The organism is Lysinibacillus sp. NPDC056232, assembly GCF_042267565.1.
Taxonomy (GTDB): Bacteria; Bacillota; Bacilli; order Bacillales_A; family Planococcaceae; genus Lysinibacillus.
Genome location: NZ_JBHJTF010000006.1, coordinates 1 through 56,490, shown reverse-complemented (window position 1 = coordinate 56,490; position 56,490 = coordinate 1). Strand labels below are relative to the sequence as shown.

The following is a 56,490-nucleotide window of genomic DNA, read 5'->3' as shown; positions in this document are numbered from 1 at the left end:
TCGCCTTTTTCGTTTTAACAATTGGCATAGGACAAGAAAGCCCCTTGGCATCCAGCTGAAAATCTGCCTTAATACTCATAACATCCTCCCTCATACCTACATAGGTATTATTTTTATTAAAAAAATATAGCAAGCGCTATAGGTTCACTGCATCTGCTACTTTACTTCACCATTCCAAGCAAGCATGCCACCAACCATATTGGATACATCGAAGCCTTGGCTTTCTAAAAACTGAGTAGCACTACCACTACGACCACCTGATCGACAGACCATAACATATGGTTCATTTTTATTTAGCTCATGCATACGAAATTCAAGTAAGCCAAGTGGGATATGAATAATGCCTGGAATGTGTCCTGACTCCACTTCATCTACTTCACGTACGTCGATTAAATTTATTGCCTGACCTTGCTCTAAAGCCTGTTGTACTTCCATTGTTGAAATTTCCTTCACGCTATTCTCCTCCTAATACGCGCTCATGCCTCCACGGACATTTGTCACACGCTCAAATCCTTGTTTCTTCAGTTGTTTACATGCCTGACTACTGCGCATGCCACTTTGGCAAATGACAACGATTTCTTTGTCCTTCGGTATTTTGTCAAAGCTAGAACCGAGCGGAATATTTTTGAACTGCGGGATATTTCGCCCCTTATATTCAGCTGGTGTTCGCACATCGATAAAAACTTTATCCTTATCATGTAAAATATTTTTCAATTGTACCGCAGAAATTGACTGTACCCCTTTCGTTGGCTTCATTCGCCAAACGAAAAATGCTATAACAACAGCAAGTATAATCCATGTTCCCATGTAACATTCGCCTCCTCACACATACTATTTAGGGTATATAAAATTTATCTACTTTTCACGACTAAATCCATTGCTTCTTGAATCGCAGTATTCACTTTTTCCGCATCCCCTTCAGCAGTCGTTACACATTCCAATAAATTTTCACTAACGATTACTCCAATAGTTCGATCAACCGCAGAACGCACGGCAGATAGCTGTGTAATCACATCTTTACAGTTCTTTTCTTCTTCCATCATGCGTAAAACACCACGCAATTGACCTTCTATTCGCTTCACTCGATTAGCTGTTTTTGTACCGTAAGCCATACTATCATGCCTCCTTTCAAAACGATCGATTGAACTTGCTTACGTGATTCATAATATACCCCATTAGGTATAATGTCAACATGAAAGCTCGAATTTTTCTTACTCATCGTTACAATGTCATTTCCCGCTTGTATCAACGTTTTATCCGTCCCTTTCAGGTTGTTACCCTTATTTTCTTATCTTTCAGTTACAAAAAAAGCGGGAAATCCGACGATTCTATCATCGAATTTCCCGCTTAAATAGCCATGAAGGCTTATTTCTTTTTAATAGTTATTGTCCAGGCAGCTTCGCCAACTTGTTCATACTCTGTTACCTCGTGCCCTTCTTCAGCAGCCCAACGAGGAATAGATTCTGTACCTTGTGTACAATCAAATTGCACTTCTAATTCATCGCCTGAGTTTAAGTCTTTTATAGCTTCTTTTGCTTCCACTAATGGAAATGGACAAACCATTCCCATGACTTCTAATGTTCTTTTCATATGAAAACACTCCTTTTTACGCTGTTATTACGTGCGCAGCTTGCTTAGCTTTTTTACTTGGTCGAACGAATACAAAGTAAGATGCTGTCCATGTACCTAAAATCATAAACCCTAATGAAATCCAACCTTGCCAAGTCATCATCGCTGTCATCACCAATCCATTACCAATTGAGCAACCCCCTGCTAAACCTGCGCCGAACCCCATCATAAGTCCACCACATAAGCTGTTAATCGCTGTTTTTGTATCTGGAATACGGAATCTAAATTCACCACTCATTTTTGCCGCGAATAATGATCCTAAGAAAATTCCCAATACTAGAAAAACACCCCAGTTGATGAAGCTAATTTCTCCTGTCACCAAAAATTGCAAAATATTAGCAGAAGGTGTTGTAACGCCTAATCCGCCTATGCGACCAGTAGCTACACTTAACGGCCATGCTAAAGTTGCAATCACACCAATAATTGTTGCAGTTATAAATGGATGCCAACGTTTTTCAAACAAAATATGTGCTAATCCCGTTTTTTTCGGCTTTAACCCTGGGATTTTTAATCGTGGCTTCTTTAGCTCACGGTAAACAATCAATGCAACAACCACTACAAAAATCGTTATAATCAACCAGTTGTTTACGCCAATTGTCTCGGCAATAGAATTACTTTTAATGCTCGTTTCTTTAATAGCCGTATCCAACGGCAACAATACGCCTGATTTCATCATTGCTGCTACAAGCATATAACCAGCTAATGCAATCCAACTGCCAATTAGACCTTCTCCCGCCCGATACCAAGTACCTGTTGCACAACCACCAGCGAAAATAATGCCAATCCCAAAAATAAATGAACCAACAATAACAGCTACGATTGGTAAAGAACCAGCACTGAATTCAAATACCTTTAAACTAATCAAGGTATATACACCAACACTTTGGATTGCTATTGCAATAAGTAATGCATAAAACATACGGTTATCTTTTGTTAAATACATATCGCGAAATCCGCCAGTTAAGCAAAAACGACCACGTTGCATAACAAATCCAAGTAAAGCTCCGCAAATTAGTCCTGTAATAACCATTTGACCCATCCATCATTCCCCTTCCAATACCTTAGTATTCTTATAGGGTATATTACCACTTGTTTTACTATGAATTCAATTACTTTTTTAACTATTTTAAATCTAATGACTTTTTTTCATATCTACGCACACAAAAACCCCTTGCTACAAGTGCAGAAAACTGCTTTTTTATAACAAGGGGTCAGATAGTTATTTATTTTGCTAACTGCATTGCTGGACCAAAGAATTCATAATGAATTTTTTCGTCTTTCACGCCAATCTCATGTAAATTTTTAATGACCGCTTCCATAAAGCCAACTGGTCCACATACGTAAACATCTGCATTGTTGGCTACTTTTTCAGCTAAAAATTCTTTTGTGATTTTCTTATCTTCATCTGAATATAACGCTGTGTATGTTGCATTTGGAAGCACATTTACTTTCTCTTTAATATCATCGCTAAATGCTACAACTTTTTCATTGCGTGCACATTGGATAAAGCTCACTTCATTTGTCGCATCATCTTTTAGTGATTGTAGCATACTGTTTAATGGCGTTACACCGATACCACCACTTATAAATGTAATTGGAGCAGCAGTTTCTTCTAAGACAAATAGTCCTGCTGGAACACTTACATCTACTAAATCTCCTACTTCTAATACGTCGTGAATAAAGTTAGATACTTTACCATTTGGCGTATGATCGCTTTCACGTTTTACAGAAATACGATAGCCATCTTCTGTACTTGCTTGCGAAAGTGTATATTGACGGTTCATTAAATATTCTTCGCCTGGTACTTTCACACGGATACTGATATATTGACCTGGCTCATAAGCTGGTAGAGGGGAACCATCTTCATTTTCAAAGTAGATAGATGTAACAAGTTCACTTTCTACTACTTTTTTCGCCACTTTCAATGGTTTAAATAAGCGCCATCCGCCATTACCTTCTGCTTTTTGATATAGCTCTTCTTCTACTTGAATGAAAATATCTGCAATTAGGCCATATGCTTCAGCCCAAGCATTAATAATATCATCTGTTGCTGCATCACCAAGCACTTCTTTAATCGCTTTTAATAAGTATTCTCCTACTATTGGATAGTGCTCAGGTAAAATACCTAGACTACGGTGTTTATGGGCAATTAACATCACCGCTGGTAAAATAGCTTCTAAATTTTCTATATGAACCGCAGCAGCATAAACTGTGTTTGCTAATGCCGTTTGCTGACGACCTTTTTCTTGATTTGTATGGTTAAAAATATTTAATAATTCTGGATGAGCTTGAAACATATTTTTATAAAACGTTTTAGTAATTTCCACTCCATGAACTTCTAATACAGGAACTGTTGCTTTAATAATTTGTACTGTTTCTTGTTTTAACATATCGCTTACCACCCTTTCGTGATTACAATATAACGCTATCAATCCCTTAAAGCAATATACAAAATACATCTTTAACAAAATGGACATAATTAATGTATTTTAAATACATCTTTAAAAAAGTATTGAATTTATTATACTTCAATGTAAAAATGCTATAATTATTTTGAACTATAGAAAGTAGGGTGTTCTTATGCGCTTAACTTTATACACAGATTATTCTCTTCGAACACTCATATATTTGGGTGCAAAGGAAGAAGGCCAATTATCAACTATCCAAGAAATTTCTGATGCTTATAATATATCGAAAAACCATTTAATGAAGGTGACACACCAACTTGGATTATTGGGCTATATTGAAACGATTCGAGGACGAGGTGGAGGAATTCGCCTAGCGATTGATCCAAAGACCCTTACAATTGGTGAAATCGTGCGTCATACAGAAGAGGATTTTCATCTTGTCGAATGCTTTGACAAAGAAAATAATCTATGCAAAATCGCACCAGAGTGTCAGCTAAAAGGCGTATTATACGAAGCACTACAAGCCTATTTGGCCGTCCTAGATCGCTATACTCTAGATGACTTTTTACATTCGAAAGAAAAGTTGTTGGCACTGTTGTTTGGCGAATAAAAATACCCGCACAACTCAAGTTGGACGGGTATTTTTTATGTTTATATTATTTTACAATGCCTTTGAAAAGAAAATCATATCGAGTGCACGAATACCATTTTCATAGATCGGCTCTGGGTAATTACTGAAAAAGTCTTTCTCAATTGCTTCCATACGAAAACCTGCTTTTTGATAGAATGCAATATTATCAATACTAGAATTTGCAGTTCCAACTATTATCGTTTTATATCCCTGAGATTGGCAAACTGTTGTTATTTGTCGCAGCGCTTCCTTCCCAAGTCCTTTTCCTTGATACTTCGGTACGATCGCAATATTTTTTAACTCTACTGTTGCATCAGACTGTGCAAGAAGTAAAGCAACACCCGCTAACTGCTCGCCACATTTAATCTCATATAATTCACCATCATTTAAATATTCTCGAACAGCGACTTCACTTTCATCAGCTAATAATAATTGTGGTAAATAGTCTTCCCGCACACCTTCCACTTTCTTTAAGGCTGTACGATATCGAACAAAATCTTCGCGCTCAAAAACATTTAAAACACATGGCTGCTTTTCTTTGACCTCTAGCCATGAATGCTCCTGCGGAAAATCCTTCTCAACTCCTAGTCGAATAAAAGACAACTTTTCCTGTGCCTTTTGTGAGCGAATATTGACCATTCTAGCTCCTGCAAAAACACGCTCTAGCCCTAACTCAAAGAATGCAATATCCAAAATTGCAACCTTCGATTGAAGATTATAGCCTTTTCCCCAAAATTCATAGCCAAGCCATGAACCAATATGACAGCTCTTTTTATTGTGATCAATAAACATTAACGCCGTCACACCAATTAGTTGTCCTTCCTCATCCAAGACAACACGAGGAACTGTTTTTCCAGCTTCTTCATCCACACATTCACGTTTAATAAAGTTTATCGTATCTTCCACTTTGCCAGCAGGTAACCCTAGTGCATCTCGAACCTGTGGCATGGAAGACAGCGCATGCATTGCTTCAGCATATTTTATAGCGTGTCTTACTAAAGTTACTGCCATATGCTATTCTCCTTTTAACATGATTAAGCCTTATTGCATCGGATTTTTATCGTCCTCTAGTTGCATAAGAGCTTATTCTGTCTATTTTTCATGTCTATGGCTCATCATCATAACGTGAGGTTGATTTCCGTTCCGACTTATACACATTGTATACGTTTTTTTAAAATCATCCCTAACTTTTGGCGATTAGGCATATTCATTTATTCCTAAATTTAATTATATGTTAGTTGCCAGGATACACCGAAGCGATCCTGAATCCAGGCAAATTTCTTTGAGAACCCATAATTATCAAGTGGCATTAACGCCTGTCCACCCTCTAAAATTTGAGCAACTAGACTGTCGATTCCTTCTATAGACTCACATTCCACAAAAATAGAAGTTGACGGTGTAAATGTAAAGTTATGCTGTATAACACTATCATTCACCATCATTTTCAGACCCTTTAAATGAAGAACAGCCATCGCAACTTGTTGTGAGTTTTCCATATACGTTAAGCTTTCTACCTGCAACTCTGAAAACCACTGTTGATATTGCTGAATAGCTTCATTGGCTTGTCCCTGAAACATTAAAAACGTAGTGGCACTTTTCATTTATTTAACTCCCCTTCATATTTTGTAATCCATTGTGTTGGTGTCATTTTCGAAACAAGCTCTCCAATTAGTTCATATGGAATATTTTTAGTGTTTGTAAAACGAATACAGCTTTTCCCCATATTAAGCTTTGTCGGTACTCGTTTCGCATATTCCTCCTGGAACCACGAGAGTAACGCTTGATCTGCATAAATGCCCATATGATAAACCGCAATATGACGTTTTTGTGCAGCAAGGCTTATAAAGGGTAAAGGAGTATTCGGTGTAACATGGTAGCCCTTCGGATAAGTAGATAACGGGACAACATAGCTTATCATGTCATAATACATACTTTCTTCAAAACCCTCTGGTAAATTGCTTTCTACCACATCTACAAGTTTGGCAAAACCCTCCTGCCATTTTTCATCTACTTGCTCAATATAAGTGTTTTTCATACTCTCTCCCCTTTTCAACATAGTATTATTGCTAGGTGTATATCTTTATAGAAGACTCATTCCATAACGTAGAATTGATTTCCGTTTTTAATCGCTCTGCTGCGTAATGAATGCTAGGCTAATCATAGGATTGCCAATTACCATGAATATTGCATCACTAAAAGGAATCAATAAAGTCCCTTTGTTATTTATGCTTTACCTTCCGCCATTGCTTTTCGGTATAATTCCTTTGTTTTGTAGCCCAGTCTGATAATTTCACGCATTTCCTCTAAACGCGCCACCTGCGTCTCATCCTTTTTCGCACTATAGATATAACGGGCCCAGTCCTTTTGATAACCCGGTGTTAATCCATCATAAAATGTTAAATCATCCGTATTTTCTGCAAGTGCATCACGCAATTGAGGAATCATACCCTCATAGTCACCTACGCACTGACTACTCGCCGTCTTCTTCTTGCCACGGCCCTTGCCATCTCTTTTTATGCTTACTATTGAAAATGTCTCATCTAACGACATAAGACTCGCAAATTTATAATCACTGCCAACAATGTATTTTTCCTCGTCTACTTGAATAGCTGGGAAGATTTCATCGCGATGGATAAACTGTTCATACTTCTTATTCCCCTTTTTCGGATAAACAAAAAATAAATAGCCCTGTTCCACGAGAGTGTTTAACTTTAATGCATCTTGTAATAATTTGACCATTTCATCAATCGTAAACACAAAAGCAATGATTCGATCATGAGGTGCACTCCCTGATTGGGATATTCCCTCCAGTATCATATCCTGTGGTTGATTATGAATGGCAATGGACAGTCCATCCTTCAGTTTAAACTTCTTTTGCATAGCTTTGGCACCTCTTCTAATTATCAATACAATTTTCTCTTAGTTTTGATAGTATAGCTGATTTAAAGAAAAATTCGTACAAAAAAACGCTCGAATTTTCTCGAGCGTTTAGTTTTATATTGAAATAAGCTACTTTATTTTGGTAGTCGCTACTATTCCTTTAATAATCGGAATGGCTGTTCCAATTAGCACTATCGGTAGGAACCACCAGCCAATATTCTCTACCTCACCAATTGCAATACGGACCATTTGGAATGATATAGCTGCAAATAAAATGAGACAAAGGTTTTTTATTTCATTTAATATTTTTCGGCTATTTAAATAAAATGCCTCTACATTACTTTCATTTAAGCGTGCTGGGTAATTATGCGTATGCGGAACCCTTTCAAGGAACCCTAGAAAAATCCATAGAAATATTCCGATTAACGGAAGGATGAATAATTCTATTTTGGAACCCCAGCGATTAACTTCTCCTGCACCATTAAAGTGAGCCGGAATCTCCTCGGGCAATTTGCCCCACATGACAAAAATATAAAAGATGGACAGTACAAATAATCCACCACCGATATAGTCCCAAATCTTTTCATATGTTGTTTTTGACAATTTCAAAACAGGTCTATACATCTTCCCACATCCTTGCTTACTCCTTTACTATTTCTACGTAACTACAGTTCATTTAGTTTCAAATTTATGCAAATTGTCTTAATTGTTTGTGATATACACATAACTATCCGCTTTCACTGATAGTAAAACAGCACTTTATTCTACCTTTTTTATCATTTTATCTACAACTTACGTCCATATTATTCCTATTCAATATAGTAAAAATTCTCATAATACTTTGTAAAATTCATATAATCTGATATAAATGGTATATACATATTTCATTTTTTTGTAACATTTCTACTAAATTACTGAGAAAGGAAACAACAACTATGCGATTTACTATCTATAAGAAGTTAACACTCGGTTTTTTTATTGTTATTTTAGTATTAGTTGGCACCATCGGATTAAATATTAAACAGCTTAATTCAGTAAACATGACATATCGCGTGTTGCTTGAAGAACAAACAACAAAATCTATTAGTATACAAGAGCTCCGCGCAATTGCTAAACAAGAAATTGTAAGTATGAGAGGCTATCTATTACTTGGGGATAAACAAAATTCTCAAAGTAATACAGCATCCCGTGAAGAATTTAAAAAGAAATATGATGAATTAATGGCATCGTTCGATTCTCAAAAATCGATTGAATTATTAGAGGCAATCAATAAAAGCGAGCAAGATGCCCAACAGTTCGCAGATCGAATGTTTTCATTAAAGGCAGCTGGAGAAACAGAACAATATGAAAAGCTTGATAGCACACAAGGCCGCCTAATTATTAAACAGTTCGATGAACGTGTGGCTAACCTTGCTAACTATCAAGATGAATATATAAAAGGGCAAATCGCTGCTACATCAAAAGAAATACAATCCATTAAATTCCAAATGATTATTCTTGGCGTTTTTGCCGTCGTCATTAGTCTGATAATTGCTATGGTCATGGGAAGCCTTATTTCCCGCCCTATCAAAGGTATGGCAAAGACTGCGAAAAAGATTGCTGGGGGCGATTTAACAGCTGAGCAAATTCATATTAAGAATCGTGATGAAGTTGGTGATTTAGCACTTGCCTTTAATCAAATGGCGGTAAATTTAAAGGATCTTATTACAAATGTACGTCATAACACCGTGCAAGTAAGTGGTTCTGCTGCTGAATTAACCGCAAGCGCTGAACAAACTATTCAAGCGACAGAACAAATTACTTCTTCTATACAAGAAGTAGCAAGTGGCTCCGAAGCTCAAGGTAAAAATGCTACTGAAAGCTCGGTAGCTATGAAAACTATGACAAAAGGTATCCAACAATTGGCTGTAACTACAGCTGCCGTTTCAGAGCTTGCTATAGAGACAAATACGGAAGCGAATAAAGGAAATGAATCCCTTCACCGTGTTATTACGCAGATGAACACAATTAATTCAGCAGTCTTAGAATCTGCTAGTGTTGTAAAAAATTTAGAAAACCATTCTGTTGAAATTGGAAATATTATTAGTCTTATTACAGATATTGCAGAGCAAACAAATTTACTAGCATTGAATGCTGCAATTGAGGCAGCACGCGCAGGAGATCATGGTCGTGGCTTTGCAGTAGTTGCGGATGAAGTAAAAAAATTAGCGGAGCAATCCAAGCGATCTGCTGAACAAATCGCTACTTTGATTTCAGAAATCCAACAGAATACAAATCGTGCCGTAACTGTCATGGATACTGGTACACAAGAGGTTCAAGTGGGTATGCAAGTTGTAAAAGTAGCGGAGGAAGGCTTCTCAAAAATCGTTGAACTGATCGAACAAGTATCCAAACAAATTCAAGAGGCAACAACAGTTTCTGAAGAAATGTCATCGAGTGCTGAGCAAATTTACGCATCCTTCGATGAAATTGCAACAATCGCACAGATGTCTTCTTCAAATCTACAAAATGTAGCTTCTGCTTCTGAGGAACAACTAGCGACTATTGAAGAAGTGGCCGCTTCTGCTGCCGCACTATCAAACATGGCCGAGGAATTACAAACACAGGTTTCACGTTTTAAAGTGGATTAAGGAATTTGGTAAAGTTTCTATAATAGCTAATTATCATAACGTAGGGTTGATTTCCGTTCCGACTAGGCGCTTTGTTGTTGCTGTCGCTTCGCTTTCGCACAGAGCAAAGCTTCTTGGGGGCGTCCGATGAGCCGCTTCGCTTCGCTGCAGGGTCTCGGGCCAACACGATGTTGGTCACGAAGGCGTTATCACAGGATGTGATGGTTTTAGCCTTCGTTCCTCTATCGCTGATCCCCAAGGAGTCGCCTAGCCTTCACTCCAATCAACTTGAATACATTGCATGCATTTTAACAATATTATGCCTCGAAGCACCACGACTATAGTTAAACGTATGAGCTGTTTTCAAAGTATCTACCTGGTAAAATACAGAAAACCATTGATTCTACGAGTGCAAAGTCAGCTCATAAAACAAATATATTTATCCTTTTCTTTTTAAAAACCAAAATAATAAAGTTAAAATGAAAAGAACAAATGGGGTTAGTCCAATATATTTAAAAGCATTTACTGCTCCTAAAAAATATAATGCTATAGGCAAAAATGAAATTGTACTAATCAGCATAAAAACCCAAGACTTTTTAAAAATACCTACTATTAATGTGACACAAGAAATGAAAAACGAGAGCTGCCAAAGGAACAAAATTGTGTTAGGATCTACCATATTACCTTCTCCTTTTTAACATCTTCCTATATGAGAACGGACTCTGATTATCCCTAGATGGTATCTATCGATGACATTCATTGTATGTGTACTGGAGTCTTCGATCTATGAAGGATTCTCAATACAAGTAGCACAGGAATCTAATCAGTTAAAGCCTCTTCTTTGTACTTTTCATTTAGCACACTTAACATCTTAATTATTGCCGTCTCCTCACTTGATACTTGTAAAGACGCAATCTCACGTACTTTATGTTCACCTACACAAACGCTTTCTTTCGCCTTTGCAAACATGGACGCATCATTCGCATCATTACCAAACACGACAAATTCACCTTCAGCGATACCTAGCTTCGTCAGGCCACTCCATTTATCTATGCCGTTCGGGCTCATATCTACAATATTTTCGGATGTATGTTCATATAACAAGATTGGTAGTTTTTTTAGCTCACCTACTATTTCTTTGCGTTGCTCTCCAGGAAATAATACAACTTTCACTATAGCTTTCAAATCCTGCAATGACACGTTTTTCGCAAGCTTTAGCGGATCTAAATTTTGATAAATTGGATGTGCCTCACTTCCTGTATATGCATAATCCCAATCACCGTCTATTAAATACGGCAATCGAAATGCTGTAATAATATTTTGAATCTCTTCTACAATTATTGCTTCAAATGCTGTTACTTCAATAATTTCTCCGTTCCGTGCAACAAATGCACCATTTCCCCCAACCATTGAAAACTCTCGCATTGTTTCAGGTAATACTGGTAGTAAATCACGAATCGGACGAGCTGATGCAAAAATGATTTCATGCCCGTTTTCGATGCAAGCTTCTAGAGCATTAGTAATTCCCTCACTTAATGGTTGACCCTTAAAGCAAATTGTACCGTCCAAATCAAATACAAATTTCATTGTCACGCCCTCTTTCTAAACTGTTAATTACCCCTTTATTATTACATAAATACTTACATTTATTGCGAAAAATAATGATTATCGCCAACACGTGGTTGATTTCCGTTCCGACTGGGCGCTTTCCCAGGGGCATCCGACGAGCCCCAAGGAGTCGCCCAACCTCCACTCCAATCAGCCTATATACATGGCATACATTTTAACAAATGCCATCACAAAATTTCGGAGATGACCCAAAAAAGAGAGTTTTTTATTGTTATCAAATGTTTGCTTTCATAATAAATCGCCCCCTGATAAGACTGAAAAGAAATAATTTTTAGAATATTGTTGACATACGGACGATATCCAAGTATGATTGCTTTCAACAACACATTGTAGGCCAAGATTGGAAATAGTAGAAATGCAAGTGTACTTGTAGAGAGTCGGTGGTTGGTGCAAACCGATAGGCACACATTTTGAACTCGTCCATGAGCCACTCCCTGAACTTTAAGTAAGGGACGTCGGTTTCCTCCGTTAACGGGATAGACAGTGATGGCTGTCGATAAGGGGACTTTTTCTGTCATGAGAAAGTCAATTAGAGTGGTACCGCGAGCATAAACTCGTCTCTATATTTTTATATAGAGGCGGGTTTTTTTGTTTTTATTTTATTGGCCTAGGTGTGGATTTCGTCTCTATTGTGCAAGGCTGAGACATTATCAATATAATGACAACTACTACAAAAGGAGTGTTTGAAAATGGGAAGAAAAATTTGGGTGTTTGATACAACTTTACGTGATGGCGAGCAAGTGCCAGGTGCAAAACTGAATTTATACGAAAAAGTAGAGATTGCTCAGCAACTCAAAAAATTAGGCGTCGATATTATCGAAGCTGGTTTCCCTGCTTCATCACAAGGAGATTTTGATGCAGTTAAAGCTGTCGCACAAAAAGTTGGTCATACAAGTGACATTATGATTACTGCTTTAGCACGGGCTGTACAGGCAGATATTGATGCTGTTTATAACGCTGTAAAATACGCTGAAAATCCTATGATTCATATGGTGCTTGGTACTTCTGATATTCATGTTGAAAAAAAATTCAGTAAATCCAAGGATCAAATTCTACAGATTGGCGTAGATGCAGTAAAATATGCGAAAACTCTTCTACCACAAGTCCAATATTCAACAGAAGACGCATCTCGTTCTGATTTTGAGTATCTTTGGAAAACCATTGAGGCTGTGATGAAGGCTGGCGCAACAATGATTAATGTACCTGACACAGTCGGCTTTGCAGAGCCAGAAGAGTTTGGAGCGATGATTTACAAACTAAATGAGCGTATGAAAAACTTAGACGATAGCGTTCTGTTAAGTGTTCATTGCCATAACGATCTTGGTATGGCAACTGCTAACACGCTTGCTGCGATTAAAAACGGCGCAGATAAAGTAGAATGTACAATTAACGGCATTGGCGAACGCGCAGGAAATGCGGCATTAGAAGAGGTCGTCATGGCGTTAAAAACACGTAGCTCTGTATACAATGCTGAGACACGTATCAACACAAGAGAAATTATGAATACGTCTCGTCTTGTTTCAAGCTTTATGGGCTTAGACGTACAAGTAAACAAAGCCATTACTGGGGATAATGCTTTTGCCCATTCATCTGGTATTCATCAAGACGGTCTTCTTAAATCTCGTGATGCCTATGAAATTGTCCATCCAGAAGATGTAGGTCTAGACGATATGGAGTTAGTCCTAACAGCTCGCTCTGGGCGTCACGCGGTGAAAAATGCCCTTGAAAAACTGGGCTTTTCAAATCTTTCAGCGGAGGAATTCGAAGGAATATTCGAAGGTTTCTTGAAGTTAGCAGATGCAAAGAAAGAAGTTTACGATCACGATTTATATGTTATTGTTGAAAGCTATTATGAAAAACATGACGCAAACAATGCCAATGCCACTCATTACAGTGATCAGTTCTTCGACTTCGATGATCTACAAGTCGTCAGCAACGCAAGCTTCCCTTCAGCAAGTGTCAAAGTACGTAAAGGTGGCGAGATATTTAAAGCAAGTGCGGTTGGCTCAGGTCCAATAGATGCCCTATATTCAGCCATCGCAGAAATTACAAACATTGATGTGAAACTTGTAGAATATAATATCAATAGTGTTTCTCGTGGAAAAGAAGCGCTTGGTAAAGTAAAAATAACAATCGAGCATGAGGGTGAAAAATATATCGCAAAAGCTGCGGATACAGATATTTTAAAAGCGAGTGCGCTAGCTTATATTAACGCGATCAATAGTATCGTTGTTGCTAAGTTAACGCCTGTTATGAATTAAATAGCTAAAAGCAGTATGACACTATTGAGTCATACTGCTTTATTTTTCCTATCGACTACCCTCTACTAACTTTCGATATTCCTCTTCAATCAATTCAATATCAAGACGTTCAAACAGTGGTGTCACTTCAATAATGCTTGCTGGTAATTCCACTTGCTCACGCCATATCACTTCATTGATTCCCAACATTCCCCTTACCTTCTCAGCTGAAAACGGTAAAAATGGATGTAACAGTTGTCCAAGATTAGCAATAATATACACACACGTTGCTAATGTACGATTACCAGCTTCTACATTCTCTTTCACCTGTAGCCACGGCTGCTGCTCATCAAAATAGCGATTCGCCGCACGAATGTATTCAAAAATAGCTTCTAAAGCTTGTTTAAAATGACCCGCTTCTATATGATTCCCAACATTATTAAACAGCTGAATTGTGTGTGTTCGAATGGTATTATCTACTTCGGCATGAGGCACTTTACTACTAAACGATTTCTCTAAAAACTTCAATGTACGATTAACAAAATTACCGTAAGCGCCAAGTAATTCGCCATTATGGCTATAAATAAATTCTCGCCAAGAGAAATCCGTATCACGATTTTCTGGCGCATTCATTGTTAAAAAATAACGAATGGAATCTGCATCGTATCGACTTAAAATATAAGGCACCCATACCGCCCAGTTTTGACTCGTCGATAATTTTCGTTTTTCTAATGTTAAATATTCGTTTGATACAATATGTGTAGGTAATGCCTTTGCTCCAATTCCCATAAGTATGGCTGGCCATATAACTGTATGGAACGGAATATTATCCTTACCATGCACATAATACGAAATCGTTTCTTCATTCCACAAATCTTCAATCGCTATTTGATGCTGTTTTGCCCATTCAATACTAGCTGTTAAGTAACCTGCTACTGCTTCAATCCACACATATATTTTTTTGCCTTCAAAACCTGGTACGGGCACATCTATTCCATTTGGCAAATCCCTTGTTACAGCACGGTCCGGGACCCCTTCTGCCAAATAACGTTCTGTTAAACCTAAAGCATTGTCTCGCCAGCGTTTTTCCGCCTTTGCCTCCGCTAAATAAGTCTCCAACCTCCCTTGAAACTGACTAAAAGCAAAATAAAAATGCTCTGTCTCCCTGATAATTGGCTCATTCCCACAAATTTTACAGCGTTTATCGATTAAATCGAGCGGGTCTAAAATTGTTGAGCAATTATCACATTGATCACCACGCGCCTTCGCACCACAGTTTGGACAAATCCCCTCTACAAATCGGTCCGGCAAAAACTGCTTGTCCGTTTCACAATAGGCTTGTTCAATTTTCTTTTTGTATAAAAAATTGTTCGCTAATAGCTGTAAAAAAATTGTTTGTACAGATTCATGATGGTGCTGCGCATCTGTTCTCGTATACAAATCATAGGTAAATCCTAAATCATTGAAGCATCTTGAAAACTCTTCGTGATAATGATTAGCAATTGCTTCCGTTGTTGTGTTTTCCTGTGCAGCCCGAATAGAGATCGGTGTGCCATTACAGTCACTTCCCGAAACATACAATACCTTCTCGCCCTTTTGTCGGTAATATCTAGCCAAAATATCACCTGGTAATAATGCGGCAACATGCCCTAAATGCAAAGAACCATTTGCATATGGCCACGCCCCTCCAATAACAATTGTCATCCTAAGTTGCTCCCCTCGAAAAATTGTAAAAAGTTTAAGGTGTGTTGATTAACCATTTTTATCTATTCTAATTAATTAGAAGACACCGATTTCCGCTACGGGCTACTCGCTTTCCTGCGGGAGTCGAGTAGCCCTCACTACAATCAGCTAAAATGGGCAAATAATAACAAAATATCAACAAAAAAATCTTTTTATCGGCCAATAATAAACCTATATTCCCCTAATCAACACACCTAAAAAAGTGTATAAAAAAACGCCCTAATCAAAAATTGATTAGGACGAGTATACCCGTGTTACCACCTATATTTACAAATAGCTCACACTATTTGCCTCCATCAGTGCGTCTCATTTCAAATTTCAATGAGAGATACTGCCGCCGTTGTAACGAGTGCCCATCTCGTCGTAATCTACTCGCAAACTTGCTTTCGGTACGAAGCTCAAAGGTCATTTTCAAAAGGGGGCATTTACCTCATTTCCACCAACAGAGGCTCTCTATATAATGCATATCCAATTTACTTTTCCTTATCAATGCTTTTACTATAGATTTCCACCATTCTACTCTTTCTGCTGTTGAATTGCAATGCATGTCGAAAATCCTTCATAGTTCTCGATAAAACAAAAAAGTTGGGTGATAAATCAGAATATGTTGTCGATAAAATTTATCCTAGCTTTAAATCAAGTAATTCTTTTAAATCATCAATAACAATGTCCGCTTTTTGTAATTCTGTTTCCTGCGCAAAGTCGAATCGTACACCAACAGAGAGTAGCTGATTGTCATGAGCTGCCTGAATATCAGAAGAACGATCACCTACAACTGTTCCACGTTCAATGGCATTTTCCTTGACTACCTTTTTCACTAAATCAGATTTATGACCGCTCGAAATGGACTGAATACTATATGTACCTTTGATATAACGCTGTAATTGATAGGTTTCTACTATTGCTTGTAAATACTCGGTTTGTCCATTGCTGGCAATGAATAAATCATAGTTTTCTGCCAAACTAGCAAGTGTTTGCTCTGCATGTGGATACAATGCGCCCCGGCGACTCCGTATTTCTTCAATAAGTTTAACATGGAATAATGCATTGCTTTCTTCACGTGTCTCTAGCGCGTGCATAGGACATAACGTTTCCCAGACAACAGGTAATGGAACCCCCATAATTTCGCGGTATTTCTCTATTGGTGTTTCACCCAGCCACAAGCTCTTTTTACGTAGCACATCGAACGTCGCCGATAGTGCTGGCTCTAATATTAGATTTGTTTGAAATAAAGTACCATCCATATCAAAAATAATAGCCTTTTTCACAAAATCACCCCTTCTACTATTATCAACGTTTCCATTAGAAGGAGTGTTGCAACCATTAATCATCAAAAAACTCCATATGCGTTTTTTCCTTCTTATAGTAATCCAATCGATCCTGTAAAGTCCCTGTACGAAATTCGAATTTATGACCGTCTGGATCTGTAAAATAAATCGATTTTTTATCTCTCACATCGCTTTTTCTGCCTTCCAGAATATTGACATTATATTGGACTAGTTTTTCATACACTTTATCAAAATCGTTCTCCTGGATAGAAAACGCTATATGTGTATAGGATTGATGGATTTCATTGCGTGGAATATCCTGTTCTACATTCAGGGTAAGCCACAGCCCATTTACATCAAAATAGGCTGTACTTTTCCCCTTCACTAGTAATTTTGCGTCAAAAACCTTTTCATAGAATGCAATGGATGCTTCTAGATTTGAAACTGAAAATAATCAATTTCGCCTTGGCGTAATTGCGTCCGGAGGCTTTATCTTCATTCAGTGGGGGTTTAGACACAATAAAAAAGTAGCCACATCCACATTCATCTCACTTCTTCAGAGAGAAGCATTCTACTGAATGAAGATAAATGATTTATGTTTTGGATTGTCATGCGTGTGCCCTCAACTTTGAAACCGCTGATAAAAGTGTGATTCTCGCAGATAACCGTTCATCCTCATATCAAGTTTCGTTTAATTTTATTTTTTACCTTTCTTCCCCTTCGCAATTTGCTTTGATTTGCGTTGTTCATTTAGCTTCGCCTGTGCATTTGCTTTTCGTTCGATAAAAGCAAGCTCTCTTTGCAATTTAAAGTAGCTTTGGAGACGTGATTGTTCAAGCACACCATCTGTAATGGCTTGCTGTACAGCACAATGTGGTTCCTTCTTATGTGTACAATCCCTGTAACGACAGGCAGCAGAAAGTTCCTCAATATCCTGAAAACTAGAGGATAAGCTATCACTCTGATCCCATAATTGTAACTCCCGCATTCCAGGCGTATCAATTAAACAGCCGTCACCTGGCAATAGAACTAGCTCACGATGTGTTGTTGTATGGCGCCCCTTCGCATCATCTTCACGAATACCCGACACTTTCATAAAATCTTCACCACTAAGAGCGTTTGTCAATGAGGACTTTCCAGCGCCAGAAGAGCCGAGCAATGCTCCTGTCACGCCTTCCGTAAATAATGTACGAATATTCTCTAAGCCTTCACCTGATAGAGCACTAGTCACAAAAATATCCACACCGAACGCTACAGATTCAACCTCACGTATCATACTAGAAATATCTTCACAGAGATCAGCCTTCGTCAATACAACAATCGGCTTTGCACCTGAATCCCACGCAGCTACTAAATAGCGTTCTAAACGACGAATATTAAAGTCAGCATTTAAGCTCATAACGAGAAGCACGATATCAACGTTTGATGCTACAATCTGCTCTTTTACTTCCCCCCCAGCGGCCTTGCGGGAAAAGACTGATTTTCGTGTAAACAATTTATGAATAATGGCCTTTTCCTCACCAGGCATTTTCTCAACTAGCACCCAATCCCCAACTGCTGGGAAATCCTCACGGGCTAATGATGTATACGCGTAATGTCCAGCAATCGTTGCCAGCCACTCTCCTTCTTCAGCCAGTACACGATAGGAATGCTTATGCTCTAAAGTAACCCTAGCAGGCACACAATTCGCCAGCTTAGCCTCCTGTTTAAATCCAGTCATTTGCTCTTCAAAATATGTTGAAAATCCTAAAGTTGTTAAATTCAATTTGTTTTCCTCCTAAATGTGCATATCATTTGTAATCAATTGATAAAAAATAAAAAACCTTGTCTCTGCGCAATTCGGCAGTTACAAGGTTCACAGGCACATTTAAAAGAATATACAAATCACCACATGTGATCGAAATACAATGCGTGGTCAATTTATATAATTTAGGCGTGTGAAATTGAACAAACCGAATTGCTGTTCGTTAAAAGCGGCTCTATTCATCATGTCACATCACCTACTTCCGATTTTGTTATTTTCAATATAACGGAATCTTCCGAAATTGTCAATTATAACTTACAAGCATGTATCCCCTCCCACCCTGCATACAATAAACAAGACCACTAGTTGCGAAGGAGATGTTGAATTGTCAAAAATCATTTCGATCAGTACATACAAACCACCGTACACATTACAACAGACAAATGCGGAGGAGCTGACGAAGGAGCTTTTTCATGCAAAAATCCCTAAATTAGAACGCTACTTAAAAGTTTTTGAGAATGGAGGGATTGCAACACGCCATTTTTGTGTGCCACCAGAATGGCATCGTACGGATCATTCCTTTGAGGAACGTAACGATTTATATATTGAGCTAGCTACACAATATAGCGTTGATGTCATTAAGGCTTGTTTACAAAATGAAGCATTTTTACAATCACCGATTTCTCCTAAAGATATCGATGCCATTATTTTTGTGAGTAGCACAGGCATTTCCACACCAAGTATTGATGCACGGGTTATGAATCAACTTCCTTTTTCAGACAGGCTTAAGCGTATTCCACTTTGGGGACTTGGCTGCGCTGGTGGTGCAGCAGGTGTTAGTAGAGCCTATGATTTTTGTCGTGCTCACCCCGAAGCAAAAGTTCTTGTCGTTTGTGTCGAGCTTTGTAGTCTAACCTTTCAGCCAAATGATTTTTCAAAAAGCAATTTAATCGGGGCCTCTCTTTTTGCAGATGGTGCAGCATGTATACTCGTCTGTGGAGATGAAGTGAACATCGCCGTAAAAAAATCAACACCTACTATTATCGGAACTGGCTCTAAGTGGATGCCAGATTCAGAGAATGTTATGGGCTGGAATATTAAAAATAATGGCCTACATGTCGTTTTCCAGAAAAGTATTCCTGGCATCATCACCAATTGGCTCGGCCCATTCATTGAACAATTTTTATTGGAACATGAACTATACTGTGAACAGCTTAACCATTTCATTGCACACCCTGGCGGTAAAAAAGTATTAAAAGCCTATGAAGATACACTTTATCTAGCTCCCCAAAAAACCGACATTTCTCGGGAAATATTAAAATATCATGGAAATATGTCGTCTCCTACGGTGCTATATGTGTTAGAGCAATTTATGTTAAACGAAGGACAAGTAGAGGATACTGGTTTGCTCGTCGCTCTCGGCCCTGGCTTCTGTGCTGAAGCTGTATTACTTAAATGGAGGGAGTAGCATGATGATTTACATTATTTTGATCCTCGTCATTCTACAAAGATTGACAGAAGTTTTCATTGCCAAACGCAATGAAAAATGGATGCTCTCACAAGGGGCATATGAAGTTGGTTCTTCTCATTATCCATATATGGTTACTTTGCACACCGCTTTTTTCTTGTTTTTAATTATTGAAATAGTTACTAATCATAAAAGTGTATCTCCTTTATTTCCGTTATTATTCTTATTATTTATTGCCGTTCAAGCATTACGCATTTGGTGTATTCGTTCATTAGGGTCTTTTTGGAATACGAAAATACTCATATTGCCTGATGCAGAAGTTGTACGTAAAGGCCCTTATACATTTATGCGTCACCCAAATTACGCAGTTGTTTGCTTAGAAATTATTCTTCTGCCTTTACTGTTTCAAGCATATTTTACAGTATTCTGCTTTACACTTTTAAATGTAACAATGCTATCTGTACGCATTCCAATTGAGGAAAAAGCTTTACGAGATGCGACAAATTATAATCATGTATTTCATAAGAAGATTTCGGAATCCTAGCCGAAATCTTTTTTCTTCTCTCTCATTTACTGCCCGTAAAAGCAGAATTGAACAATCAAGTAAAATCCTAATAACATAAAAATAGCTGCTTCAAAAGTGTCTTGTTTTACTTTTGAAACAGCTGTAACAGCATACTTTATACAGTTTTATCAGTATTGATTTCTATAGTTAGCTCGTTCAATTTGTGGTCCAGATCCTCAAGTAAGCGTAATTTATGATTCAATTGCTTCTCAAAATCCATTGATTGAGCCAGTACCCTATTTACTTGAGCATCTATGTGTGTAAAGAACCCTGGATTCATCATCGTTTTTCCACTCAGGGAAAGGCTATACTTTTTTACATCCGCTAATTCTTCCGATAATTTTGCTATCTCACTGCTTTTCTCCTCTATTTCTTTGGTTAAATGCTTATTAAGATTGTCTGAATTGGCTTGTTCTGAATGGGATCTTTCAAGGACTTCACTGATAGTCTTCATTTGCTGGCTTATATCTCTTGTAAAAACATTCAACTTATTTTCAAGACCATCCACTGTAGTCTTATAATTAGCATCTGAATTTATAGAAAGTAATTCATCTTTAGTGAATTTTAAAGATTCCTTTATTAGCTTATTTTCTGCACGCAGTTCTTCTAATTCCTTTAATAAACCCTCTATCGAAGAAAGTTGTTTTTTCTTCTGGATTTCTCTTGCTTGTATATCATCATAGTAAGTTTTTATTGTTCTTTCATGGTCTCTCTTCAGCTTTAAAAGCTCCATCGAAAGTTCCTTTTTCTGTTTTGTTAATTCAACATTTTCTCGCTCTAATCTCAGGACTAGTGAATAATAATCACCATCTTTGAGCCTTTTAACTTCATTTTTATATTTCGCTAATTCGGCTCTTAAAAAAATGACCATTTGCTGAAGCTGAATAGGATCATTGTTTTTGACAATATCATTATCCACACTCACACCTCCTATCACGACAATTTTTTAAGTAAACTAATCACTTCTTCAAATTGCGCCTTACTCTCCTCTAACATCTCGTCAAGCTGCTTTATCATCTTCATTTCTATTTCCTCATCGCCAATTTCTTCAGCTTTTCTCTTTTCTCCTGATATTAAATGCGTAATAAGCAGATTCAATGTGCCTTTTTCGAAATAAGCAAAGCTATTATTTTCCTCATTACTATAGTTAGGTAGATTTGCAAGCTGTTCCTTCATAAGTTGATGGACAACACTATCTATTTTTTGATTCATATTTTCATACTCACTCATTTTCATCCTCCTGTGTATAACTAAATCCATTGAGATTAATAGGATTTAAGACGACGACACCATCTTCTAGCTGATCACAATATGTAAAACCCATGATACTTCCTGAATAAGATACATTATGATCCCATTTGATCTGAAAGTTAGGAAATGATAGTGTTTCGTTTGGCTCTAACGTTGTTTTTCCAATAGGTCTAAGCCAGAACTCCTCCTTGCTCGATTGATCATTGATTCGCTCCCAGCTACTGTTTCCTTTTAAGTTTGGTGCGAAATGTTCATAGACATACCTTCCAGAGAAGGAGAATGGGGAATCTTCAGGTAGCTTTATGCATAAATAAGGATTCGTTATAGGCTGATTACCTATATTACGAATATGATAAGAGCCCAAGCATAAGCTTTCCTCATCGGGATTATAAGAAATATTGATTGAAGATGTGAAATAACTAATGATATTGACACTATCCGGAATAATAAGCCCCTCAATCGTTTTTTTAATTTCATGAACATAAAAATTCGTTTGTTTTTTTAATTCATTTATTTTTTCTTCTACACGATCGATGCGAGTAAGCATAATCAGTACCCCCTTGCTAATAATATTGAATTAACTACAGCAAATCCAAACTTCTTTTTGTGGCTGTTACGTCCTTCCATAAAAAAAAGAGAGGATTACCCTCTCTTTACAATATGATTTTCTTCTATGTGTTAGTACCATTAACCAACTGATGGGAATACAGCTGGGCACTGTGCTGGGCGAACTACACCCGGACATGCGAACGGTAATTCTGCTCTTGGCTCGCAGAAAGTCGCTAAGAATTCCACAGTAACTGGGAATGTAGATTGAATACTTTGGCAAACAGATACAGTAATAGTTAATGCAGAAAACGTAATTGTACCTGCTCCAGCTGTTAATGTTCCAGTTGTACACACGAAACAATCTAAATCTGTGAATAAAATTTCTACATCTGTCCCTTGCGGCGCACATAATGTAACTTGTTCGCAACGAGAAAGTGGAATAGTATTGCTTGTGAACATAGTGCCGTTCGGTAAACAAACAACTATCGTAAGAATAAAATTCTTTTGAATAGTTAAATTTTGAAGACATACAGTTGCACCATCAATTGTGAATTGGCGATTCTCACGGTTCAAGATCACAATAGGATTAGTTGTTGATGGAACTACCTTACATGTAACTACCGCACCTGTTAAATCAGTCGTTGGCGTTACTCCTGGAAAAGTAATTGGTCCAGTAGGGGAAAAATCAAACGACATTTCCTTTACAATCCAGTCAAATACCTTATCGACGTTGATACAAATTAGTTCTTGCGCCTGGGATGGCATATTCTCTAGCATCCTTTTGACACCTCCATAAATTTTTTATCTTTCGTTTGTATCATATGTTTTCTAGCTATAAGTGTATGGGCTAATAAGTAATTCGTTTTGATTTTTATGAAATTCTTCAATTGCAGTATGTATCGTTTTTGCTTACATCTCCTCTTCTAATGGAGGAACTAAAATATTCGAAAGGATTGGTATATTTGTAACAGAAAGTAACTATTTTTAATAAAATATTAATGGACAGAAAGGGGTGAAATGCAATGGAAGATTCAAAATTGTACTCCACTCAAGACATTGAAAAATTGAAGCAAAGGATAGAAGCCTACAAGGATACGTTAACTTCATTAAAAATGGGAACTTCAATTGAAGATTTCCTATTTATGAAAATGGATTTTGATGAAATTAAAACGCAAATGGCATTTTTAGAAGAGCTTACTGAAACAATGGATGATAAGCAAAAAAATTCACAAATCCGAGGCTATGAGGAGCAGGTAAAGTTTCTATCGGCACAAATTGAGTCTCTGAATCAAACGATTGAGGGCAGGAACCGAGAAATACTAATGGTTTTAAACAAATTACTCACGATTGAAAATACTGAAGCTTTAACCACTATACCTAAAACGGAAAACACATCTAAATTTATTGCTAACGGTGTACAAAGGGATCCGATCATTACACAGACAACAAATCAATCGGGGATTACATCAAAACAGCCATCTTATAAAATGTTACAAAGTCTGGCAGGTAAAGCTACAAATGCGCAATTAGATGGTAACAATAGCATACCTTCTACTCGCAACAGGAATCAAAGAGATGTACCCGAGGAACGCCATTTTAATCAACAATACTTTCAATCAATAAATACTCATCCAAGCCAAATATATAATGGCTTATATAGAAATACCACAACCGAATCCACCTTCCATTTTAAACACGCTACAAGCACACAGGAAATTCCAGTTAATATGAATGAATCTGCCTTACCATCCGACAATGCCTCAACTCCTGACAATTACAGAAAAAAAAATACTGCTGTCACTGTAGATGAAATGAACTCTGAAATAACAAATAAGCCTGGCAATCATAATGCAGTTGAAACTGTTAATGAATCTGGCAATCTGGCAGTAGCTGAAACTGTTAATGAGCCTGTCATTCTGGAAGCAGCTGAAACTGTTAATGAACCTGTCATTCTAGATGCAGTCGAAACTGTTAATGAGCCTGACATCCTTGAAGCAGCTGAAACTGTTAATGAACCTGATATTCTGGATGCAGTTGAAACTGTTAATGAGCCTGACATCCTTGAAGTAACTGAAACTGTTAATAAGCCTGTCATCCTGGAAGTAGCTGAAACTGTTAATGAACCTGTCATTCTAGAAGTGGCGGAAACTGTTAATGAGCCTGTCATTCTGGAAGCAGTTAAAGTGGTTAACGAGCAAGAGGACACTAATAAATCCCCTAGTTTAAAAAGTAATGAATGTGAATTTTTTGAACCTTCATCAGGGGAAGAAACCCAAGCACAAATTGAAGAAGTAAACAAGCAACCCGAGCTAAAAGAAGAATCACCTGAAGAAAGCCAGAAAAAAGATAAGGGTTCTTTGTTTTTCAATTTCTTTCGAAAATGGAGTTAGTTTAAAGTTGTGGTGTACAGTCTATGGAGATTTTACGATAAATCCGTCCAATACGTATGAAAATACATATTGGACTTTTTTCTGTTCAACTAACAATTTAGTAGAATGTCAAATTCATTAACAAATACTTGCCATCGACAAAAAATCACCTCTAAAGAAGTCCCAATATTTCCGCATATAAAAATTGCAATAGAGTTAATTGCCCTAACCCTATAATCTTAGCTGAATAGAATAATGAAGAAAGGGGGTGTAAAAATGTGTATGAATTGTATGAATTCCACGTGCGGCGGCTGCGCAAATAAAAATGAGTGTACTGCACTTGGTCCTTTTGAAGCTATAGACGCTGCATGTATTACTACTCCACCAGCAACAGGCTCGATCATCCCATTCTCATCAGGAATAGTTCCTGTTATTTTAACATCAGTTCTTGGTGGCGCAATCGGTACAGTTAGTCTTGTAGGATTCGGTACGTCTATTCCAGGGGTAACTCTTACTGGTACAAATATAGACTTAACAGCTCTTACTGGAACGGAAGCCTTTTCAGTTCCACGTGCTGGTACTATTACGTCTATTTCTGCATCATTGTCTGCAACAGTTGCTGTAACCCTTACAGGAACAGCAACTGTTAGAGCACAAATTTACCGCGCGGTTGCGGGAAGTAATGTTTTCAGCCCTACAACAGCATTTGTTGATTTAACACCAGCTCTCTCAACAATAGCAATAGGTACTATTACATTTGGTACTGCAAACGTTGCACCAGTGCCAGTAGCTGCTGGTGATCGTTTATTAATGGTGTTCTCCGTTACTTCCTCAGGGATTGTTACTACTATTACTGGTAATGCAAGTGCAGGAATTAATATTGTATAAAAGATTATGTTCGTAAGTTAGATTACGGCTACCATACAGTATCATTATCCGTGTAACATACGATAATTACTTGAAAACAATTTCAAAAGTAGGCGATTTCCTTCAAGATCAGGAAATCGCCTACTTTTCGCTCTGAGAAAAAATTTTTCATTTCGCCAAAGCTATCTGAATATGAGCTAGATGATGCTTCCCGTGCCAAGCATATAAGGCTACAGCTTTTTCAAGCGTCATTAATCCTGAATCAGGATGATGAAATGCTCGTTGTAATTGCTCTGCTGTTAAGCTTTCCAGCAAATAAACCCAACGCTCATGTAAGCCCTGAATTATTTTACATGATGTTGAGACAGGCATTTCTGAATCGGGAAGCTTTGCCCATTCCACTTCGTTATAAGGTTTAATTGTCGGAGTATCCTCTGTTAAAGCTAGCTTAAAACGAATGTAGCTATTCATATGACTATCTGCAATATGGTGGACAAGCTGCGTAACCGTCCAACCATTTTCTCGGTAGGATTTCGTTAATGCTTGTTCACTTGCTCCGTTAAGTGCCTCTGCCAGTTGTGTCGGTAATAGACGAATATCTTCTATCCATTCCTTTACTTGCTGCGCTGTCACTACTTCCGGAAATTGAAATTGTCCAATTGGATATCGTAAATCGGTCATATAGCTATCCTCCATTTCTATTTTCTTACTTTTTATATTACCAATTTTATATTTTTCACGCTATTCACCTTAATTTTTTAAGTAAAACCCTCATTTTGTAAGAATTTCTGCTTACAAAACGAGGGTCACATTATGTGGAATATTAACTTTTTATTTAGTAATATCATAAATTAACGTATCAAAATAGCTTCCATTCGTATAAAGTAAAATTGCCCATTCTCTAGGCTTCGGGATTGTCACATTTGAAGGTGCATGAGCATCTGCACCATTAGCAGGTCCGCCAAGTCCTATAGTCCAACCATCTACTAAAATAGGATGCACTGTTTTAGAATCTTTATGATACCCGACAATTGTTAACTTGGTATCTTGACCTTCTTCAATTCCCCAAATATGCCACATCCATTTTTGAGTGTTTAAACTCGGCATTTCGGCACCGATAACACCCGATTTATTTGCATTACCGATCATACCTCTCTCTCCAAATTCAGCTGCCTTTTGATCCCAATCAATTGATTTAAAGTCACTTTCTTGCACAAAATCAGGTAAATCATTTGGCAGAGCAATCGCTTTCTCGCTCATTGTACAGCCTGCCAACAATATCGACACGGTTACCATAAGTACCCATCGCCTCATTACTACACTCCCTATAAGTTATGGCTATTTCCTATGAAACGAATTTTTCACACAAATCGTTACAGAGTATTCAGAAAATTTAGTACGAACTATTATTCTATAGACTTCACCACAAATTTAGCTAACGACTTTAGCGGATGAGTAATGGTTAACGTTGACTCTTTTTCGAATTGCCGTGCAGCCTCAACCATTGAAAGCTGTGCAACTAAAATTTGCCGTTGCTCCTCCGCTAGATGATGAAGAGTTTGTCTAATAGCGTTATTATACGCTTCCTTTTTCCCCTGCATAATCAGTTCAAACGTATTGTCGATAACTTTAACTTCAGCATTAATGGATTTTTCATGTAGTAAAGCATATTGCTGAAGTCTGTTCATCGTACCTTCTACGGTTTCAGGATTTGTAAAAAGAATTGTTTGAGGCCGTTTTTCTTCACATATTGTGTCAAAAAAGGGCTCATCTATTTTAATAATTGGAATCGATAGTTCCAGCTGTTCTTCCTCTAACAATGCAATATAATTAGTACACGTTATCAGAATAGCATCCATATTACAGCTTTCCATCCATTCAAGTTGCTCTTTCACCTTAAAGGCTAATCCTTCAGTCCCTTTTGAAACTTGCTGTATAAGACCTGGATCTACAAAATGGACTAGTTCTACCTTCTCAATATTTTGAAATGCCTGTTCTATATACTCAATATTTGAATGGTGTGCATGTAAACAGCCAAGCTTTTTCCTCAAGTGCAGTCCCCCTAATTCGTAAGCTGTTTCTCCATTGTCGCTACAGAAAGAGAGAAACCGTTACGATTTTCTTTTGTGACAATATATCCCAATGAGTGATATAAATCAATATTTTTTGGTCGATTCAATCGTTTCACTTAGTGCACTTGATGATGGTGTTGCATGTTCATACTCTTTAAAGGACTGTAGCATAACGTTATGAATTACTGAAGCATCCTCTACTTGCGCTAAAATAATGTTCATCTGTCAACACTCTTTTCGTTTAAAAATACACCATATTGTATTTTTAAACAAAAAATAAACCGCATTACCATAAGATAATGCGGTTACCACTCTTTATTTTTTGTTCACAAAACGTATTGCTCTACTCATAACAGTTGGAACGATTGAAGCATGATTTTCCTCCAATGCTTCATAGAAGGAGATATCCATGATTTTCTGTAAATTGCTCGCAATTTGTTGAGCATCATCCACCATAAAGGTTTCAAGTTCCCCCACACCGATGAATAATTTTTCATAAGCAAATGGACGCTCTTTTATAAATGTTGACGCATAACTGAATAGTTCATGCTCATTCCACCAAATAGAAGGGCTAATCGCTATATAACGTTGGAAGGTTGCTTGATGATGGAATAATTGCCAAAGCACAAAGTAGCCCGCTAATGAGTGCCCAAACAGTGATTGTTGCTGCATATTCACAGGGAATTGAGCCTGAATACTCGGCTTTAATTCCTCCTCTAAAAATCTATTAAAGTTCTCTGCTCCTCCATGTTTCTCATGGCCCTTACCTTTAAATCTTGCAGGATAAGTATACGTTTCGGCTTGTCCTGTAAAATCATAAAATCTTCGTTCATGCATATCCGCACCATGCCCAATACCTACAACAATAGTTGGCAAAATACCTGTTTTAGGTGCATTGCGGCTTTGTAGGCGGACCGCTTCCTTTACAAGATGGAAATAAGACGACCCATCTAATACGTATAAGACTGGAAAACCTCCTTCCGGTACTTCTCCGTTCGGTACATAAATATTTACCGTATACGTATAATCCGTAAACTTCGATACAATTTCTTGCGTCACATAATCAAGTGTTTTCACGATTTTCTCCTCAATCATTTGTCGGCCTCCTTCATAACATCATAGCCATAACATACTGGTGTTTTCGTAACTGGATCTTCCATAATTCGTGCATTAATATTGAATACGTCCCGCATAACATCTGCACATAAAATTTCCTCAGGCGTGCCAGTTTTCATTACAGCCCCCTGCCGCATGGCGATTAAATGATCAGAATATCGTGCCGCGTGATTAATATCGTGCAACACCATAACGATCGTACAACGATGCTGTTCGTTTAAGTCTTTCACAATTTCTAGCACCTCTAACTGATGCGCCATATCTAAATAAGTTGTCGGTTCGTCTAATAACAAAATACTTGTTTCTTGGGCTAAGGCCATTGCCAGCCATACACGTTGGCGTTGGCCTCCGGAAAGCTGAGCTAGTTCACGATTACGATATTCCATTGTATTTGTGACCGTTAATGCCCATTCAATCATTTCCTCATCCTTGTTTGTTAAGCGCTTCACATTATTTCGATGTGGATAACGACCATAAGCAATGAGCTCCTCAACCTTTAACTGACCGGGTGCAATAGGCGTCTGGGACAAGATTGCTAGCTTTTTCGCAATTTCCTTTGTCGATAAATTTTGCATGTTTTGATCCTGTAAATAAACCGTGCCCTGCTGCTTCTTTAATATACGACCGATTGTTTTTAATAGTGTAGATTTTCCACATCCATTGGGGCCGATAATGGTCGTAACCTTTCCTTCTTCTATTGTTAAATTCAAGCCTTCAAACACACGAACCTGCTCATAGCCAGAAGATAAATTTTCCATTCTAAATGCAGTTTGCACACTTTTTCCTCCTATGCCTTCGATTTCACTAGTAAATATAAGAAGTACGGAATCCCAATAATCGAGACAACAATACCAACTGCCAGCTCAGACGGCGCAAATACTGTTTTCCCTATAAAGTCAGCTAAAATAAGCAATCCCGCACCTATCAATGCACTGACTGGCATGACATAACGATGTTGAATACCAACGAGCTGTTTAGCAATATGCGGTGCCATTAATCCAATAAAACCGATACTACCTGAAACCGATACACAAGCACTGACTAAGCCGACACTTGCCAATAACAGCTTCATTTTCTCTTTTTCTACCGCTATCCCTAAGCTAGTAATGCTATCCTCTTCTAATTGAAAATAATCGAGCAAATACGATTTCCGATGAACATAAAAGCCTAATAAAATAAGCCACGGCAACATAGTCACAACAAAAATCCAGTTTGCATTATAAATAGAGCCTGCCATCCAAACTGCGGCAGCTTCAAAATCCTGAGCATTCATTTTCAATGATAAAAACAGTGACAATGCCCCAAAACCACTATTTATCGCAATCCCTGTTAAAATTAGCCGTTGCATATCTAAATGACCGTTCTTCATGGCAAACGAGAAAATCAACACAGCGGCCATCGCACCACCGACGAATCCAAAAATCGGCATCATTAAAATGGAGAACCAGCTACTCATATCTGCAGATGTGAGACGTAATTGGAAGAAAAACATAAATATGACCACTGCTGCACCAGCACCAGCATTGATCCCTAAAATTCCAGGGTCTGCTAGGCCATTACGCGTAATACCTTGTAGCACAACCCCCGCCATCCCTAAACCAACACCTACTAATGCTGCAATAACAATACGTGGTAAACGGAATTCAAAAATGACAAGATCAAATTTTGGATTTGGATCAATGCGTAGCAATGTTTTTAAAACATCCATCACCGACATATCAAAGACACCATTTGTAAGATGGAGATAGGTAGCACCAAAAATAAATAACATGAGTATTGAAACAGTCAAAACGAATACACTTGAGGTTTTCTTACGCACGTTTTTCACCTCCGTGTTTACGAACTAAATATAAGAAGAATGGGACACCAACCAATGCCGTTAATACGCCGATTGGAGTTTCGAATGGGTAATTAACAAAGCGACTGAGTACATCACAAAGCGCTAAGAAAAACGCACCTACTACAGCTGCACATGGAATGATAAAACGGTAATCCACTCCAACAAGGAAACGTGTAATATGAGGAATGACTAACCCTACAAAGGCTATCTTTCCTACAAGTGCAACTGCCGTACCTGTCAAACATACAACGGCAAGCATACTAATAATTTTCACTGATTTAGTTTTTTGCCCAAGTCCAATAGCGATATCTTCTCCTAGTGAAGTTATCGTAATAGCTTTTGCTGATAATAATGCAAGAACTAAACCGACTAGCCCAAATGGAATAGCTAGCACGAGCATATCCATATCCACCATATGAACTTTTGTGTTATACCAAACACTTACCGTTTGCGATACTTGAAAATACATCGCAATGGCTGTAGCAATACTGCTTAAAAACGTACCAATGACCGTTCCAATAATGGCGAGCCTTACTGGTGATAAACCATTTCGAATTAAAGAGCCAAAACCAAATACAATACCTGCTCCTAATGCTGAACCGAGCATTGAAAGTAAGATCATTTGGTAATTTGGAAGCCCTGGGAAAAATACAATTGCTATCGTAATCATAAATGCCGAACCATCATTAACGCCCATTAATGAAGGAGAGGCTAAATAATTTCGTGTAATACCTTGCATCACTGCCCCCGCTACTGCTAAAAATGCTCCAACCAATAAAACTGCGGCAATTCTAGGAATACGCCCAGTTCGTATAATTTGGTGGTCAACATTTGAAGGATCGAATGCTGTAATCGCCTGCCACACCGTTATTGCGCTAATGTCTTTTGTGCCGTACATAACGGATACTAATGCCACAATCGCAATTAGGAATGGAGAAGCTGCTAATATTGAAAATGCCACAATGTTTGTTTTTTTCAACTTCCACACCTTTTTCTATATCAATTATGCCTCGGTATAATTGCGTCCGGAGGCTTTAACTTATAAAAGGCTGGTAATAGCCTGGTGATGCCACCAAATCTACTACCAGCCTCTCTACACTATTTAAGTAATTTTTCAGCTGCGATGTCTAAGAATTTCACCTTAGACCATGCAGTACCACCTTGTGCTAAAGGTTCAATGGCATTCACGAAAACTTGATTATTTTGTGATGCCTTTAAGCTTGCAAAGATTGGATTCTTTTGTAGCTCTTCTAATGCTTTTGGTGCATCGGCATTTTCTGATTCCTCGAATTGAAGGAAAATAGCATCAGGATTAACCTCTGCTAATGTTTCAAGAGATAGTTCAGCCTGAGCCTTTGCAGTTTTTAAAATCTCTGGTATTGGAGCCCCTAAATCTTCATATAGAACAGGGTTTAAGTAAACGCCTGCAGGATAGATATACATGATGCCACCACGTACTCGAATAACTAGAACTTGCTTGTCCGCTAATTGCTCTTTAGATTTCACTTGAGAATCAGCAACCTTCGCTTCATAATCTGCAATGATTTTTTTTGCCTCATCTTCTTTACCTGAAAGCTGTGCAAGTAATGTTAAGTTCTCTTTCCAATTTGTAGAGACGTGTGAATACGGAATCATCGTTTGAATTTTATTGAGTTTTTCAGCCATTTCCTCTGGGTATTTTGAGGAACCTAAAATAACATCTGGATCAAGTTTAAGAATGGCTTCAGTATTCGGTGTCATTTTATTTCCAACAAGCTCAGCACCTTCTAATTCAGAAGCAAGATATGATGGGATTTTCCCACCGATATCAAGCACGCCAACAGGCTTGATACCGAGCATTGCCGCGTCTTCCATGGACTCTAAGCTTGCAGCCACTATGTTTTTAACATCTGCGGCAATTTCATATTTTTCACCTAAGTATGTAATCGTTTGTGTTTTCGCTTGATTTGTTTGCGTTTCTGTTGCACTAGTTTCTGCTGCATTATTTGTAGATGTAGCAGATTCTTCTGCTTTATCCGTTCCACACGCAGCCAAGGATAGCGCTAATAGAGCAGGTGCACACATTTTAAAATATTTATTCATAGATATATTCTCTCCTAGCAAACTTGATTATATTGACAATGATAATGATAATCATTTTCATTTATAAGTCAATAGAGTTTATCAATTTAATTGATATTCATTATCATTTACGATTCCTATCCTAACAAAGAGAAAAGCAGTTGTGAATGGACAATTTCACGAATCACATGGACTTTTGCCGATTTTAACTTCTTTCATCAGGTGTTCAAACACCTGATGAAAGAAGTTAAAGCCTCCGGCGGATGTCACAAAAAAAGCTGCTTCTTTTTTCAAGAAACAACTTTTTATACGTATTTTGCTTCCTCAATCATTAATTTCCGATAAGCTGTCGGGGACATTCCAGTACATTTTTTAAATACTCGACTGAAATAAAAGCAATCTGCATAGCCTACACATTCAGCTATTTCCGCTACTGGTGAATCATCATATTTCAGTAACTCCTTCGACCGTCGTATGCGATATTCTGTTAAGTAGACACTAGGATTCATCCCAGTATGCTGTTCAAACAGATAGGCAAACCTACGACGCTCCACGCCAAATTCTCCAGCAATTTTCGAAATAGAAATTTGTTTAGCATAATTCTCATGTATATACTGTAAAGCTTGCTCCATCTGGTCACTTGCCGTATCGAGCACCTTCACTTTTGCCGAAATAAGAATGACTTCCAAAAGATTCATAAATAAAGTCTTTGCTTTGAATACTGACATATTACCCGGCATTGCTTGGCTTTCTATTAACTGCTGTACATAGTCAATAATTTTTGTATGATAGCCTGTATTGATTAAAAAGTGCTGAGCTGATAATGGATATTGAGGTATTTCTTCAGGAGGGATATGATAATGAACAACTGCATACTCCCATCCTTTATCATCAGAAGCTTTAATTTCGATTGGCATTTGTGGTCCTGCATGTACGACCATACCCGGCTCCATTGTATAAGGGGTACCGTTAAAACTAAATATAGCACTACCAGCAAGCGGCACAACCAAACCACACTTCCCGGGGGCTGTTGTTCGACCAATATCTATTTGTCCTGGCTCCATTTTATTTGTAAAAACATCCGTAAATCTTACAGACGCATGTGCATAATAATCGATTAAATGCTTGATATCCACTTTATACCCTCTACATTCTTTAAAACTTTCTGGATTTGTGAAAAATGATGTAGATCATGATCTCCTAAACTAGCAAAATAACTGTGAAGTGTTAATTCTGAAGCACCTATTGTAAAAGGCTGCTGCCATTGCTGATCCGCTATTTGATAAAGTGCGCCAATTAGCTGATGTCTCTGATTGATAAAATTGGCTATCGTTTCTTCTCTACTTTGTGCACGACTATTCCTTGCTGCACTAGCATTCATTTCTACTACATCTGGCCCTTTTGGTAAGCTTTCCTTTGTAAAAAGAAACGGTAGACGTTGTTTTAACACGAATTCATCCCATGGAGTAAGATGTCCAATTATCTCTGCTACCGTCCATTTTCCAGGCTCTAAAGGCGTTCGCCATTGTTCTTCTGTTATGTTTGCTAAACTTTCCACAAATACAATAGATCTTTCATAATGCGAGATTATTTGATGTTTATCGTGATACAAGTCTTTAGCTCCTTCGCTTCATTAGTAGAAAATCTGTAGTTTCGGCCAAATTGATTCCCACTGTTTGTTATGGATCCTGCTCTTATAAACTTCATGCATCGGAGAGCCTTTTTGAAAATATGGTGTTGGAGCGACAATCCCAGAAACTAAGTGCTTAATACCATGAGGTGCAGCTATCTCAAGCATTCCATCGGTAAGCCTTACACCGATAGCTGTTGGGATTTCTGGAAAATGTGCCATTCCATCAATAGATGACTGATAAGGTGTACTATTATTTACTACATGCATCCTTGCTTGATTTTTCACAGACCAAGGCTCATTCGGTAAATACTTCTTCAATTTTCGTTCATACCGCTTCTCATAATTTTCTAAGAGATTTACTTTATCAAAATATATCACATCAATATCGGCTATTGGTGTTCTATGTTCCTTTTCATGTAAATAATCCCACACCTTTGTACGAATAAATCCAGCACATACCCATGAATCAGGTAATTGTAGCTTCTCTACAGTCGTTAAAATGTGCATCATCCATTCATCTGCTGCAATTAAGCTTTTTAGCTCTTCTTCTGTTTTTATCAGTTTTATTCACCTCTGAATTTGTCATACCAATGCTTGCGCTGTTTCCTAATTAATGATTCTCAACCCATGTTCTTATTTTGTTAGCAACATCCTTAGGTGCTTCACGGAAAATATCATGGCCTGCATCAGCGATTGGTTCAATATCCAGGTTTTTAATTCTAGATTGCAAAATTTGAATGCTCTTCTTTCTAATAGCTTCTAATTCGCTTGGTTTTGTTGCATGAATCAAGAGAGTCGGGCAATGCACCTGTTCTACTATATCTTTGACTGGTTCCACATAAATACCTTTTATGATGGATTGCCCTGTAAAAGTAGAAATCGTTAGTCTGATTTCTCCATCTTGTTCCTTAACTTGAGCCCTTGATGCTTCTTTAAGCTCTTCTGACCATCGTGAAAGCTCTTCTTTTTCCGATTCAAAAAATACGTCCCAAGATGAGAATCTTACTTCATTACAAAATTTCTCTATATCTTGTAATTCGTTTTCTAATGTCATCCCTAAATCTTGTGGTGACAAATAACCACCATCTAACAAGATAATCCCCTTTAGTTGTTTAGGGCATTTAGCAGCATAATGCAATGCCAAATCAGCTCCAAAAGAATGACCAATTAAATAATGAGATGTATTCCCTAACTGCTGATTTATTGTTTCTTCTATCTCTTCAATCAAATTGGAAGGAAAATAAGCCTTTTCTTCTTCCAAGGCTTTTGCATAGCCATGTCCAGGTAAATCAAAAGTGACGATATGATACTCTGGTAAATGTTTTGCTAGTTCTCCAAATGCTAGGCCGGTACTCCCTAGTCCATGTAAAAAGATTAACGTTGGATTTTGTGAGTCGCCCCATTGATATATGTTTTGTTTCATCGCTACCATCCCCTTCGGCAAATGATTACTTCCATTACTTACAATAATAACTATTTTCATTTCTATTTCAAAGGGGCTATGGAGATGAAAATCAGCATGACAAATTAGGAGAGGTTGGAGCTTTATGAGGACTGTATTTCTAGTAGTCTTTATAGTGAAAGAGAAAAATTCGGTTGTACTTTGTATAAATATCATTTATACAAAACCAAAAATAATATATTAGATTTATAAATCATTTACCCGTACCTTTAACTAATAACGTTAAAGGAGACGCTTATGAAAAAATCTTTTATTTTGATTGTGACCTTTGCCATTGTAATGGGACTTTCTTATACAAAGCTTTCACTAACGCTCGTCGGTATCGGAGTTATTGCTGCTTTTATCGGTACCCTTGCTGGAGGTGCTGGGTTAATTACGATCCCTGCTATGATGCTTGTTGGAATACCTATTCAAACAGGCATTGCTACGAATAAATTTTCATCGGGCATTGCAGCGTTGTCGAGCATCTTTTATCTTCTATATCATAAAGAGCTTCGTCTAGCAGCTATTATGAAATATGTTGCTGTAGCAATTGCCGGAGGCGTGTGTGGAGCACTCCTAACAGTATCCATCTCAGAAAAAACAATGAATATTATTGCATGTATGCTACTTATTTTCGCCCTATTTATAACGTTAAAAAATAAAGAATGGACTGTTAGCTCAGAAGAAACTGACACTACACACAACAATAAATTATGGCAGCCATTTTTAATCGCGGTTTATGATGGCGGCTTCGGACCTGGCTCTTCAACCTTCAGCATACTACATTTTTTACGCTACCATTACACCTACATAAAGGCTGTACAGCTCACACGCGTACTTATTTTCGGGAGCTGCACAGGGGCATTTATAGTATTTTACCAAACTGGCTTTATTCAATGGCAATATGCAATTGCGATGGCAGTAGGCTCTATTATTGGCTCTCAGCTCGGACTTTTAATTCTACCGAAAATTCCGATAAAAATAGCTAAAATACTGCTAATAATCATCATTTTATTACTACTTATTCAAGTAGTAATAAAAATAATTTAACTACTTAAATGTTCATGAATTAACTTCCATTCATTATTTAGGACAGTAAAAATATTCGTTGCTCTTCCGCTACCTGATACAAATTTTCCGTTATGATAGCCTTCATAATGGTATGTATAAATACAGGTAGCTGATTTTTCATCAGCCGTAAGCCACTGGACATCGATAGCCGAATAAACTTCCTTCTTTATTAAATTCCAAGCATTATAAAAATAAGCGCCTATTTCTTCTAAGGACGTGCATGTTTTATCCGTAAACCAATAAACTGCTTGCGGATGTAAAATTTCCTTTACGTTATTAAAATCATGAGAATTTGTAGCTGCAATATAGTTCTCTAAAGCTTGTTGATATGGCATGGCGATTCCCCTTTTTAACTAATATTAGCCAAAATTAAATTACAAAGAAACGTTATTATTAGAAATAAAAATAGTATGTTAGTTTATTATTTTTCGAACATACTATTTTCATATACATAGTTACTCTACATTGTAATTATGGTAATATAAAACTTATTTACCAACTACACAAAATATCCGTTTAATGCTGGAGCATCTTTTACATGTGTTATGGGAAGACATCAAAAAAAGACGCTGATGAAGGACAATGGCGAAAGTTAAGGCTCCTGACATATTTAGTTGAAGTATGGAAGAAAATAGTTTCAAAGGTTGAACGGATGGAACAAAACAAATAAGAAAAGGATAGGTGGTGAACAATGGTGATTAATAGTAAAGCTGTACTTATCCCTATGTTAGTCTTATTCATTACTCTTTTACGCCAAATAATAATTCATTGGGGGAGAAAATACGACCGTATTTTGGTTCTATTTATTCGGTGTAATTTTTTTGGCCATTGTTTTATTGTATTCATTTTTTGTAACTAAAAGAAAGAAAGAACTTTAGTATCGAGAACCATGTTAACTGGATTATTAACAATCCAATAACCGAAAAACCTCTACTAATCTACACCCCAATTTTAAACACAAGGTGCTCTTTCCTCAAAGGGCTATTGTAAAATTCGTAAATAATTTGATCAAATTTTTTTTGAAACAAGGAATAAGTTTTGGGACTATTAATAGCGAAAATTTATTTCAAAGAATAAATAAAGAGAGAAATATATAATGAAAAAATCAGAGATACAAAGAATACTGCCCTTATTTATATTTTTCTGTGTTGCCTTAGTTGTAGCAATCGTAGAAAATGCGTCATTTTTTATTAAACTCTATGGATTGGGCATAATTGCATGTATATGTTCAGGAACTCTTATGTATTTTAGAAAAAATAAATAGCGAAATTTTGTAGTGAGCACTAGCTATATTGTAAATGTGATTATGCTGGCATATAAGCAACATCCTATAGTCATTCTTTTATCCAGAATAACCTTTACAATATATGGTTCTAACAAGAAAATAACATCAGAATCAATACCACGAATTTCTTTACTTATACCAAGAATAGAACCAATAAAACGGAAGTGAGATAATCATATGCAAAAATTTATAATTAGTATTACTTTTACAATAAGTCTTGCGTTTGGAATATGGGTAATTGACCAATTTGTAGCTAAAGGTTTTCTTCGCCATCTGTTAATTGGGGTACTTGTTTCTATATTATTTTCTTTAGTGAATACCTTCTATCGAAAATATTCGCAAAACAATAGCTGACTGAATATGAAAAACGCAATCCAAGCCCTCTACATAAATAAGCTAATTAAACGCCTCCACAATAGCTTGTTGCTCAACTGCTGAAACACCTACAAATTATATCTTTTTCTTTTAACAGCGTAATTAAGATTTACTATTAAATATTGAATTAATTTACTCACAAAAAAACCTCGTCCCATTAATATGCATGACAAAGACTGTGCAGGGAGTCTATGATAAGAGTAAAAAAATAAGGAGGTTATCCATGCTTGCTACTATTCAGAAACAACAAAATAACTATGTCGTAAAATTTAACCGTCCATTATCACATTCAGTTGAAGCTGTTTGGGCCGTATTAACGGAGAATGGAAAGCTTCAAAAATGGATGAATAATTTAGAAATTATTGATCTTCGAAAGAACGGCAAAATCCATTTTAATATGAATGATGGAACAAATGCTCATAAGGAAATAGCGATTACAGACTATGCCGAGAAGGAAGTACTCGAATTTGATTGGGGCAAAGATACAGTAAGATTTGAACTCTCTCCCACTGGCAATGGCTCCATATTAGTATTACTCGAAACGATTGGTGAGCTAACTGACCATACGTCTAAAGATTTAGCCGGCTGGCATATATGCTTAAACCTGCTTTCGGACTTATTAAATGGAATTGTACATGAAGAATTTCCAATGGAAGAATGGCAAAAATGGTTTGCGGAGTATAAGCAGCTTGTGGATGACGTTGAAAAGATTTAAGCATATCACGAATAAAACTCCTAGAGCAGAGATACATGCTCTAGGAGTTTTCATAGTGTTGAAAAACAAATGGGCAAAGCAGCGTTGAGGGTGATTTACGTTTCAAGCTACCGCTTTCGCACAGAGAAAACCCTTGTTGCTGCCACTTCGACATGCTAGAAAATACATGCTAAGTATAATAGTTGATTGGAGTGGAGGCTTGGCGACTCCTTGGGGATCAGCGATAGAGGAACGAAGGCTAAAACCATCACATCCTGTGATAACGCCTTCGTGACCAACATCGGTGCCGCTCCGCTTCGCTTTCGCGCAAAAAACATCTGTTGACCCGAGACCCTGGAGCGCTAGCGGATGTTTTCTGTGCGAAAGCGTAGTGCTAACGTAGCGTCAGCGACAAAGCGCCCTGTCGGAACGGAAATCACCCCCTCACTTTGGTAAATAGCTATACTTTATTTAAAACGACACCTTTATTTCATTATATATAATATTTTTACAACTAAATGAACCATTTATCACGGCTTCTCAATACGCTTAATTACCATCTCGAACATTCATACGAGCGAATATTTCTTCTTGCAATAGTTTGGAAGCGCCAACCACTTCTGCTACTCCATCGGAACCCTGCAATAAACTCTCTTCCTACAGCAGTTAGGAAGAACCAAAAGCCTGATCCATTAAACATCCATATATACGTATTTCTAAATAAGCATGATTGAATACCACTTGTACCTATTCCGAATGGTGGAAGTGATGGCGCAAAGCTAGGTGGTGGACCAAGGGGCATTTGACCTGCTGGTGGCGGACCAAAACCAGGTGGTCCAAATGATGGTGGTGGACTAAAACTAGGCGGTCCGAACGATGGCGGCGGTTCAAAGCCAGGCGGTCCAAACGATGGTGGTGCTCCAACACCAGGCAGTCCGAACGATGGTGGTGCTCCAACACCAGGCAGTTCGAATGATGGTGGTGCTCCAACACCAGGCAGTCCGAACGATGGTTCGAAACCAGGTTCTGGAAGCGGCATAATTTCTTCATATGGATTGTACAAGATAAACCCCTCCTTTTACATAATTCAATATATGTAAAAGGGCTAATAACCGTTGAGCAATTGCCTATTAGCTTAGATTTAGTCGTCCTAAACTGCATTCGTATTTCCATGGTCAATACCGTATAATAAAAGGTATGTTTTCCAAGAAAAGGGGTACTTATGCGAAAAATTTTTTTACTAATTACTACAATTCTATTGTCCTTTGGGATCTGGCTATTTTTCAACTCTACAACTTCTTCTGCAGATTCAACAAGTATTCAAGACAGGCTAGCTGCTGTTAAAAAGTACAAATATTATTTAGATGCAGGGAACGATAAGATTGGCAAGGAAATGGCTAAAGTAGATTTGGTCATTGTGGAGCCTATCGAAATGCAGCAGAAGTATATTAAACAGGCTCAAAAAAATGGAACATTAATTTATGGCTATATTAACGCAATGGAAGCAGACAAATGGAATTCAGAGTTCTATAGCCGATTGAAAGAAGAGGATTTTTATAAAGACGAGCGTGGAGAAAAGAAGTATTTCTCTGAGTGGGATTCGTATTTAATGGATATGACATCTAAACACTATCAAGAGCTTTTGCTAGAAGAAATTCAAAAACAAATTGTTCAAAAAGGGTTAGATGGTGTGTTTTTAGATACTGTTGGCAATATCGATTCCTACTTACCTGAAAAAGAACAGGACGCTCAAAATGAAGCAATGCTTGCCTTTATAAAAAACATAAAGCAGCAATATAACGACTTGTCTGTTGCTCAAAATTGGGGCTTTCAAACATTAGCTGATTATACAGCACCCTATATCGATTTTGTTATGTGGGAAAACTTTTCGTATGATGTTGTCGGAAAAGATGAATGGGCGTTGAATAAGATGCAGCAATTAGTTCATATCCGAGAAAAATTCGGTACTCAGGTGATGACAATCGGATTTGACGACGAAGAGAAAAGTCGAGCCTTAGCTGAAAAATATCATTTTAAATTCTTTTATAGCCCAGCAGGATCTTACTACAACACATGGCAGTAATGTCATCATCATCTATTAAATAATACTTACAATCCTCTCCGTCAAGCAACACTAATCGGAGGGGATTTTATAATGTAATTATCTAGACAAATAAGAATGCATTACTCGCCAATCCTCAAGCTTTTCTTCAAAGGATTTAATATTTTTCCCTGGTATTGGGCTAGTCGAAGGCATTTTTTGATAAGCTCGACCATCTAAAACCTCAAATCCAATATGCTTTTTAAAAACCTCGAATGCCTTTGCGCCATTAAAAAGCACTAACTCAATAGTAGGATAGTGTTCAAAAAGCGTTATAAAATCATTCGGTTTTTCATTACGAATGGCTGCATCTAAGCTTCCTTTACGCTCGCAAGACTCAATTGTATCCCAGAGACCAATATGATGGCTCTTTAACAATTGTAATCTTTCTCTATAATTCTGAGGTACTTCTACTTCTAAGATTTCCCCAATAATCGGCCAAAAGTGATTGCGTGGGTTACCATAATATTGTTGCTTCTCTAACGATTGTTTCCCCGGCATTGAGCCGACAATTAGCACTTTCGTTGACAAATCAATAACCGGTGGTAGTACATTTTTAAGTTCATTTGACATGACAGTCCCTCCTTCCCTATATTGTAGCGGAAAATTTGCGTCAATGTCATTGAAGGGCATGTATCAAATATTAAAGTTCAGCCTATCACCTTAACGTAGGGTGACTTCCGCTCCAATCGGCAATTTCCTTAGAAAGGGTCTTTCTCTATTTGTTGGATATTTATGATAGACTATATCAAATGCACTCTTTTTAAGATGTTTTTGTCAACATGCTGATACTTTAATAAATGACGAGTATTTTAAACTACATAGAGGTGAAATATGAGAAGTTGGTTCCAGTCTCTTACAGCTAGAATGATTTTTTTAATAAGTATCCTGATCCTTTTAATATGTGGACTGTTTATGTATCTTTTGCAAGAACATATTCGCGATACGACAGAAAAACAGATGGGGATGGAAGCACTAAATATTGCAAAAACCCTCGCATCCACAGAAGAGATCATTACGGCATTCGATAAAGAAAATCCAAGTGAAATCATCCAACCAATCGTCGAACCTTTAAGAAAAGAAATTGACGCAGCATATATTGTCGTTGGAAATTCTGAAGGAATTCGTTATTCTCATCCTTCAAAAGATAAAATCGGAGAAGAAATGGTTGGTGGAGACAACGATGCCGCATTGCTAGATAGACAAGCTTATATTTCTAAAACTACGGGGTCACTAGGTGAATCGATTCGAGGCAAAGCCCCCATCATATTAGATAATAAAATTATTGGTGTTGTATCTGTCGGTTTTTTAACAGAAAATATCAACACAATCATCGAAAGCTATATTCACAAATGGATCAAATACACCGTAGTTATTCTTTTAATAGGCATATTAGGTGCAGTAGTTATTTCTATTTATATAAAAAAATTATTGTTTAATATGGAACCTATTCAAATTGCTAAATTATATCAACAAAACAAGGTCATTTTAGAAACAACAGCAGAAGGTATACTGGCTGTCGATCATTTTAATCAAATTACTACCATTAATAAAAGTGCTTATGAAATGCTAGATTCGGCTCACAATAAATCTCTCTCAGATTGGATGGGCACAAAAATTGAACATATTTTTACGCCTAAAATTGTTGCAGAGCAAAACATTCATAATTTAGAGCTACCACTTGATGAGCATATTGTAATTTTGAATAAAGCCCCCTTAGTTGAAAAGAAAAGGAAAATTGGTTCATTATACACCTTTAGAAAAAAAGTAGATATCCAAAAAATCACGGATGAATTAAAACAGATGAAGCAGTATGCAAATGTTCAACGGGCCTATACTCATGAATTCGCTAATAAGCTTCATATCATTTTAGGTTTACTTGTTCATAAACATTACAACGAAGCAATTGAATTTATTAAAGAAGAACGAAACATACAACTTAAAAACCAAGCTTTTTTAAATAGCAATATAACCACCCCGCTTCTACTTGCCTTAATTCAGGGGAAAATTGCAGAAGCCGCAGAACTGGGAATTACACTCGAGCTAAACGAAATTTCTTCATCTATTGAATTATCTAAACAGCAAGAAGATGCTGTCCTAACAGCTCTTGGTAATGTACTTCAAAACGCTATTGAAACTTTAAAAAGTTGGGAATCCTCAGATAAAATGATTCGACTATCTATCAACAATTATAAAAATCATTACTTATTTGAGATTCAAGACAATGGACCCGGTATTGATCACAATATGTACGATAAAATTTTTACAAAAGGGGTATCTACTAAAGAAGGATTAGACCGCGGCCATGGACTTGCTATAAGCAAGAAAGCTCTTCAGGAGATACATGGGGAAATTTTATTGGATTCCGGTGATTTATCAGGAGCATGTTTTTTAATTATAGTTCCTAAAGGAGACATTTGAGAATGACAACATTAAAAAGTGTATGGATTATTGAAGATGACTTTAGAGTAGCAAAAATTCATGCCGATTATGTTCATAATATAGAAGGTTTTATCGTCACTGAAAATTTACGCACAGGTAAAGAAACGATTGAAAAGCTGGAGATGACTTCTAGCTTACCAGAAATTATATTAACAGATTTATATATTCCGGATGTTGAAGGTAGCTCATTAGTAAGCCATATACGTCACCTCTATCCGTCTATAAAAATTGTCGTAATCTCAGCAGCAACTGAAGTAAGTTTAATAAGGGATGTATTGGACTTAGGAATTTTAGATTATTTAATAAAACCCTTTGAAGAGCAACGACTTCAACAAGCATTTCAAAAATATTTGCAGGAACTTCGATTATTTCAACATAGCAAAAATGTCACTCAAAATGATCTTGATTCTTTATTTTATAGTGAATCAAACAATAAGGTAGTAGATGAAGAAACGTTTGTAAAAGGAATTGATTTGCACACATTACAAATTGTTAAAAGCATTTTTGAAGATCTCAAAACCCAGGAGCTCACAGCCTCCCAATTAAGCGAACTCATTGGTTCTAGCCGTTCAACAGCTCGCCGTTATTTAGAATACTTAGTTAGCGAGAAGTTTTTAGAAACAAAACTAATTTACGGTACCGTTGGAAGACCTGAACGGAAATATGTCTATCGTGGAACTTATGAACAAAACTAATAGTATGTTATTTATTTAACATATGATTATATTATTTTCCTCTCTTTAGCACTGTGCTATTTTTTAAATAATCTGAATGATTAATCACAAAGGGAGGAAATATTTTTGAGTCTAAGTATAATCGGATTTTTAACAATTATTATTATCGTTGCTCTACTAATTAGTGGTCGCGTATCACCACTTGTAGCAATGGTAATACCACCTATCATAGCTGCATTTATAGCTGGCTTTAACTTCGATGAATTGGGAGAATTCTTTAGTTCTGGATTAAGCTCTGTGATGAACGTAGCTGTTATGTTTATCTTTGCAATTATTTTCTTTGGTATTATGCAGGATGTAGGATTATTCGAGCCATTGATCAATAAAATGATTGCGCTTTCAAAAGGTAATATTATTGTTGTTGCAGTAATAACAGTGATCATTGCTGTAGTAGCGCAATTAGATGGTTCTGGTGCTTCAACATTTTTAATTACAATCCCAGCATTATTACCTTTATATTTACGTTTACGGATGAATCCATATCTATTGCTGTTATTAGTTGGAGGAGCTGCAGCAGTGATTAATATGATTCCTTGGGGTGGCCCATTAGGTCGTGTTGCTTCAGTTTTAGAGACAGATGTAACTGAACTTTGGTATCCTTTAATCACTATTCAAATCATTGGTGTCGTTTTAATGTTAGCTTTAGCAGTGTTCCTAGGTTTTAGAGAAAAGAAGCGTATTCTGAAACAATACGGTACCCTGGACTTCACAAATGATGATCATGCTATTACACAAGGTGTTGTTTCATCAGAAGTAGACACAAGCTTACAACGACCAAAACTATTGTGGATTAATGCAATTGTTACTGTTCTTGTTATCGGAATTTTAGTCGCAGGTATTTTACCAGCAGGATTAGCCTTTTTAATTGGAGTGGCCATCGCCCTGCCAATCAACTACCGCTCTCCTAAAGAGCAAATGGAACGTGTACAAGCACATGCTCCGAATGCCTTAACGATGGCGTCTATCATCATTGCCGCTGGACTATTCTTAGGCATACTCAATGGTACCGGGATGTTAACTGCGATTGCTAACAATGCTGTAAACATTCTACCATCAGCCCTATCATCTTATTTACATATCATTATTGGGGTATTGGGGGTACCATTTGATTTATTACTAAGTACTGATGCGTATTACTTCGCATTATTCCCTGTAGTTGAACAGATTGGTTTATCTTTCGATATTGATTCTCTTTCAACTGCCTATGCCATGATTATCGGTAATATTGTAGGTACATTTGTATCGCCACTTGCTCCTGCAGTTTGGTTAGCTTTAGGCTTATCAGGCTTAGAAATGGGGAAACACTTAAAATACTCTTTCTTCTGGATGTGGGGATTGAGCATTACTTTACTATTCATTGCTGTAGCATTAGGAATTATTGCTATCTAGCTTAACTAGAGTACCAGTTGCCGAGTATTGATCGGCAACTGGTTATTTTTTTATCATCATAACGTGGGGTTGATTTCCGTTCCGACTGGGCGCTTTGTAGCTGTCGCTTTGCTTTCGCTACAGAAAACATTTGTTGTTGCTGTCGCTACGCTTTCGCACAGATAAAACATTTGTCGCTGACGCTTCGCTTTCGCGCAGAGCAAAGCTTCCTGGGGGCGTCCGATGAGCCGCTTCACTCGCGGAGCTCGCTCCAGGGTCTCGGGCCAACACGATGTTGGTCACGAAGGCGTTATCACAAGACGTGATGTTCTTAGCCTTCGTTCCTCTATTGCTGATCCCCGAGGAGTCGCCCAGTCGTAACGAAGATCAACATATCCTCATTACATACGTTCTCAACAAAGTCTCATACCCTTCTTTCAGTGGTGAAACTTTGCAGAGGAGTCGATTATAAAGTAAAATCCGAACCAGCAAGTATTTCCTTCGAGCTTTTCGCATGCAGTTTATTGGATGAATGATTTTTAATATAGGTCTTTACTATTTCATAACCAATACAATATCCTACCCATTGAGGAAGCTTTCCACCATATAAAAATTCAGCATGATTGTTTAATCCTTGAATATTGATTTGAGGTAAAAAATGTTCCTTCCAAATTTCTAGCATTTTATCTAATGAGTAGGACCTCAACCATGGTGCTAACCATTTATCTCCGTAGATCTCCTCCACTGCACATTCTGCTAAACCTTCTAAAATTAAAGAATCTAACAAAGTCACTTCGTCTAGAGATTTATTTAAGTATTGCAGACGACAAACGTGATTATACTCATGGGCAAATAACGCTTTAAGCTCCTGCTTTTCAAGCTCTCCTATATATAAAAACAGAGCATTTGGATAGGCAACACCGTTTTTCTTAGTAATCATTTGCTCCTGTGTGATTGGGAAGATATAGATTGGTATATTTGGACCGCTCCACCTTTCCTTTAAATAGTTAAATTCTTTCTGTACTACTTCCCAAACGTTTTGTTTTTTTAACTTGTTAATGTCTATTTTTTCATGTGACTGAAAAAGCCCCTGTTGCTGTAGTTCAAATTGTATTTCATCTGGAGATCCGCCAATAAAAATCTCTACTAAACGACCGCAAAGAATAGAGCGTTGTAAGTCCTCAAGATTTTTACTGTCATTAAACCTTTGACTAGCCATTAATTCATTGAGCCACTCATCTGTTGGTATTACTGACATACTTTTCCTCCCCTTACTATAGCTTATGTCTGAAGTAGACAATCGGCTAGTGATAATGATTGAAACCGCATATATTAGCTTGTAAGGAAGTCGAAAGGAGGGATAGTTTGTGAATCCAGCTAATACTTATAATCTTTGTTGTCAATATCATGGTAAACGTGTAAGAATTGAAGAAACATGTGGCAGAGTACATTATGGAGAAATAACTAGAGTGGATAGAAGACAGGTATGGATTCAACCTGATAGACGATTTGGCGGTTATGGTTTAGGTTATTGGGGTTGGGGAGGAACAGGAGCAGGTTTTGGCTTAGGAATCGCACTTGGCGCTATTGGTGGAATTGCACTAGCACCACTATTATTTTGGTAATACTGAAATGACTAATTATACTATCCGCTGCGCGATGACAGATTCTGTCATGGAGAAAAAATAAGCCATTTCAATCTAATGAGATGGCTTATTTTCCTTATTGCACTTGCTCTTGTTGCTGTTTGCTTTTAATCAACTCGGATATTGTGACAAATGTATAACCTTGTTTTTTAAGTTCTGGTAAGATTTCTTCCAGTGCCTTAATAGTCTGCGTACGATCGCCGCCTCCATCATGGAACAAAATAACATCTCCAGGCTTCGACCCATTCATCACTTTTTGAACAATTTTGTTGACACCCGGCTGTTTCCAATCTTGAGTATCCTGATGCCAAGACCACATAACTACTTTGTATCCATCCTTTACAGCGGCATTGATCATTTGATCATTATAGTAACCACCTACAGGACGGAACAAAATTGGTGCAAATCCAGTAATACCATAAATTATTGCCTTTGTCTTACGCAGTTGTGCCTGTAATTCAGCTACGGAAGCTTTAAACGGATGTGAATACGTATGATTGGCCAGCTCATGCCCTTCAGAATAAGATCGTAAAACAAGGTCTGGATATTTTTCTGCATTTTTACCAATAATAAAAAACGTCGCTTTTGCATCATACTTTTCCAATAAATCCAAAATAGCCGCCGTATATTTGGGATGAGGTCCATCGTCAAAGGTAAGCGCAATTATTTTGTCTTTTGTATTAATGTCCCACACGACTTCCCCTGTCTCCTCATAATAAGGCCGACCTTTATCCGCATAGGCTGTCAGCTCTGTAAAAAATACCGATATGATTAAAAAACAAAGGGATAAAACCAATACATATTTACGTGTCATAAGCATCACCTCCCAAATTCAAATTCACATAACTCCGTCAACTTACTATTTACGAATTACAATGAATTATACTTATGAAGGTTTGGCTGTTTTCTCCTCAAAACCTTTTAAAAAAATCTATTCATACATAAAAATTTAATAAATTCCCTGTTATATTTTGAACGAAATGTGAAAACACTCACATAGTACTTTATTTTTTTACTAATTGATGTAAAATAAAGACACAACTGATATATAACAATGAGAGAAAAAACCGATTTTCTCACCAATTGTTATAGTACAAAAAACAACAAAGGGGATTTTTTCATATGTGGATTATTACAGTTTTTGAACAAAATACTTATCGTATGTTTGAATATAAAACAAAAAACGAGGCAACGGTTGCATTAAGAAATTTCAAGCAAACAGCTATGCTTTCTTATACAAAATAAATAAAAAGAAGAATTAACTCTTATGAAATGGGTTGATTCTTTTATTTTTGTATCAATTGAAAAAACACCGGTCGTTTTAGGTAACAAATAATTTTTAATGAAAATGTCGAACACCTTTTTATCTATTGCCATATGTATATAGAGAAAAGGAGTGATTTCGGATGGTAACAATTGAGCCTATTATGATTAAAGGCTATTTTTTCACTGCAATAGTTGTTCAATTACCAAAAACAACACTGCTAACCATTTCAAACGATACGGGGTACATTATGTGTGGGGCTTTAGATGTGGGTCTATTAAATGACCGCTTAGCAGACCGGAAAATTATTGCTGGTCGAGCAGTTGGCGTGAAAACAATTGATGAGTTATTGACAGCTCCATTAGAATCCGTGACATATGAAGCGCATCAACTTGGTATTACAGAAGGAATGTCTGGGGTAGAAGCGTTATTAAGAATGGTATAACAACTATTTTTGTGCATAAATAAAGCGTCAAGGCATTAAACTAGACGCTTTTTCTTCATTTTAAAATTCATATTGAACGATTTTCATCTTGCATAGTATAAGACGAAAGGTAGTATTCTATGTATTATACAAATATCGGTCAGCAAACTCCTTATGGACCACGTGTCATAGTTGTGACCGGAAATGGAAAAGTAATGGCTAAAGCAAGCTCTGTTCAGCTTCAAGTAGAGGTAAGTACACAAGGGAAAAATGTACAAGATGCACAGCAAGAAAATGCGATGATTATGAATCGTGTGATACAATCCATTTTAGCTCTTCATATCCCAAAAGAACATATTCAAACTGCAAGCTACAATATTGCACCTCATTATGAATTTGAGAATGGTAAACAAGTTTTTAATGGCTATGAAGTGACAAATGCCATTTCCGTTAAAGTGACTGATACAAATCAGATTGGTGCAGTCATTGATACAGCTGTGGAAAATGGTGCAAATCGCATTTCCTCTATACATTTTAACATTGAAAATAAGGATGCCTATTACCAACAGGCACTAAGTTTAGCTCTTCATAATGCCCAAATGAAAGCTAAAACAATTGCCGAGACGATGCGTTTGCCCATCCAGCCTCAGCCAATCGAAATCGTTGAGGAACATGAAATCGAACCAGTCCTATATAGATCCGTGACGACGGTTGATTCCACCATTTCTACACCTATTGAACAAGGTCAAATGACTATTAATGCGACTGTCCGTGTGAAGTTTCAATATTAAAAGAGCCTTCTGCCCCGTGAAGGCTCTTTTAATGTTGAAGCTTGTAGCGATTATCAAATGTATTTTTTTCTAGACATATTACTTCATCGGAGGTTTTTAAAATAATATCAAAATGCTGGCTATACGAATGCATAAACAATTCATATTGAATTCTACGTTCTTCATGCGACTGCATTAAATAATTGATATCAGTTCCCCTTTCAAGTACATCACGGCCCGACCTTCTCTTTAATTCCGTCTCACCATCTGTATAAAAATAAATTTTTAAATCAAATAACTTCGGATTAATAAATGCTACACTCATTCCCTCAACAATGGTTACTTTAGTTTTTGAAGAAATTAACGCACTTTTCATATAATGCGTATCAATTGTCAATAAATCCAGACCTTCTCTAACCATCTGAATATCTCTTTCCAAAGAAGGTAAATGATGTGCCGCTGGATGGCAAGCGGTCATTTTAAACTGATGCTGTGCGTTTCGAAAAGTATAGTTGATAATTGTATGCTTGCGTATATCCGAACTAACAATATACGGGTCTGTATTAATATAATTCACTTCACTTTGGTTTAAACCGTCAATAAGCTTATTAGCAAACGTTGTTTTTCCTGCTGCACCATGTCCTGAAATACCAATGACGATTGGTTTATCTTCCCTGTTGGCCCAAGTAACGATCTCTTGCAATAACCTATCCATCTTTCTCCCCCACTACCGCTTCTTTTTCTCACAGAATACATTTACAGCAAAAAATTTCTATCATTCCAATATACGTTCTAGAGTCACTTCATGATCCTTAACACTTAGCTGAAAAACATCTGGGTTACTTAGAAGTGTCCAAAATTGAAAGTCAACATCGCTATTATAGTTTTTCAACAATAAGGTCATTATATTTCCATGACTAACGATCATTGTATGTTCAGACTCACTTTTGAAAGTTTCCTCAACTACGTTAACGATACGTTTCATCGCTTCGTTACTTGACTCGCCATTGTCAAATTTTAAATCCATATCCGTAAAAGTCGCTTGAAGCTTTTCATACCAATCCGGTAAATCTCTTGTACTTAAAATGCGTTCTGCAAGGCGTTCGTCAATTTCAATATTTATATTTCCCCTTTTGCTTAGCGGTTCTATAGTTTGAATTGCTCGTAAAAAGGGACTAGCAATAATTCGATCAATTTTTTTGCCAGTAAAAAAATCAGCTAACACTTCAGCCTGTTGAAAGCCCTGTTCTGTTAAAGATGCATCCGACGATTGTCCATGAGCTTCGCAATGCCTTATTACATAGATATGTTTAGCCATTTCTAACCTCCTAGAGGAATTGAAACAAGTTCTCATCTTAACATTATTCACTAACCTGACAGATTATAAGTTTTTACTTTACAGTTATTATACCCTCTTTACTAATTAGTTCCAATTCGTTCGACGCATCACCAATCTTGCCCTTCTTTAATTTTTCTGTATGTTTTCCTTTCTGATAACCTTCTAAATTAACGTTTATATCGGATGATTCACTGTTCGCTATAAGCTCTAATGATTTTGGTGCCTCTTTGTATGATAATGTAATATCTCCTGAAGCAGTTTCTACAAATAGTGCTTTTCCTTCGATGATTTCTTTCATTAAGACTTCACCGCTAGTCGAAGTAATTTTCGTTTTCGCACTGTTGACTCTAGTAATATAGCTATCACCGTTTGTAGCGGTTATTGTTAATTCATTTAAAGAACTGTCTACGATACTTAATTCACCATCTTTTGATGTAATTGTACCTTTATCAGCCGATAATCCTTTAATAATTTTAGCGCCGGAATCCGTTGAAATCGAAAGTTCTCCTGTTTCAATGTTGTTAATTTTGATATCACCATAACTATTTTTTAATGCAATCTTACTCACTGCATTTTTAGGCATCGAAATGTGAATAGTATCTTTTTTTCCAAAGCTAAAATTTTTCATAGCCCCTTTTTCAGTGTCTTGTTGAAGTACCTTTACTTTATTTCCGTCTTTTTTAATTTCAACAGGATTGTCTTGCTGCTTTTGTTGTTGCTTACCTTCAAATTCAATTGTTAGTTTATCAGATTCTGTATTTTCTAATGCTATATCCCAGGACTCTATGTTTAGTTCTAGTTCTTTAATTTGCTCAACATCAAAGGACTGTTCTTCAGTGATGCTCTTTTCTCCATTGATTTTAAGGGTGAAGAATACTCCTCCTACCGCAATAACGAATATTAAGGCTATGATCGCTTTTTTCACTTTACATCCTCATTTCTCATTTTAAGTTAAATATCTACTTTATCGACTTTATAATAGGACAGATAACCGATAATAAGCCCAAATAGACACATTATTATTGGGACCAAAATAAATTGAAATAAACTAGCAGATGTGTCCCCAACCGTTGCATTAATAAGAAATCCAATTAATACAGCTGATGTAATTGTTGAAGCTGTTGATTTTTTTCGCATGCCAAAGTATAAAGGAATTAAGCTCACCCCTGCCATCATAAAAGCAATGATAAAAGTAGACGGTATAGTAGCTACCATCTCCTGTATCTCAACAGGAGATTCAAAGAAGTTCATCATTGGATTTAAAAAATAAACAGCGATATTCATCATAAAGGTCGCAATGATAATGCTGAAGAAACAAAATCCGAAAACTAGAGACAGCTTTGCAAAAATAATTTTTTTCCTTTTTAATGGATACGTAAATAATAATTGAACCGTCTTATTTTTGTATTCTTCAATGACTAAACGAGATAAAATCACACTCGCAAAAATGATAAACACAATTCGAATTAAAATATTTGTTAAAGACATAAAATCTGTATAATCTAGAAACATCTTTTCATCTCCAGAACCAACTGCCATAAGTGCAACTGCCGCAAAAATCCCAATAATACAAATGATTAAGCCTTTAAAATAGCTAGACATACTATTCTTTTTCCATTCAAGTCTTAATAGTTTAAGCAATTTGATTCCCTCCATTGATAAGATTTAAGAAATAATCTTCTAAATGCTGTTGCTGTTTTTCAATACCATTGACAGCAATGTTATTTAATATAAGTTCTTTATTAATTTGAGATTGAGAAATATCATGTTCAAAAATTCGAATACAATGCTGATTGACAATTTCATATTTTCGAACACCTAATTTATTCTCTAGCACATGAATCGCTTTTTTCACATCGTCTATTTTAATCTCCAGATACTCCATATTCTCTTTTCGAATATCCTCCATCCTTACCTCTTTCAATAATTCCCCATGATGAAGGATGCCAATTGTATCTGCTATTGATTCAATTTCTGATACGATATGACTTGATATTAAAATAGTGATTCCATGCTCTTCTTTTAAAAGCAATAAAAGCTCGCGTATATCTTTAATGCCTATAGGATCGAGACCATTAATTGGCTCATCAAGAATTAGAATTTCAGGTTTCGTGATAATTGCCCGTGCGATGCCTAACCTTTGCTTCATCCCAAGCGAAAATTCATGTATTTTTTTATGTTCAACACCATTGAGCCCTACTATCTCTAGTGCTTCTTCAGCGGCCCCTTTTTCATATCCCCCCATATACTCGCCGTGAAGCTCTAAATTCTCCTTCGCTGTTAGCCTGTCGTAAAATTCCGGGTACTCGATAATACTGCCTATTTTGCTTAAGTATTGATAGGATGTATTTGAGATGGATTGATTCAATATTTTAATATCACCTGAAGTTGGTTTTACTAAGTTTAAAATCATCTTCATAATCGTTGTCTTCCCGGCCCCATTCGGACCTAAAAACCCATAAATTTCTCCTTTTTTAACATTCATATTGACGTTCGAGACGGTTTCGACTCCTTTAAAGCTCTTACTTAATTGCTGTATTTGAATAACGGTTTCCATGTTATTTACTCCTTACCATTTTGAATTCGTTACATTAAGCTTAATCAATGAAAGTAAAATCAAAGTAAACTCAATGGAAAATGACAGTAATTTTTTCAAGAGAGTAAGGATATAAGGATCAGAAGCTGTTATGATGAAATTGAAATGAGGGATGAGAATGGAAACTGCTGAAAAAATCCTAATTGTAGATGATGAGATTGGTATATTAAAATTATTAGAAATTACGTTACGAAAAGAACACTTTATACATATTGATACTGCCTCAACGGGTAAAAGCACACTGCAACTTGTAAAAGAAAATCAATACGATATTATTTTGCTCGATATAATGCTACCAGATATAAGTGGCTTTGAACTTTGCACAGAAATACGCAAGCATACAAATACACCTATTATTTTTGTCAGTGCTCGCTCTACAGATTTTGATAAATTAACGGGATTGGGTATTGGTGGAGATGATTATATTACAAAACCTTTTAATCCTTTAGAGGTCGTCGCTCGAATAAAGGTCATCCTTCGACGTCAAAAAATGTATGAGAGTTCTCAGCAACAGCAGCGTACAAAGTTTGATTTCGGTTACTTTGCTCTAAATCCTGAATCTGCAACATTAACCGTTAACAATCAGTCTGTCGAGTGTACAGCTAAAGAGCTAGAGTTACTGCATTTCTTCTGTAAAAATCCAAATCGTATTTTCACCACTTCACAGCTCTATGAATTCGTCTGGGGGAATGATGTATATGGTGAGGAGAAAACCGTAACAATTCATATTTCAAAGCTAAGGAAAAAGCTCGGAGATGATACGCGTAAACCTAAAATAATCGTGAATTTAAGGGGCATTGGGTATAAATTCATTCCACCGAAAGAGGATTCTCTATGCGAATAAACACTCGATTTACGTTACATCTTGCATTGGGGATTATTCTGTGGATGCTTTTGAGTGGAATTTGTATTGTTATCGGACTCGAAGGTATTCTCCCACTCTTTAAAAAATCTGTTAGTGAAGCTTATCAGAGCCTACTAGTCGCGTGGATTTTCGGATTCAGCACTATTGTTTGTATCGCTGTATTTGGTTGGTATTTCGGGGGTCCTCTTGGTTTTATAATGTCTTGGATTCATCAGCTATCACAGGAAAACTACAAACAGCCTGTTGGACTATCAAAAGTCTATACACGTAAAGGAAAGCTCCGTATGCGTTATCTGTTATATCAAGAGGTACTTCAACATCTACAATCCTTATCAGGAAAATTAAAAGCCGCTGAAACAGAACGTGAAAAGGTTGAACAAGCAAAACAAGAATGGATTGCCGGTATTTCGCATGATTTAAAAACACCATTAACGTATATTACAGGCTACTCTACTCTATTATTAAACGAACAATACGATTGGTCTAAGGATGAAGCTCGTTCTTTTATTCAAGAGATTGCAGATAAAGGCAAGCATATGGAGGAACTTATTCAAGATTTAAGTCTCGTCATTCAGTTTAATAATACAGATGGAAAGTTACCCTTACATAAAACCAATCAGGATATTGTGGATTTTACAAAAAGAATCGTTGCTACTATAAGCAACAATCCACAGGCAAATGACTATATCTTGCACTTTAAAACGGATACAACTGTTATAAACATTGACTTTGATACGAAATTCATGCAACGCATATTACAAAACATTCTTATGAATTCCATTATCCACAATCCACCTAACACAAATATTTATACACAGATTTTTGATAGGGCAGCGCATGTAGAAATTCACATTGTGGATAACGGCGTAGGGATGTCTCAACACATGATGGACAATATATTCCAACAATATTATCGTGGCACTACAACAGAATCTTCTTCTGAAGGTACCGGACTGGGCATGGCGATCGTTTATAAGCTCGTTCAAGCTCATAATGGCACTATCTCTGTACAGAGCGAAACTTCTAATGGAACAACGTTTATTATTATATTACCTAAAAAATAGAAATCTACCTCTTAGAAGCTAACATCTAAGAGGTGATTTTTTTATACTAAAAACTCCAAACGACCAAGCTTTTTTCCCCTTGCCTAGTCACTTTTGAAAGCCTGTTTATTTGACAACAAAAGCGCACAAAGAATAATAAATATTCCTATCATATGCTGCAATGCTAACGATTCGTTTAACATAAAATATCCCATCAGTACACCTACTACAGGAACAATGTAATTACTAAAGGAAGCAAATAATGCACCCTCTTTTTTAATTAAAAGATTGTATAGCATGTAAACAATCCCTGCCTGACTACTCCCACAGCTAAAGCAGTGGGGTTCTTATGTTCTTAAGAGAAGAGAAGCGTTACAAAGCTCTCCACAGATGGTGTTGCCATGTCCTGTGTACAACATCTTTGATTTATCTTCTGTTCCATAAGACTTTCTTATTT

Annotated in this window: 67 protein-coding genes, 2 pseudogenes and 2 other annotated features (1 of these 71 only partly in view); of the genes and pseudogenes, 21 read left to right on the top strand and 48 right to left on the bottom strand. The window is 36.9% G+C overall.

Features of this window, described 5'->3' with window-relative positions; translation table 11 throughout:
- The 7 genes from ACFCYJ_RS06680 to hmpA form a co-directional block, all read right to left on the bottom strand.
- On the bottom strand, positions 1–79 hold the 5' portion of the coding sequence (locus ACFCYJ_RS06680) for a sulfurtransferase TusA family protein (protein ID WP_376072351.1). It extends 476 nt beyond the left edge of the window; 79 of the gene's 555 nt are visible here — the first part of the coding sequence; the start codon lies at positions 77–79; its stop codon lies beyond the left edge, outside the window.
- Positions 80–156: 77 nt separating this feature from the next.
- Positions 157–453: a rhodanese-like domain-containing protein gene (locus ACFCYJ_RS06675; protein ID WP_376072348.1), complete on the bottom strand. Its 297-nt coding sequence runs from the start codon at positions 451–453 to the stop codon at positions 157–159.
- Between the two features lie 12 nt (positions 454–465).
- A complete protein-coding gene (locus tag ACFCYJ_RS06670) occupies positions 466–807 on the bottom strand; it encodes a rhodanese-like domain-containing protein (protein ID WP_376072346.1) in 342 nt (113 codons plus the stop codon).
- 44 nt (positions 808–851) lie between these two features.
- Positions 852–1,112, bottom strand: coding sequence for a metal-sensitive transcriptional regulator (locus ACFCYJ_RS06665; RefSeq protein ID WP_249074807.1), 261 nt, complete (start codon positions 1,110–1,112; stop codon positions 852–854).
- Between the two features lie 253 nt (positions 1,113–1,365).
- The gene (locus tag ACFCYJ_RS06660; protein ID WP_049663225.1) at positions 1,366–1,590 is read right to left on the bottom strand and encodes a sulfurtransferase TusA family protein; all 225 of its coding nucleotides are present in this window, start codon (positions 1,588–1,590) and stop codon (positions 1,366–1,368) included.
- 16 nt (positions 1,591–1,606) lie between these two features.
- Entirely contained in the window at positions 1,607–2,668 is a 1,062-nt protein-coding gene (locus ACFCYJ_RS06655; RefSeq protein WP_376072342.1) for a YeeE/YedE thiosulfate transporter family protein, read from the bottom strand.
- A 184-nt stretch (positions 2,669–2,852) separates the two neighbouring features.
- A complete protein-coding gene (hmpA, locus tag ACFCYJ_RS06650; RefSeq protein ID WP_376072339.1) occupies positions 2,853–4,019 on the bottom strand; it encodes an NO-inducible flavohemoprotein in 1,167 nt (388 codons plus the stop codon).
- Positions 4,020–4,209: 190 nt separating this feature from the next.
- Here hmpA and ACFCYJ_RS06645 point away from each other — a divergent pair, with 190 nt between their 5' ends.
- Positions 4,210–4,647, top strand: a complete 438-nt coding sequence (locus ACFCYJ_RS06645; RefSeq protein ID WP_376072336.1) for an Rrf2 family transcriptional regulator — start codon at positions 4,210–4,212, stop codon at positions 4,645–4,647.
- A 51-nt stretch (positions 4,648–4,698) separates the two neighbouring features.
- On the opposite strand, the gene ACFCYJ_RS06640 is transcribed toward ACFCYJ_RS06645, so the two are convergent.
- From ACFCYJ_RS06640 to ACFCYJ_RS06620, 5 genes are all read right to left on the bottom strand, one after another.
- Entirely contained in the window at positions 4,699–5,679 is a 981-nt protein-coding gene (locus ACFCYJ_RS06640; protein WP_376072334.1) for a GNAT family N-acetyltransferase, read from the bottom strand.
- Between the two features lie 212 nt (positions 5,680–5,891).
- Positions 5,892–6,269 carry a VOC family protein gene (locus ACFCYJ_RS06635; protein WP_376072331.1) on the bottom strand — a complete coding sequence of 126 codons (378 nt, stop codon included), beginning with the start codon at positions 6,267–6,269 and terminating at the stop codon, positions 5,892–5,894.
- Positions 6,266–6,703: a DUF1801 domain-containing protein gene (locus ACFCYJ_RS06630; protein ID WP_376072328.1), complete on the bottom strand. Its 438-nt coding sequence runs from the start codon at positions 6,701–6,703 to the stop codon at positions 6,266–6,268. The genes ACFCYJ_RS06635 and ACFCYJ_RS06630 overlap by 4 nt, the downstream gene beginning before the upstream one ends.
- A gap of 188 nt (positions 6,704–6,891) precedes the next feature.
- Positions 6,892–7,548: a YdeI/OmpD-associated family protein gene (locus tag ACFCYJ_RS06625; RefSeq protein ID WP_376072326.1), complete on the bottom strand. Its 657-nt coding sequence runs from the start codon at positions 7,546–7,548 to the stop codon at positions 6,892–6,894.
- A gap of 129 nt (positions 7,549–7,677) precedes the next feature.
- Positions 7,678–8,172: a DUF1648 domain-containing protein gene (locus ACFCYJ_RS06620; RefSeq protein ID WP_376072323.1), complete on the bottom strand. Its 495-nt coding sequence runs from the start codon at positions 8,170–8,172 to the stop codon at positions 7,678–7,680.
- 311 nt (positions 8,173–8,483) lie between these two features.
- On the opposite strand from ACFCYJ_RS06620, the gene ACFCYJ_RS06615 reads away from it, so the two are divergent.
- Entirely contained in the window at positions 8,484–10,178 is a 1,695-nt protein-coding gene (locus ACFCYJ_RS06615; RefSeq protein ID WP_376072320.1) for a methyl-accepting chemotaxis protein, read from the top strand.
- Here ACFCYJ_RS06615 and ACFCYJ_RS06610 read toward each other — a convergent pair.
- A complete protein-coding gene (locus tag ACFCYJ_RS06610) occupies positions 10,165–10,416 on the bottom strand; it encodes a hypothetical protein (protein WP_376072318.1) in 252 nt (83 codons plus the stop codon). The two genes, ACFCYJ_RS06615 and ACFCYJ_RS06610, sit on opposite strands and share 14 nt — an antisense overlap.
- Positions 10,417–10,636: 220 nt before the next feature.
- Between ACFCYJ_RS06610 and ACFCYJ_RS06605 the strand changes: the two genes are divergently transcribed.
- Positions 10,637–10,855, top strand: coding sequence for a hypothetical protein (locus ACFCYJ_RS06605; protein ID WP_376072315.1), 219 nt, complete (start codon positions 10,637–10,639; stop codon positions 10,853–10,855).
- A 121-nt stretch (positions 10,856–10,976) separates the two neighbouring features.
- Here ACFCYJ_RS06605 and ACFCYJ_RS06600 read toward each other — a convergent pair whose 3' ends face one another.
- Entirely contained in the window at positions 10,977–11,744 is a 768-nt protein-coding gene (locus tag ACFCYJ_RS06600; protein ID WP_376072312.1) for an HAD-IIB family hydrolase, read from the bottom strand.
- Positions 11,745–12,113: 369 nt separating this feature from the next.
- Positions 12,114–12,351 (top strand) — a binding site (T-box leader).
- A gap of 124 nt (positions 12,352–12,475) precedes the next feature.
- Between ACFCYJ_RS06600 and ACFCYJ_RS06595 the strand changes: the two genes are divergently transcribed.
- Positions 12,476–14,047, top strand: coding sequence for a 2-isopropylmalate synthase (locus ACFCYJ_RS06595; protein WP_376072309.1), 1,572 nt, complete (start codon positions 12,476–12,478; stop codon positions 14,045–14,047).
- A gap of 48 nt (positions 14,048–14,095) precedes the next feature.
- On the opposite strand, the gene metG is transcribed toward ACFCYJ_RS06595, so the two are convergent.
- The 4 genes and pseudogenes from metG to rsgA all read right to left on the bottom strand — a co-directional run bounded on the left by metG (position 14,096) and on the right by rsgA (position 18,802).
- Entirely contained in the window at positions 14,096–15,730 is a 1,635-nt protein-coding gene (gene metG, locus ACFCYJ_RS06590) for a methionine--tRNA ligase (protein WP_376072306.1), read from the bottom strand.
- Between the two features lie 271 nt (positions 15,731–16,001).
- Positions 16,002–16,268 (bottom strand) — a binding site (T-box leader).
- 121 nt (positions 16,269–16,389) lie between these two features.
- The gene (locus tag ACFCYJ_RS06585) at positions 16,390–17,037 is read right to left on the bottom strand and encodes an NIF family HAD-type phosphatase (protein ID WP_376072303.1); all 648 of its coding nucleotides are present in this window, start codon (positions 17,035–17,037) and stop codon (positions 16,390–16,392) included.
- Positions 17,038–17,092: 55 nt separating this feature from the next.
- Positions 17,093–17,488, bottom strand: a pseudogene (gene fosB, locus ACFCYJ_RS06580) (metallothiol transferase FosB); the annotation flags it as partial.
- A gap of 246 nt (positions 17,489–17,734) precedes the next feature.
- Entirely contained in the window at positions 17,735–18,802 is a 1,068-nt protein-coding gene (gene rsgA / locus ACFCYJ_RS06575; protein WP_376072300.1) for a ribosome small subunit-dependent GTPase A, read from the bottom strand.
- A 364-nt stretch (positions 18,803–19,166) separates the two neighbouring features.
- On the opposite strand from rsgA, the gene ACFCYJ_RS06570 reads away from it, so the two are divergent.
- Complete coding sequence (locus ACFCYJ_RS06570; RefSeq protein ID WP_376072297.1) at positions 19,167–20,249, top strand: type III polyketide synthase; 1,083 nt, start codon at positions 19,167–19,169, stop codon at positions 20,247–20,249.
- A 1-nt stretch (position 20,250) separates the two neighbouring features.
- A complete protein-coding gene (locus tag ACFCYJ_RS06565; RefSeq protein WP_376072294.1) occupies positions 20,251–20,793 on the top strand; it encodes an isoprenylcysteine carboxyl methyltransferase family protein in 543 nt (180 codons plus the stop codon).
- Positions 20,794–20,929: 136 nt separating this feature from the next.
- On the opposite strand, the gene ACFCYJ_RS06560 is transcribed toward ACFCYJ_RS06565, so the two are convergent.
- The 4 genes from ACFCYJ_RS06560 to ACFCYJ_RS06545 all read right to left on the bottom strand — a co-directional run bounded on the left by ACFCYJ_RS06560 (position 20,930) and on the right by ACFCYJ_RS06545 (position 23,391).
- Positions 20,930–21,733 carry a hypothetical protein gene (locus tag ACFCYJ_RS06560; protein WP_376072291.1) on the bottom strand — a complete coding sequence of 268 codons (804 nt, stop codon included), beginning with the start codon at positions 21,731–21,733 and terminating at the stop codon, positions 20,930–20,932.
- Positions 21,734–21,747: 14 nt separating this feature from the next.
- Positions 21,748–22,044 (bottom strand): hypothetical protein, encoded by a 297-nt coding sequence (locus ACFCYJ_RS06555; protein ID WP_376072289.1) that lies wholly within the window; start codon positions 22,042–22,044, stop codon positions 21,748–21,750.
- Entirely contained in the window at positions 22,037–22,612 is a 576-nt protein-coding gene (locus ACFCYJ_RS06550; RefSeq protein WP_376072287.1) for a hypothetical protein, read from the bottom strand. The genes ACFCYJ_RS06555 and ACFCYJ_RS06550 overlap by 8 nt, the downstream gene beginning before the upstream one ends.
- A gap of 140 nt (positions 22,613–22,752) precedes the next feature.
- Entirely contained in the window at positions 22,753–23,391 is a 639-nt protein-coding gene (locus ACFCYJ_RS06545; RefSeq protein ID WP_370077122.1) for a BMQ_0737 family morphogenetic spore coat protein, read from the bottom strand.
- A gap of 245 nt (positions 23,392–23,636) precedes the next feature.
- Between ACFCYJ_RS06545 and ACFCYJ_RS06540 the strand changes: the two genes are divergently transcribed.
- Together ACFCYJ_RS06540 and ACFCYJ_RS06535 are read left to right on the top strand one after the other, a co-directional pair.
- On the top strand, positions 23,637–25,004 hold the full coding sequence (locus tag ACFCYJ_RS06540) for a hypothetical protein (protein ID WP_376072284.1): 1,368 nt from the start codon (positions 23,637–23,639) through the stop codon (positions 25,002–25,004).
- Positions 25,005–25,259: 255 nt separating this feature from the next.
- Positions 25,260–25,871, top strand: coding sequence for an exosporium glycoprotein BclB-related protein (locus ACFCYJ_RS06535; protein ID WP_376072281.1), 612 nt, complete (start codon positions 25,260–25,262; stop codon positions 25,869–25,871).
- A 147-nt stretch (positions 25,872–26,018) separates the two neighbouring features.
- Here ACFCYJ_RS06535 and ACFCYJ_RS06530 read toward each other — a convergent pair whose 3' ends face one another.
- The 13 genes from ACFCYJ_RS06530 to ACFCYJ_RS06470 form a co-directional block, all read right to left on the bottom strand.
- Positions 26,019–26,531 carry a YfiT family bacillithiol transferase gene (locus tag ACFCYJ_RS06530; protein WP_376072278.1) on the bottom strand — a complete coding sequence of 171 codons (513 nt, stop codon included), beginning with the start codon at positions 26,529–26,531 and terminating at the stop codon, positions 26,019–26,021.
- A 150-nt stretch (positions 26,532–26,681) separates the two neighbouring features.
- Positions 26,682–27,164: an META domain-containing protein gene (locus ACFCYJ_RS06525; RefSeq protein ID WP_376072276.1), complete on the bottom strand. Its 483-nt coding sequence runs from the start codon at positions 27,162–27,164 to the stop codon at positions 26,682–26,684.
- Positions 27,165–27,256: 92 nt separating this feature from the next.
- On the bottom strand, positions 27,257–27,907 hold the full coding sequence (locus tag ACFCYJ_RS06520) for a hypothetical protein (RefSeq protein ID WP_376072692.1): 651 nt from the start codon (positions 27,905–27,907) through the stop codon (positions 27,257–27,259).
- A gap of 99 nt (positions 27,908–28,006) precedes the next feature.
- Positions 28,007–28,144, bottom strand: a complete 138-nt coding sequence (locus ACFCYJ_RS06515; RefSeq protein WP_376072273.1) for a hypothetical protein — start codon at positions 28,142–28,144, stop codon at positions 28,007–28,009.
- 93 nt (positions 28,145–28,237) lie between these two features.
- On the bottom strand, positions 28,238–29,017 hold the full coding sequence (locus ACFCYJ_RS06510) for an alpha/beta hydrolase (protein WP_376072270.1): 780 nt from the start codon (positions 29,015–29,017) through the stop codon (positions 28,238–28,240).
- Positions 29,014–29,796, bottom strand: coding sequence for an ABC transporter ATP-binding protein (locus ACFCYJ_RS06505; RefSeq protein WP_376072689.1), 783 nt, complete (start codon positions 29,794–29,796; stop codon positions 29,014–29,016). The genes ACFCYJ_RS06510 and ACFCYJ_RS06505 overlap by 4 nt, the downstream gene beginning before the upstream one ends.
- Positions 29,797–29,825: 29 nt before the next feature.
- Entirely contained in the window at positions 29,826–30,857 is a 1,032-nt protein-coding gene (locus tag ACFCYJ_RS06500) for a FecCD family ABC transporter permease (protein WP_376072268.1), read from the bottom strand.
- Complete coding sequence (locus ACFCYJ_RS06495; RefSeq protein ID WP_376072265.1) at positions 30,850–31,857, bottom strand: FecCD family ABC transporter permease; 1,008 nt, start codon at positions 31,855–31,857, stop codon at positions 30,850–30,852. Before ACFCYJ_RS06495 ends, ACFCYJ_RS06500 begins: the two co-directional genes overlap by 8 nt.
- 119 nt (positions 31,858–31,976) lie before the next feature.
- Positions 31,977–32,960 carry an ABC transporter substrate-binding protein gene (locus tag ACFCYJ_RS06490; protein WP_376072262.1) on the bottom strand — a complete coding sequence of 328 codons (984 nt, stop codon included), beginning with the start codon at positions 32,958–32,960 and terminating at the stop codon, positions 31,977–31,979.
- Positions 32,961–33,244: 284 nt separating this feature from the next.
- Complete coding sequence (locus tag ACFCYJ_RS06485) at positions 33,245–34,075, bottom strand: AraC family transcriptional regulator (protein ID WP_376072260.1); 831 nt, start codon at positions 34,073–34,075, stop codon at positions 33,245–33,247.
- Entirely contained in the window at positions 34,057–34,551 is a 495-nt protein-coding gene (locus ACFCYJ_RS06480) for a DinB family protein (RefSeq protein ID WP_376072257.1), read from the bottom strand. The genes ACFCYJ_RS06485 and ACFCYJ_RS06480 overlap by 19 nt, the downstream gene beginning before the upstream one ends.
- Positions 34,552–34,572: 21 nt before the next feature.
- Positions 34,573–35,082, bottom strand: coding sequence for a nucleotidyltransferase family protein (locus tag ACFCYJ_RS06475; protein WP_376072254.1), 510 nt, complete (start codon positions 35,080–35,082; stop codon positions 34,573–34,575).
- A gap of 100 nt (positions 35,083–35,182) precedes the next feature.
- Positions 35,183–36,055 carry an alpha/beta fold hydrolase gene (locus tag ACFCYJ_RS06470; protein ID WP_376072252.1) on the bottom strand — a complete coding sequence of 291 codons (873 nt, stop codon included), beginning with the start codon at positions 36,053–36,055 and terminating at the stop codon, positions 35,183–35,185.
- A gap of 258 nt (positions 36,056–36,313) precedes the next feature.
- Between ACFCYJ_RS06470 and ACFCYJ_RS06465 the strand changes: the two genes are divergently transcribed.
- Entirely contained in the window at positions 36,314–37,066 is a 753-nt protein-coding gene (locus ACFCYJ_RS06465) for a sulfite exporter TauE/SafE family protein (protein ID WP_376072686.1), read from the top strand.
- On the opposite strand, the gene ACFCYJ_RS06460 is transcribed toward ACFCYJ_RS06465, so the two are convergent.
- Positions 37,063–37,422: a YybH family protein gene (locus ACFCYJ_RS06460; RefSeq protein ID WP_376072249.1), complete on the bottom strand. Its 360-nt coding sequence runs from the start codon at positions 37,420–37,422 to the stop codon at positions 37,063–37,065. The genes ACFCYJ_RS06465 and ACFCYJ_RS06460 overlap by 4 nt on opposite strands.
- A gap of 1,548 nt (positions 37,423–38,970) precedes the next feature.
- On the opposite strand from ACFCYJ_RS06460, the gene ACFCYJ_RS06455 reads away from it, so the two are divergent.
- The gene (locus tag ACFCYJ_RS06455; RefSeq protein WP_376072246.1) at positions 38,971–39,462 is read left to right on the top strand and encodes an SRPBCC family protein; all 492 of its coding nucleotides are present in this window, start codon (positions 38,971–38,973) and stop codon (positions 39,460–39,462) included.
- A gap of 155 nt (positions 39,463–39,617) precedes the next feature.
- On the opposite strand, the gene ACFCYJ_RS06450 is transcribed toward ACFCYJ_RS06455, so the two are convergent.
- Positions 39,618–39,779 (bottom strand): hypothetical protein, encoded by a 162-nt coding sequence (locus ACFCYJ_RS06450; RefSeq protein WP_376072243.1) that lies wholly within the window; start codon positions 39,777–39,779, stop codon positions 39,618–39,620.
- A gap of 215 nt (positions 39,780–39,994) precedes the next feature.
- Positions 39,995–40,504 (bottom strand): hypothetical protein, encoded by a 510-nt coding sequence (locus ACFCYJ_RS06445; RefSeq protein WP_376072240.1) that lies wholly within the window; start codon positions 40,502–40,504, stop codon positions 39,995–39,997.
- Between the two features lie 159 nt (positions 40,505–40,663).
- Here ACFCYJ_RS06445 and ACFCYJ_RS06440 point away from each other — a divergent pair, with 159 nt between their 5' ends.
- The gene (locus tag ACFCYJ_RS06440; protein WP_376072237.1) at positions 40,664–41,524 is read left to right on the top strand and encodes an endo alpha-1,4 polygalactosaminidase; all 861 of its coding nucleotides are present in this window, start codon (positions 40,664–40,666) and stop codon (positions 41,522–41,524) included.
- A gap of 78 nt (positions 41,525–41,602) precedes the next feature.
- Here the strand turns inward: ACFCYJ_RS06440 and ACFCYJ_RS06435 are convergent, their stop codons facing one another.
- Complete coding sequence (locus ACFCYJ_RS06435) at positions 41,603–42,115, bottom strand: DNA-deoxyinosine glycosylase (RefSeq protein WP_376072235.1); 513 nt, start codon at positions 42,113–42,115, stop codon at positions 41,603–41,605.
- Positions 42,116–42,457: 342 nt separating this feature from the next.
- Here ACFCYJ_RS06435 and ACFCYJ_RS06430 point away from each other — a divergent pair, with 342 nt between their 5' ends.
- From ACFCYJ_RS06430 to ACFCYJ_RS06420, 3 genes are all read left to right on the top strand, one after another.
- A complete protein-coding gene (locus ACFCYJ_RS06430) occupies positions 42,458–43,963 on the top strand; it encodes an ATP-binding protein (RefSeq protein ID WP_376072233.1) in 1,506 nt (501 codons plus the stop codon).
- A 2-nt stretch (positions 43,964–43,965) separates the two neighbouring features.
- Complete coding sequence (locus ACFCYJ_RS06425) at positions 43,966–44,679, top strand: response regulator (RefSeq protein WP_376072230.1); 714 nt, start codon at positions 43,966–43,968, stop codon at positions 44,677–44,679.
- 105 nt (positions 44,680–44,784) lie between these two features.
- On the top strand, positions 44,785–46,107 hold the full coding sequence (locus tag ACFCYJ_RS06420; RefSeq protein WP_376072228.1) for a CitMHS family transporter: 1,323 nt from the start codon (positions 44,785–44,787) through the stop codon (positions 46,105–46,107).
- Between the two features lie 56 nt (positions 46,108–46,163).
- Here ACFCYJ_RS06420 and ACFCYJ_RS06415 read toward each other — a convergent pair whose 3' ends face one another.
- A complete protein-coding gene (locus ACFCYJ_RS06415) occupies positions 46,164–46,343 on the bottom strand; it encodes a hypothetical protein (protein ID WP_376072225.1) in 180 nt (59 codons plus the stop codon).
- Between ACFCYJ_RS06415 and ACFCYJ_RS06410 the strand changes: the two genes are divergently transcribed.
- The gene (locus ACFCYJ_RS06410; RefSeq protein WP_376072223.1) at positions 46,330–46,467 is read left to right on the top strand and encodes a hypothetical protein; all 138 of its coding nucleotides are present in this window, start codon (positions 46,330–46,332) and stop codon (positions 46,465–46,467) included. The two genes, ACFCYJ_RS06415 and ACFCYJ_RS06410, sit on opposite strands and share 14 nt — an antisense overlap.
- Before the next feature lie 85 nt (positions 46,468–46,552).
- On the opposite strand, the gene ACFCYJ_RS06405 is transcribed toward ACFCYJ_RS06410, so the two are convergent.
- Entirely contained in the window at positions 46,553–47,344 is a 792-nt protein-coding gene (locus ACFCYJ_RS06405; RefSeq protein ID WP_376072220.1) for a DUF2268 domain-containing putative Zn-dependent protease, read from the bottom strand.
- Between the two features lie 109 nt (positions 47,345–47,453).
- Between ACFCYJ_RS06405 and ACFCYJ_RS06400 the strand changes: the two genes are divergently transcribed.
- A complete protein-coding gene (locus ACFCYJ_RS06400; RefSeq protein ID WP_376072217.1) occupies positions 47,454–47,711 on the top strand; it encodes a hypothetical protein in 258 nt (85 codons plus the stop codon).
- 97 nt (positions 47,712–47,808) lie between these two features.
- On the opposite strand, the gene ACFCYJ_RS06395 is transcribed toward ACFCYJ_RS06400, so the two are convergent.
- Positions 47,809–48,546, bottom strand: a complete 738-nt coding sequence (locus ACFCYJ_RS06395; protein ID WP_376072215.1) for a polysaccharide deacetylase family protein — start codon at positions 48,544–48,546, stop codon at positions 47,809–47,811.
- Positions 48,547–48,854: 308 nt separating this feature from the next.
- Between ACFCYJ_RS06395 and ACFCYJ_RS06390 the strand changes: the two genes are divergently transcribed.
- The 3 genes from ACFCYJ_RS06390 to ACFCYJ_RS06380 all read left to right on the top strand — a co-directional run bounded on the left by ACFCYJ_RS06390 (position 48,855) and on the right by ACFCYJ_RS06380 (position 50,211).
- Positions 48,855–48,977: a hypothetical protein gene (locus ACFCYJ_RS06390; RefSeq protein WP_376072212.1), complete on the top strand. Its 123-nt coding sequence runs from the start codon at positions 48,855–48,857 to the stop codon at positions 48,975–48,977.
- Between the two features lie 161 nt (positions 48,978–49,138).
- The gene (locus tag ACFCYJ_RS06385) at positions 49,139–49,441 is read left to right on the top strand and encodes a YunC family protein (RefSeq protein ID WP_376072210.1); all 303 of its coding nucleotides are present in this window, start codon (positions 49,139–49,141) and stop codon (positions 49,439–49,441) included.
- A 119-nt stretch (positions 49,442–49,560) separates the two neighbouring features.
- On the top strand, positions 49,561–50,211 hold the full coding sequence (locus ACFCYJ_RS06380; protein ID WP_376072208.1) for an SIMPL domain-containing protein: 651 nt from the start codon (positions 49,561–49,563) through the stop codon (positions 50,209–50,211).
- A 28-nt stretch (positions 50,212–50,239) separates the two neighbouring features.
- Here ACFCYJ_RS06380 and ACFCYJ_RS06375 read toward each other — a convergent pair whose 3' ends face one another.
- The 5 genes from ACFCYJ_RS06375 to ACFCYJ_RS06355 form a co-directional block, all read right to left on the bottom strand.
- Positions 50,240–50,905 carry a uridine kinase family protein gene (locus ACFCYJ_RS06375; protein WP_376072206.1) on the bottom strand — a complete coding sequence of 222 codons (666 nt, stop codon included), beginning with the start codon at positions 50,903–50,905 and terminating at the stop codon, positions 50,240–50,242.
- A 60-nt stretch (positions 50,906–50,965) separates the two neighbouring features.
- Positions 50,966–51,508, bottom strand: a complete 543-nt coding sequence (locus ACFCYJ_RS06370; protein ID WP_376072203.1) for a histidine phosphatase family protein — start codon at positions 51,506–51,508, stop codon at positions 50,966–50,968.
- Positions 51,509–51,581: 73 nt separating this feature from the next.
- The gene (locus ACFCYJ_RS06365; RefSeq protein ID WP_376072201.1) at positions 51,582–52,454 is read right to left on the bottom strand and encodes a DUF4097 family beta strand repeat-containing protein; all 873 of its coding nucleotides are present in this window, start codon (positions 52,452–52,454) and stop codon (positions 51,582–51,584) included.
- Between the two features lie 26 nt (positions 52,455–52,480).
- The gene (locus ACFCYJ_RS06360; RefSeq protein WP_376072199.1) at positions 52,481–53,170 is read right to left on the bottom strand and encodes an ABC transporter permease; all 690 of its coding nucleotides are present in this window, start codon (positions 53,168–53,170) and stop codon (positions 52,481–52,483) included.
- A complete protein-coding gene (locus tag ACFCYJ_RS06355; RefSeq protein ID WP_376072196.1) occupies positions 53,163–54,086 on the bottom strand; it encodes an ABC transporter ATP-binding protein in 924 nt (307 codons plus the stop codon). Before ACFCYJ_RS06355 ends, ACFCYJ_RS06360 begins: the two co-directional genes overlap by 8 nt.
- A 157-nt stretch (positions 54,087–54,243) precedes the next feature.
- On the opposite strand from ACFCYJ_RS06355, the gene ACFCYJ_RS06350 reads away from it, so the two are divergent.
- Positions 54,244–54,969, top strand: coding sequence for a response regulator transcription factor (locus tag ACFCYJ_RS06350; RefSeq protein WP_376072193.1), 726 nt, complete (start codon positions 54,244–54,246; stop codon positions 54,967–54,969).
- A complete protein-coding gene (locus ACFCYJ_RS06345) occupies positions 54,960–56,054 on the top strand; it encodes a sensor histidine kinase (protein ID WP_376072191.1) in 1,095 nt (364 codons plus the stop codon). Before ACFCYJ_RS06350 ends, ACFCYJ_RS06345 begins: the two co-directional genes overlap by 10 nt.
- 83 nt (positions 56,055–56,137) lie before the next feature.
- Here the strand turns inward: ACFCYJ_RS06345 and ACFCYJ_RS06340 are convergent.
- A pseudogene (locus ACFCYJ_RS06340) lies at positions 56,138–56,350 on the bottom strand (EamA family transporter); the annotation flags it as partial.
- Positions 56,351–56,490 lie beyond the last annotated feature (140 nt).

Excerpts from the sequence above, each read along its gene's own strand:
- ACFCYJ_RS06380 (WP_376072208.1), top strand. The coding sequence starts at position 49,561 with ATGTATTATACAAATATCGGTCAGCAAACTCCTTATGGACCACGTGTC.
- ACFCYJ_RS06450 (WP_376072243.1), bottom strand. The coding sequence starts at position 39,779 with ATGTTTTTTGCGCGAAAGCGAAGCGGAGCGGCACCGATGTTGGTCACG.
- ACFCYJ_RS06535 (WP_376072281.1), top strand. The coding sequence starts at position 25,260 with ATGTGTATGAATTGTATGAATTCCACGTGCGGCGGCTGCGCAAATAAA.
- ACFCYJ_RS06600 (WP_376072312.1), bottom strand. The coding sequence starts at position 11,744 with ATGAAATTTGTATTTGATTTGGACGGTACAATTTGCTTTAAGGGTCAA.
- ACFCYJ_RS06595 (WP_376072309.1), top strand. The coding sequence starts at position 12,476 with ATGGGAAGAAAAATTTGGGTGTTTGATACAACTTTACGTGATGGCGAG.
- ACFCYJ_RS06440 (WP_376072237.1), top strand. The coding sequence starts at position 40,664 with ATGCGAAAAATTTTTTTACTAATTACTACAATTCTATTGTCCTTTGGG.
- ACFCYJ_RS06565 (WP_376072294.1), top strand. The coding sequence starts at position 20,251 with ATGATGATTTACATTATTTTGATCCTCGTCATTCTACAAAGATTGACA.
- ACFCYJ_RS06410 (WP_376072223.1), top strand. The coding sequence starts at position 46,330 with ATGAGCCGCTTCACTCGCGGAGCTCGCTCCAGGGTCTCGGGCCAACAC.
- ACFCYJ_RS06355 (WP_376072196.1), bottom strand. The coding sequence starts at position 54,086 with ATGGAAACCGTTATTCAAATACAGCAATTAAGTAAGAGCTTTAAAGGA.
- ACFCYJ_RS06370 (WP_376072203.1), bottom strand. The coding sequence starts at position 51,508 with ATGGCTAAACATATCTATGTAATAAGGCATTGCGAAGCTCATGGACAA.
- ACFCYJ_RS06375 (WP_376072206.1), bottom strand. The coding sequence starts at position 50,905 with ATGGATAGGTTATTGCAAGAGATCGTTACTTGGGCCAACAGGGAAGAT.
- ACFCYJ_RS06525 (WP_376072276.1), bottom strand. The coding sequence starts at position 27,164 with ATGAGGCGATGGGTACTTATGGTAACCGTGTCGATATTGTTGGCAGGC.
- ACFCYJ_RS06605 (WP_376072315.1), top strand. The coding sequence starts at position 10,637 with ATGAAAAGAACAAATGGGGTTAGTCCAATATATTTAAAAGCATTTACT.
- ACFCYJ_RS06645 (WP_376072336.1), top strand. The coding sequence starts at position 4,210 with ATGCGCTTAACTTTATACACAGATTATTCTCTTCGAACACTCATATAT.
- ACFCYJ_RS06435 (WP_376072235.1), bottom strand. The coding sequence starts at position 42,115 with ATGTCAAATGAACTTAAAAATGTACTACCACCGGTTATTGATTTGTCA.
- ACFCYJ_RS06635 (WP_376072331.1), bottom strand. The coding sequence starts at position 6,269 with ATGAAAAGTGCCACTACGTTTTTAATGTTTCAGGGACAAGCCAATGAA.
- ACFCYJ_RS06620 (WP_376072323.1), bottom strand. The coding sequence starts at position 8,172 with ATGTATAGACCTGTTTTGAAATTGTCAAAAACAACATATGAAAAGATT.
- ACFCYJ_RS06545 (WP_370077122.1), bottom strand. The coding sequence starts at position 23,391 with ATGCTAGAGAATATGCCATCCCAGGCGCAAGAACTAATTTGTATCAAC.
- ACFCYJ_RS06550 (WP_376072287.1), bottom strand. The coding sequence starts at position 22,612 with ATGCTTACTCGCATCGATCGTGTAGAAGAAAAAATAAATGAATTAAAA.
- metG (WP_376072306.1), bottom strand. The coding sequence starts at position 15,730 with ATGACAATTGTTATTGGAGGGGCGTGGCCATATGCAAATGGTTCTTTG.
- ACFCYJ_RS06490 (WP_376072262.1), bottom strand. The coding sequence starts at position 32,960 with ATGAATAAATATTTTAAAATGTGTGCACCTGCTCTATTAGCGCTATCC.
- ACFCYJ_RS06510 (WP_376072270.1), bottom strand. The coding sequence starts at position 29,017 with ATGATTGAGGAGAAAATCGTGAAAACACTTGATTATGTGACGCAAGAA.
- ACFCYJ_RS06660 (WP_049663225.1), bottom strand. The coding sequence starts at position 1,590 with ATGAAAAGAACATTAGAAGTCATGGGAATGGTTTGTCCATTTCCATTA.
- hmpA (WP_376072339.1), bottom strand. The coding sequence starts at position 4,019 with ATGTTAAAACAAGAAACAGTACAAATTATTAAAGCAACAGTTCCTGTA.
- ACFCYJ_RS06655 (WP_376072342.1), bottom strand. The coding sequence starts at position 2,668 with ATGGGTCAAATGGTTATTACAGGACTAATTTGCGGAGCTTTACTTGGA.
- ACFCYJ_RS06475 (WP_376072254.1), bottom strand. The coding sequence starts at position 35,082 with ATGATGCACATTTTAACGACTGTAGAGAAGCTACAATTACCTGATTCA.
- ACFCYJ_RS06540 (WP_376072284.1), top strand. The coding sequence starts at position 23,637 with ATGGAAGATTCAAAATTGTACTCCACTCAAGACATTGAAAAATTGAAG.
- ACFCYJ_RS06615 (WP_376072320.1), top strand. The coding sequence starts at position 8,484 with ATGCGATTTACTATCTATAAGAAGTTAACACTCGGTTTTTTTATTGTT.
- ACFCYJ_RS06430 (WP_376072233.1), top strand. The coding sequence starts at position 42,458 with ATGTATCTTTTGCAAGAACATATTCGCGATACGACAGAAAAACAGATG.
- ACFCYJ_RS06530 (WP_376072278.1), bottom strand. The coding sequence starts at position 26,531 with ATGACCGATTTACGATATCCAATTGGACAATTTCAATTTCCGGAAGTA.
- ACFCYJ_RS06390 (WP_376072212.1), top strand. The coding sequence starts at position 48,855 with ATGTGGATTATTACAGTTTTTGAACAAAATACTTATCGTATGTTTGAA.
- ACFCYJ_RS06505 (WP_376072689.1), bottom strand. The coding sequence starts at position 29,796 with ATGGAAAATTTATCTTCTGGCTATGAGCAGGTTCGTGTGTTTGAAGGC.
- ACFCYJ_RS06345 (WP_376072191.1), top strand. The coding sequence starts at position 54,960 with ATGCGAATAAACACTCGATTTACGTTACATCTTGCATTGGGGATTATT.
- ACFCYJ_RS06405 (WP_376072220.1), bottom strand. The coding sequence starts at position 47,344 with ATGTCAGTAATACCAACAGATGAGTGGCTCAATGAATTAATGGCTAGT.
- ACFCYJ_RS06395 (WP_376072215.1), bottom strand. The coding sequence starts at position 48,546 with ATGACACGTAAATATGTATTGGTTTTATCCCTTTGTTTTTTAATCATA.
- ACFCYJ_RS06465 (WP_376072686.1), top strand. The coding sequence starts at position 36,314 with ATGGGACTTTCTTATACAAAGCTTTCACTAACGCTCGTCGGTATCGGA.
- ACFCYJ_RS06385 (WP_376072210.1), top strand. The coding sequence starts at position 49,139 with ATGGTAACAATTGAGCCTATTATGATTAAAGGCTATTTTTTCACTGCA.
- ACFCYJ_RS06630 (WP_376072328.1), bottom strand. The coding sequence starts at position 6,703 with ATGAAAAACACTTATATTGAGCAAGTAGATGAAAAATGGCAGGAGGGT.
- ACFCYJ_RS06460 (WP_376072249.1), bottom strand. The coding sequence starts at position 37,422 with ATGCCATATCAACAAGCTTTAGAGAACTATATTGCAGCTACAAATTCT.
- ACFCYJ_RS06625 (WP_376072326.1), bottom strand. The coding sequence starts at position 7,548 with ATGCAAAAGAAGTTTAAACTGAAGGATGGACTGTCCATTGCCATTCAT.
- ACFCYJ_RS06425 (WP_376072230.1), top strand. The coding sequence starts at position 43,966 with ATGACAACATTAAAAAGTGTATGGATTATTGAAGATGACTTTAGAGTA.
- ACFCYJ_RS06470 (WP_376072252.1), bottom strand. The coding sequence starts at position 36,055 with ATGAAAATAGTTATTATTGTAAGTAATGGAAGTAATCATTTGCCGAAG.
- ACFCYJ_RS06350 (WP_376072193.1), top strand. The coding sequence starts at position 54,244 with ATGGAAACTGCTGAAAAAATCCTAATTGTAGATGATGAGATTGGTATA.
- ACFCYJ_RS06515 (WP_376072273.1), bottom strand. The coding sequence starts at position 28,144 with ATGAACATTATTTTAGCGCAAGTAGAGGATGCTTCAGTAATTCATAAC.
- ACFCYJ_RS06455 (WP_376072246.1), top strand. The coding sequence starts at position 38,971 with ATGCTTGCTACTATTCAGAAACAACAAAATAACTATGTCGTAAAATTT.
- ACFCYJ_RS06665 (WP_249074807.1), bottom strand. The coding sequence starts at position 1,112 with ATGGCTTACGGTACAAAAACAGCTAATCGAGTGAAGCGAATAGAAGGT.
- ACFCYJ_RS06640 (WP_376072334.1), bottom strand. The coding sequence starts at position 5,679 with ATGGCAGTAACTTTAGTAAGACACGCTATAAAATATGCTGAAGCAATG.
- ACFCYJ_RS06670 (WP_376072346.1), bottom strand. The coding sequence starts at position 807 with ATGGGAACATGGATTATACTTGCTGTTGTTATAGCATTTTTCGTTTGG.
- ACFCYJ_RS06555 (WP_376072289.1), bottom strand. The coding sequence starts at position 22,044 with ATGAGTGAGTATGAAAATATGAATCAAAAAATAGATAGTGTTGTCCAT.